Origin of the sequence: Brenneria salicis ATCC 15712 = DSM 30166, assembly GCF_003315515.1 — a bacterium.
Classification (GTDB): domain Bacteria; phylum Pseudomonadota; class Gammaproteobacteria; order Enterobacterales; family Enterobacteriaceae; genus Brenneria; species Brenneria salicis.
Genome location: NZ_QNRY01000034.1, coordinates 1 through 44185 on the forward strand (window position 1 = coordinate 1; position 44185 = coordinate 44185).

At 51.6% G+C, this 44185-nt stretch carries 38 protein-coding genes and 4 pseudogenes; 18 read left to right on the forward strand and 24 right to left on the reverse strand.

Annotated elements, in window-relative coordinates:
* Nucleotides 1–203, forward strand: a pseudogene (locus tag DES54_RS13500) (IS630 family transposase); the annotation flags it as partial.
* Nucleotides 204–214: 11 nt separating this feature from the next.
* Here the strand turns inward: DES54_RS13500 and DES54_RS13505 are convergent.
* Nucleotides 215–991, reverse strand: coding sequence for a cytosine permease (locus tag DES54_RS13505; RefSeq protein WP_240635015.1), 777 nt, complete (start codon nucleotides 989–991; stop codon nucleotides 215–217).
* 271 nt (nucleotides 992–1262) lie between these two features.
* Between DES54_RS13505 and DES54_RS13510 the strand changes: the two genes are divergently transcribed.
* Nucleotides 1263–2183, forward strand: a complete 921-nt coding sequence (locus DES54_RS13510; RefSeq protein WP_113868237.1) for a LysR family transcriptional regulator — start codon at nucleotides 1263–1265, stop codon at nucleotides 2181–2183.
* Between the two features lie 4 nt (nucleotides 2184–2187).
* Here DES54_RS13510 and DES54_RS13515 read toward each other — a convergent pair.
* The 6 genes and pseudogenes from DES54_RS13515 to lrp form a co-directional block, all read right to left on the reverse strand.
* Nucleotides 2188–3339, reverse strand: a pseudogene (locus tag DES54_RS13515) (MFS transporter).
* A 317-nt stretch (nucleotides 3340–3656) separates the two neighbouring features.
* Nucleotides 3657–4952 (reverse strand): serine--tRNA ligase, encoded by a 1296-nt coding sequence (serS, locus tag DES54_RS13520; protein WP_113868239.1) that lies wholly within the window; start codon nucleotides 4950–4952, stop codon nucleotides 3657–3659.
* 106 nt (nucleotides 4953–5058) lie between these two features.
* Complete coding sequence (locus tag DES54_RS13525; RefSeq protein ID WP_113868306.1) at nucleotides 5059–6402, reverse strand: replication-associated recombination protein A; 1344 nt, start codon at nucleotides 6400–6402, stop codon at nucleotides 5059–5061.
* Nucleotides 6403–6409: 7 nt separating this feature from the next.
* Nucleotides 6410–7021, reverse strand: coding sequence for an outer membrane lipoprotein periplasmic chaperone LolA (gene lolA, locus DES54_RS13530; RefSeq protein ID WP_113868308.1), 612 nt, complete (start codon nucleotides 7019–7021; stop codon nucleotides 6410–6412).
* A gap of 174 nt (nucleotides 7022–7195) precedes the next feature.
* A complete protein-coding gene (locus tag DES54_RS13535; protein ID WP_113868241.1) occupies nucleotides 7196–10384 on the reverse strand; it encodes a DNA translocase FtsK 4TM domain-containing protein in 3189 nt (1062 codons plus the stop codon).
* 115 nt (nucleotides 10385–10499) lie between these two features.
* Nucleotides 10500–10994 carry a leucine-responsive transcriptional regulator Lrp gene (gene lrp, locus DES54_RS13540; RefSeq protein ID WP_113868243.1) on the reverse strand — a complete coding sequence of 165 codons (495 nt, stop codon included), beginning with the start codon at nucleotides 10992–10994 and terminating at the stop codon, nucleotides 10500–10502.
* Between the two features lie 175 nt (nucleotides 10995–11169).
* Here lrp and DES54_RS13545 point away from each other — a divergent pair, with 175 nt between their 5' ends.
* The 6 genes from DES54_RS13545 to infA all read left to right on the forward strand — a co-directional run bounded on the left by DES54_RS13545 (nucleotide 11170) and on the right by infA (nucleotide 17304).
* Nucleotides 11170–11436, forward strand: a complete 267-nt coding sequence (locus DES54_RS13545; protein ID WP_113868245.1) for a hypothetical protein — start codon at nucleotides 11170–11172, stop codon at nucleotides 11434–11436.
* Nucleotides 11437–11521: 85 nt separating this feature from the next.
* Nucleotides 11522–12484: a thioredoxin-disulfide reductase gene (trxB, locus tag DES54_RS13550; protein WP_113868247.1), complete on the forward strand. Its 963-nt coding sequence runs from the start codon at nucleotides 11522–11524 to the stop codon at nucleotides 12482–12484.
* 240 nt (nucleotides 12485–12724) lie between these two features.
* Nucleotides 12725–14491 carry a heme ABC transporter permease/ATP-binding protein CydD gene (gene cydD, locus DES54_RS13555; protein WP_113868249.1) on the forward strand — a complete coding sequence of 589 codons (1767 nt, stop codon included), beginning with the start codon at nucleotides 12725–12727 and terminating at the stop codon, nucleotides 14489–14491.
* Nucleotide 14492: 1 nt separating this feature from the next.
* Nucleotides 14493–16259, forward strand: coding sequence for a heme ABC transporter ATP-binding protein/permease CydC (gene cydC / locus DES54_RS13560; RefSeq protein ID WP_113868251.1), 1767 nt, complete (start codon nucleotides 14493–14495; stop codon nucleotides 16257–16259).
* Between the two features lie 4 nt (nucleotides 16260–16263).
* Complete coding sequence (aat, locus tag DES54_RS13565; RefSeq protein ID WP_113868253.1) at nucleotides 16264–16968, forward strand: leucyl/phenylalanyl-tRNA--protein transferase; 705 nt, start codon at nucleotides 16264–16266, stop codon at nucleotides 16966–16968.
* A gap of 117 nt (nucleotides 16969–17085) precedes the next feature.
* Nucleotides 17086–17304 (forward strand): translation initiation factor IF-1, encoded by a 219-nt coding sequence (infA, locus tag DES54_RS13570; RefSeq protein WP_002211347.1) that lies wholly within the window; start codon nucleotides 17086–17088, stop codon nucleotides 17302–17304.
* A 171-nt stretch (nucleotides 17305–17475) separates the two neighbouring features.
* Here infA and clpA read toward each other — a convergent pair whose 3' ends face one another.
* On the reverse strand, nucleotides 17476–19773 hold the full coding sequence (gene clpA / locus DES54_RS13575; RefSeq protein ID WP_113868255.1) for an ATP-dependent Clp protease ATP-binding subunit ClpA: 2298 nt from the start codon (nucleotides 19771–19773) through the stop codon (nucleotides 17476–17478).
* 29 nt (nucleotides 19774–19802) lie between these two features.
* Entirely contained in the window at nucleotides 19803–20123 is a 321-nt protein-coding gene (clpS, locus tag DES54_RS13580; RefSeq protein WP_113868257.1) for an ATP-dependent Clp protease adapter ClpS, read from the reverse strand.
* A gap of 353 nt (nucleotides 20124–20476) precedes the next feature.
* On the opposite strand from clpS, the gene cspD reads away from it, so the two are divergent.
* Entirely contained in the window at nucleotides 20477–20698 is a 222-nt protein-coding gene (gene cspD, locus DES54_RS13585) for a cold shock-like protein CspD (protein ID WP_113868259.1), read from the forward strand.
* 109 nt (nucleotides 20699–20807) lie between these two features.
* Here the strand turns inward: cspD and DES54_RS13590 are convergent, their stop codons facing one another.
* Entirely contained in the window at nucleotides 20808–22469 is a 1662-nt protein-coding gene (locus tag DES54_RS13590; protein WP_113868261.1) for an ATP-dependent endonuclease, read from the reverse strand.
* A gap of 173 nt (nucleotides 22470–22642) precedes the next feature.
* On the opposite strand from DES54_RS13590, the gene DES54_RS13595 reads away from it, so the two are divergent.
* Together DES54_RS13595 and DES54_RS13600 are read left to right on the forward strand one after the other, a co-directional pair.
* Entirely contained in the window at nucleotides 22643–23542 is a 900-nt protein-coding gene (locus DES54_RS13595) for a LysO family transporter (RefSeq protein WP_113868262.1), read from the forward strand.
* Nucleotides 23543–23650: 108 nt separating this feature from the next.
* A complete protein-coding gene (locus DES54_RS13600; RefSeq protein WP_113868265.1) occupies nucleotides 23651–25084 on the forward strand; it encodes a DUF2867 domain-containing protein in 1434 nt (477 codons plus the stop codon).
* 2 nt (nucleotides 25085–25086) lie between these two features.
* Here DES54_RS13600 and DES54_RS13605 read toward each other — a convergent pair whose 3' ends face one another.
* Together DES54_RS13605 and DES54_RS13610 are read right to left on the reverse strand one after the other, a co-directional pair.
* A complete protein-coding gene (locus tag DES54_RS13605) occupies nucleotides 25087–25920 on the reverse strand; it encodes an N-acetylmuramoyl-L-alanine amidase (RefSeq protein ID WP_113868267.1) in 834 nt (277 codons plus the stop codon).
* 48 nt (nucleotides 25921–25968) lie between these two features.
* Nucleotides 25969–26292 (reverse strand): heavy metal-binding domain-containing protein, encoded by a 324-nt coding sequence (locus DES54_RS13610; protein ID WP_113868269.1) that lies wholly within the window; start codon nucleotides 26290–26292, stop codon nucleotides 25969–25971.
* A 234-nt stretch (nucleotides 26293–26526) separates the two neighbouring features.
* Between DES54_RS13610 and artP the strand changes: the two genes are divergently transcribed.
* The 5 genes from artP to artJ (DES54_RS13635) all read left to right on the forward strand — a co-directional run bounded on the left by artP (nucleotide 26527) and on the right by artJ (DES54_RS13635) (nucleotide 30340).
* Nucleotides 26527–27255 (forward strand): arginine ABC transporter ATP-binding protein ArtP, encoded by a 729-nt coding sequence (gene artP, locus DES54_RS13615; RefSeq protein WP_205680225.1) that lies wholly within the window; start codon nucleotides 26527–26529, stop codon nucleotides 27253–27255.
* A 20-nt stretch (nucleotides 27256–27275) separates the two neighbouring features.
* Complete coding sequence (gene artJ, locus DES54_RS13620) at nucleotides 27276–28007, forward strand: arginine ABC transporter substrate-binding protein (RefSeq protein ID WP_113868273.1); 732 nt, start codon at nucleotides 27276–27278, stop codon at nucleotides 28005–28007.
* 11 nt (nucleotides 28008–28018) lie between these two features.
* Nucleotides 28019–28735, forward strand: coding sequence for an arginine ABC transporter permease ArtQ (artQ, locus tag DES54_RS13625; protein WP_113868275.1), 717 nt, complete (start codon nucleotides 28019–28021; stop codon nucleotides 28733–28735).
* Entirely contained in the window at nucleotides 28735–29403 is a 669-nt protein-coding gene (gene artM, locus DES54_RS13630) for an arginine ABC transporter permease ArtM (protein ID WP_113868277.1), read from the forward strand. Before artQ ends, artM begins: the two co-directional genes overlap by 1 nt.
* A 205-nt stretch (nucleotides 29404–29608) precedes the next feature.
* A complete protein-coding gene (gene artJ / locus DES54_RS13635; RefSeq protein ID WP_113868279.1) occupies nucleotides 29609–30340 on the forward strand; it encodes an arginine ABC transporter substrate-binding protein in 732 nt (243 codons plus the stop codon).
* A 51-nt stretch (nucleotides 30341–30391) separates the two neighbouring features.
* Here artJ (DES54_RS13635) and rlmC read toward each other — a convergent pair whose 3' ends face one another.
* From rlmC to nfsA, 9 genes and pseudogenes are all read right to left on the reverse strand, one after another.
* Nucleotides 30392–31522 carry a 23S rRNA (uracil(747)-C(5))-methyltransferase RlmC gene (rlmC, locus tag DES54_RS13640; protein WP_113868281.1) on the reverse strand — a complete coding sequence of 377 codons (1131 nt, stop codon included), beginning with the start codon at nucleotides 31520–31522 and terminating at the stop codon, nucleotides 30392–30394.
* Between the two features lie 115 nt (nucleotides 31523–31637).
* Nucleotides 31638–32090, reverse strand: a complete 453-nt coding sequence (locus DES54_RS13645) for a YbjO family protein (RefSeq protein ID WP_113868283.1) — start codon at nucleotides 32088–32090, stop codon at nucleotides 31638–31640.
* A 119-nt stretch (nucleotides 32091–32209) separates the two neighbouring features.
* Nucleotides 32210–33055 (reverse strand): putrescine ABC transporter permease PotI, encoded by an 846-nt coding sequence (gene potI / locus DES54_RS13650; RefSeq protein WP_113868285.1) that lies wholly within the window; start codon nucleotides 33053–33055, stop codon nucleotides 32210–32212.
* Nucleotides 33052–34011, reverse strand: coding sequence for a putrescine ABC transporter permease PotH (gene potH, locus DES54_RS13655; RefSeq protein WP_205680224.1), 960 nt, complete (start codon nucleotides 34009–34011; stop codon nucleotides 33052–33054). The genes potI and potH overlap by 4 nt, the downstream gene beginning before the upstream one ends.
* A 20-nt stretch (nucleotides 34012–34031) precedes the next feature.
* Nucleotides 34032–35165: a putrescine ABC transporter ATP-binding subunit PotG gene (gene potG, locus DES54_RS13660; RefSeq protein WP_113868289.1), complete on the reverse strand. Its 1134-nt coding sequence runs from the start codon at nucleotides 35163–35165 to the stop codon at nucleotides 34032–34034.
* Nucleotides 35166–35313: 148 nt separating this feature from the next.
* Entirely contained in the window at nucleotides 35314–36423 is a 1110-nt protein-coding gene (gene potF, locus DES54_RS13665) for a spermidine/putrescine ABC transporter substrate-binding protein PotF (RefSeq protein ID WP_113868291.1), read from the reverse strand.
* Between the two features lie 356 nt (nucleotides 36424–36779).
* The gene (locus tag DES54_RS13670) at nucleotides 36780–37259 is read right to left on the reverse strand and encodes a type III secretion system chaperone family protein (RefSeq protein ID WP_113868293.1); all 480 of its coding nucleotides are present in this window, start codon (nucleotides 37257–37259) and stop codon (nucleotides 36780–36782) included.
* A 137-nt stretch (nucleotides 37260–37396) separates the two neighbouring features.
* A pseudogene (rimK, locus tag DES54_RS13675) lies at nucleotides 37397–38295 on the reverse strand (30S ribosomal protein S6--L-glutamate ligase).
* 29 nt (nucleotides 38296–38324) lie between these two features.
* Complete coding sequence (gene nfsA / locus DES54_RS13680; protein WP_113868295.1) at nucleotides 38325–39044, reverse strand: oxygen-insensitive NADPH nitroreductase; 720 nt, start codon at nucleotides 39042–39044, stop codon at nucleotides 38325–38327.
* Nucleotides 39045–39330: 286 nt separating this feature from the next.
* Between nfsA and DES54_RS13685 the strand changes: the two genes are divergently transcribed.
* Complete coding sequence (locus tag DES54_RS13685) at nucleotides 39331–39597, forward strand: GrxA family glutaredoxin (protein ID WP_113868298.1); 267 nt, start codon at nucleotides 39331–39333, stop codon at nucleotides 39595–39597.
* Between the two features lie 66 nt (nucleotides 39598–39663).
* Here DES54_RS13685 and DES54_RS13690 read toward each other — a convergent pair whose 3' ends face one another.
* Complete coding sequence (locus DES54_RS13690) at nucleotides 39664–40053, reverse strand: inner membrane protein YbjM (protein WP_113868300.1); 390 nt, start codon at nucleotides 40051–40053, stop codon at nucleotides 39664–39666.
* 403 nt (nucleotides 40054–40456) lie between these two features.
* On the opposite strand from DES54_RS13690, the gene DES54_RS13695 reads away from it, so the two are divergent.
* Complete coding sequence (locus DES54_RS13695; RefSeq protein WP_113868302.1) at nucleotides 40457–42145, forward strand: aspartate:alanine antiporter; 1689 nt, start codon at nucleotides 40457–40459, stop codon at nucleotides 42143–42145.
* Nucleotides 42146–42358: 213 nt separating this feature from the next.
* Here the strand turns inward: DES54_RS13695 and DES54_RS13700 are convergent, their stop codons facing one another.
* Nucleotides 42359–43564, reverse strand: coding sequence for a serine hydrolase (locus DES54_RS13700; protein WP_113868304.1), 1206 nt, complete (start codon nucleotides 43562–43564; stop codon nucleotides 42359–42361).
* A gap of 326 nt (nucleotides 43565–43890) precedes the next feature.
* Nucleotides 43891–44094 (reverse strand): annotated as a pseudogene (locus DES54_RS13705) (methionine ABC transporter permease); the annotation flags it as partial.
* Between the last annotated feature and the right edge of the window lie 91 nt (nucleotides 44095–44185).

Genomic DNA, 44185 nt, shown 5'->3' on the forward strand with positions numbered 1-44185 from the left:
AGAATCCGAAGTTTCGTGTTATTTATCAGCCGGTTTACTCGCCCTGGGTAAATCATGTTGAACGGCTGTGGCAGGCGCTGCACGAAACGATAACCCGAAACCACCAGTGCCGCTCAATGTGGCAGTTACTGAAAAAAGTGCGTCACTTTATGAATACTGTCAGCCCATTCCCCGGTGGGAATCATGGGTTGGTAAAAATGTAGCGATATTAGGATCAGTTATTTAGTATTGTAGAACTATTGCCGAAACAGAATCCCAGCCCGGCACCTAATATGGCATCTTTACGGGTCTTGGCATAACGAGCAATATCAGGAGACATAACGGCTGCAACGATCCAGATTGAAATCACATAAGAAATGGCGGCACCCATGCTGATTGGTGATTTAATTACCATTACCGGAGTGTCTGCATGATTTATCGAAGCCAACACAATGCCTGTTATTATCAATATCAGCATTAGTGGTACGCTAAATACACTTAGTTTACCCAATGCTCTGACACCCCAAATCGCCGTAAGCGTCATTAAAATCATGCCAAACAGCAATATGGGTAAACGACCAGGATCGAGATGATAATTCATCAGCGCTTTTTGCAGCATCACACCAAAGAAATCGAGTTGAAAAGCAAACCAGCCGAGTAGAGAAATAGCAGAAAAAATTCCTATTAATTTTCCGCCAAGGCGACCAAATACAGAAATGCTCAGTAACGATGTGGACAGCCCGCAACCATAGCCTACGTTAGCACATAATGCTGCCAAAACACCGAGCAATGCCGATCCAATCAGCGTCGCACTTATGGCCTCGGCAAATGGCAACCCTCCGCTTAAAAATGAGCCAAGAAACAAACCAGAGATATCAATACCGATTGCCAACCAGATCAAAGCAATCACATACCAGCGCTTACGCGCTTCGGCAGGCACCGTTTCATATTCATAATCATATATTTGCCGTGATTTCTGAACTTTCTCAGATACAGCGTTACCTTGAGACATATCCCCCCCATAAACCAAAGGCACAATAGTTATTGTATGTTTATGGTATTTTATAGAGGTTGCAGTATGCCGTATAGAACAATGGCACTGCTAAATAATTAGCAGTGCCATTGTTTATGAGAGAGACCCTGATGTGACGCATAAAACCGCGTTTTCGCGGGAACCACATACCCATGTGGTTTAGGTACAATATAAATAAGAATTATATTGATTAATACAGATATATTTTGATGTTAACATTCAAGGATGTGATGTGTGCTAAGGGAAGATTATGCGCTTAGATAAACTGGAGATTCGCTGGCTTAAGCTTTTCTGTAAAATAGTCGAAAAACAAGGAATTACAAATGCACAGGCGGTAACTGGATTAAGCCAACCGGTGCTCAGTCACTACTTATCCCGCCTTGAAGACACACTTGGACTAGTTTTGTGCGAACGTGGACGTGGCGGTTTTTCATTGACCACTGAAGGTGAAATCGTCTATCAGGAAGCAAAGTCCGTTATTTCGACTTTGGATGATTTTGCCAATCGATTAGCAAGGATCAAGCACTATCTTGTTGGGACAGTCAAATTAGGTTGCCTCGACAATATAGCAACACACCCTAACAATGTTGTCTCTCAAGCCATCGCGAAGCTTTACAACCAAAGCCCAGAAGTGAATGTTGAACTTGAGATTATTGAATATATTCCTTTAATGGAAAGACTCAAAAATGGAAACTTGGATATCGTCTTAAGTACCTTACCTGATGATATTCCAGCAGATATTTTCTATCAGCCCGTATTCGTGGAGCATAGTTACTTCTATTCAACAGCAGAAAATGCTGAAACTATTGAGCAAGAATGGAAAAATGGTGAATTAAATCCACGTAGATTATTGATAGGTGGACATGCCTTCAATGAAATCAGTAAGCAGTTGGGTCCAGTATCAAAACAGGGATATCACCAGACAGCCTGGCATCTTGAAGGAAGTTTATTACTCCTACTCGCAGGCACCCACATAGGCTTCCTGCCCGATCACTATGCATCACCCTGGGTTGAAAAAGGCAAGCTTGCGGCTATCGCCCCAAACCATTTAAAACTGACCAGCATTTTCTATTTGATAAAAAATGCCAAACAGCGGCTAAGTCCGGTCGCCGAGGCGTTGTGGAATAATATGGTCGAAGCTGGCCAGAGTTCGCTGGCCAGTTTGAAATAAAAACTCAGGCGGTAGCCAGTGGCGTCGGGTGCTGGTCGGCTTTTTTAAGCAACATAACCAGATAGCACAACGCTACCACAGCAATCAGCACAAACAGTGATCGATCGGAATACGTTTGCATCAATACTGCCGCAAGACTTGGGCCACACAAGCTACCAAGAGTATAACTCAGCAGTAACGCCTGATTCATAGGCACCAGTTCATCCGGATTTACCTTTTCGCATGCCCACGACATAGCGACCGGATAAAGCGTAAAACCCGCACAACCAAGCATGAATAGTGCCGGCGCCATGGCATAGTGGCTAATACTCAACATCGCCAGGCAACCAATGATCACCACAAAAACCAGTACCCGCAAGACTAACAAACGTCCATACCGATCGGCCATTCTCCCGACCGGCCATTGTCCTGCGATACCAGCGCTAATCAGCAGTGCCATCCAATAACCAACGCGCGCATCACTCATACCCTGATGTGAAAGATAAAGCGGCATTAACCCGTACAGCGAGCCCAAAATCACCCCGGAAATCACACAACCGTGCACACCCAGTCGGGCGCTCCGATATTTGAGCATTTGCCACACATTGACGCGACGTCCCTGAGTGGCCGGGCCCGGAACCCGGATAAACAGCAAAGGCAATATCGCCAGAATAATTAATGCGGTAACCCATGGCAAAACGCTCAGAAGTTGCGTTGGCAAAGCGCCGAGCAGCAATTGCCCAACCACACTGCCAAAGTAGTAAGCCATCATGTAAGCGGCCAATAGCTGTCCGCGTTGAGCCGTTGTACCGCTGCATAGCAACGCGCTTTCAACCACCACCCATATCAACGCACAACCAATTCCGGCCAGAAAACGCCAGAATAACCAACTCAAGAAGTCGACAGAAAGCCCCAACCCAACAGTGGCAATGCCAAATAGCAAGGCAGCAAAATAATAACTGCGATTAAATCCGTAGCCTATGATTAACTTGCCCGCCAACAATGTCCCGACCAGATTACCGCTGAAATAAGACGAACCAACCAACCCTACCTACCAGACCGGAAGTTGCTGATAATTAAGCCAAAGTGGTACGAGTGTATTTAATACGGCAATACAGACCGTCAGCAGCAAAAGGCCACAGAGCAGAAAGCGCACTGGGCGAGAGTAAGCAGACATAATGACGTGGATAACCAGAAGACCAAGAGAAGAGTGAGCGCATCATGCCACTGCATATTGGAAAGTCAATCCAGGCGAAATGGAAGAAACAGGCTGCATAGCTACCTTGATTTAAATAATTTATCAAGAAATGGCTGAGTTGAATATTCGCGCAGATAGAATAATTATATTATTCTGATTTTAAACATATTTATACAGTAAAATCGCACATAAATACGCTAAAAGAAGCAAAAAATAATTTTTACGATGAAAAAATATCGCCGAACCGGGGATGAAAAAAAGCGCCATGATGACGCTTTTTCACAAAAAAACGATTATCAGCCGATGAATTCCAACCCACCCATATAAGAGCGTAATACTTCAGGAATTTCAATTCGGCCATCAGCCTGCTGGTAGTTCTCCAGCACAGCAACTAGAGTACGACCAACCGCCAGCCCTGAACCGTTCAAGGTATGCACCAGTCGCGTTTTCTTGTCGCTTTTGCTGCGGCAGCGCGCCTGCATACGACGAGCCTGAAAATCCCACATATTTGAGCACGAAGAGATCTCGCGATACGTACTCTGCGCAGGCAACCACACTTCCAGGTCATAGGTTTTGCTGGAGCCGAATCCCATATCCCCGGTGCACAACAATACCTTACGATAGGGCAACTTCAGCAGTTGCAATACGGTTTCCGCTTGCGCCGTCAGTTCTTCCAGCGCCTGCATCGAATCCTCAGGACGAACGATTTGCACCAGTTCCACTTTGTCAAACTGATGCATGCGGATCAGACCACGCGTGTCGCGACCATAAGAACCGGCTTCAGAACGGAAGCATGGCGTATGCGCCGTCATTTTCAGCGGCAATAACTCCTCATCCAGAATCTCATCGCGCACCAGATTGGTCAGCGGCACCTCTGCTGTCGGAATCAACGCGTAATTACTGGTATCCGCTTCTTCACTTAATGGTTTGGTATGAAACAGATCTTCGCCGAACTTTGGCAACTGGCCTGTACCGTACAGCGTCGTATGATTGACAAGGTAAGGCACAGACGTTTCCTGATAACCATGCTGTTGGGTGTGCAAATCCAGCATAAATTGGGAGAGTGCGCGATGTAGCCGGGCAATCTGTCCTTTCATCACCACAAAACGCGCGCCGGTTAATTTTACACCAGCGGCGAAATCAACCCCGGAGGCCATCTCTCCGAGTTCAACATGATCACGCACCGGAAAATCGAATTTGCGAGGTTCCCCCCAACGGCTGACTTCCTGGTTATCGTTCTCATCTTTGCCCAGCGGTACTGAGTCATCAGGCAGATTAGGGATGGTTAACGCCAAATCGCGGATTTCATTCTGTAGTTGGTCCAGTTCTGTTTTCGCGGCATCCAGCTTCTCACCCAACTCGTTAACTTCGCGACGCAATGGCTCGATATCTTCGCCTCGCGCTTTCGCGGCGCCAATCACTTTCGATCGGGAATTACGCTCAGCCTGCAAATTTTCTGTTTCCACCTGGAGAACTTTACGGCGTTCTTCCTGCTTACGCAGGGTTTCCACATCCAGTTTAAAGCCTCTGCGAGCCAGTAGCTTTTCGGCGACTGCGTCTAGCTCATTACGCAGTAAATTGGGATCGAGCATGCTAATCCTGTGCTTATGATTATCAAATGAAATGGTAATGAATCCGATAAATTATCGCTCACCGGATTGCAAAAAATGTCCCGTTAACCTTACCGCAACGCTTAGTTTAGCGGTAGCGTTTTGTCGGGCTATTTTGATCCTGAGTAGCAAGCCAGGCGAGCTTTTCACCAATTTTGCCTTCAAGTCCACGCGCTGATGGCGTGTAATAACGCGTTTCCGCCATTTCCCGTGGGAAATAGTTCTCTCCGGCGGCATAAGCGTTAGGTTCGTCATGCGCATAGCGATACTCCGCTCCCAACCCCATTTCTTTCATCAAACGCGTAGGCGCATTGCGCAGATATTCGGGAACATCATAGTCCGGCTTTTCAGCGGCATCACGCATGGCGGCCTTGAACGCGGTGTAGACCGCATTACTTTTCGGCGCACACGCCAGATAAACAATGGCCTGCGCAATGGCCCGTTCGCCTTCCGCTGGTCCCACACGCCTAAAGCAATCCCATGCGGCGATAGCCACCTGCATTCCCCGCGGATCGGCATTGCCGACATCCTCGGAAGCAATAGCCAGCAGACGGCGGGCCACATACAACGGATCGCCGCCTGCCGTGATAATACGCGCATACCAGTACAACGCCGCATCCGGCGCCGATCCTCTGACCGATTTATGTAAAGCGGAAATCAGGTCGTAATAGCGGTCGCCTTTGTTATCAAACCGCGCGCTGCGTTCGCCAGAGACTTCTTTCAGCAGCGACGGCGTTAATACCCGATTGCCACGTGTATCCACTTCCGCCATGTCCGCCATCATTTCCAGGCTGTTCAGCGCTCTTCTGGCATCACCATTGACCAGTTCCGCCAACATACGACGAGTGTCATCCGGCAGAACAATATTCTGCCCGCCGTATCCTCGCTCACGGTCTGCCATCGCCTGCTGTAGTACCTGTTCAATATCCTCCGCCGTCAACGCTTTGAGCAAATACACACGGGCGCGTGACAACAGGGCTGAATTGAGTTCGAAAGACGGGTTTTCAGTTGTCGCACCAATGAAGGTGATGGTGCCGTCTTCAATATGCGGAAGAAAAGCATCCTGCTGACTTTTGTTGAAGCGATGGACTTCGTCCACAAACAGGATCGTCCGACGCCCGGCATGACGGTTCTGCCGCGCCCGCTCGATCGCTTCGCGGATCTCTTTGATACCGGAGGTCACCGCCGAGATGCGTTCTACATCGGCCTGTCCATAACGACCGATTAATTCCGCCAGCGTGGTTTTCCCTGTACCAGGCGGTCCCCACAGGATCATGGAGTGGAGTTGGCCCGCTTCAATGGCGCGAGGCAACGGTTTATCCGCACCAAGTAAATGCTGTTGACCGATGTATTGCGACAATGTCACTGGCCGCATACGTGCGGCCAGTGGTTGAAACGCATTTTGAGAAAAATCCAGTGACAGATTGCTCACGCAGACCTCACTGACGCTGATCATCCAGCATCACCCCTTGCGGGGGCGTAAAAGTAAATTTCGCAGCATCAACCGTACTATTTTGCTGATTTTTCAGTACGTAAGTGCTGCGCTGTCCATCTTGTTCCGTCGCGGTGAATGTCTTGATCGTTCCGCTCGGCGTTACGCTGATGGCGAACTGTTTCAGGTTGCCGCTAGCCGATTTCGGCTTCAGTTCAAATTCATCGCCATTCTGTCGCACCTGGTATTTACCCCAATCACCGGCATCATTACGGGTAATCAACATAAACGGCGTATTGCCTGTCGCATCTTTTAGCCAGGTTGCCGTAACCTGTTCAACAAAAGGATTATAGAACCACAGCGTTTTACCATCAGAAACCAGCACGCTTTCATCCGGCGAAGTCGTTTTCCAGTTAAACAGATTAGGGCGTTTCAACCACAGTTCGCCCTCGCCTTCCTGGACGGCGGCGCCATCCGCGCTGGTCACCGTCTGGCTGAAAGTGGCGTGAAAACTATTTACTTTACTGAGTCGGTTTTGCAAATCTCTGGCCGCATCAGCATATACGGCTGTTGATGCCATACCCGATATCAGGCAACAGGCGACTAACCATTTCTTCATCATATTAAATCCTTTGAATTTTCCGATATCCCGCGTTATCACGGTAAAACTATCAGACTTGCTGCGACTTCAACACTTTAGCTGAAGCGACTCGGGCTGTGATAGGCGAATTGTCTGCTAATTGCGGCTTTTACGCTTCTTTGCATTCAGGGCTGCACCCGCAGCCCTGATGCCTTATTCCATCGGCGGGGGGGCTAATACTTCACGGTTGCCGTTATGACCCGGCGAACTGACAATCCCTTGCGATTCCATCTGTTCGACGATACGTGCGGCGCGGTTATAACCAATGCGGAATTGGCGCTGCACGCCGGAGATAGACGCTCTGCGTTTCTCCACCACGAACGCGACGGCCTGATCAAACAGCGGGTCCAGTTCTTCATCCCCCTCCAGGCCCAGGCTACCGCCCTCACCTTCATCACCGCCGCTAACGATATTATCAATATATTGGGGCCGCCCGCGGGCTTTCCAATCCTGAACCACCGCATGCACTTCCTGATCGCGGACAAAAGCGCCGTGAACGCGGACCGGTATCGATGAGTTAGGTGCCATGTAAAGCATATCCCCCATGCCCAGCAAAGATTCGGCGCCGCCCTGATCGAGAATGGTACGCGAGTCAATCTTGCTTGATACGGTAAAGGCAATACGCGTCGGGATATTCGCTTTGATAAGACCGGTAATCACATCAACCGAAGGCCGCTGCGTCGCCAGCACCAGATGAATCCCCGCCGCACGTGCCTTCTGCGCTAACCGGGCGATCAGTTCTTCAACCTTCTTGCCGACCGCCATCATCAGATCGGCGAACTCATCGACCATCACCACGATATACGGCAGTTTTTCCAGTACCGGCGGCGTCATATCCATGCTATCGCCCGGCTTCCAGAAAGGATCGGGGATCGGGCGTCCCATGGCATCCGCTTCCCTGACCCGCTCGTTATAGCCGGACAGATTACGCACGCCCAACGCTGACATCAGTTTGTAACGCCGTTCCATCTCGCCCACACACCAGCGCAATGCATTGGCGGCGTCTTTCATGTCCGTTACCACTTCCGTCAGCAAATGAGGAATACCTTCATAAACAGAAAGTTCCAGCATTTTCGGGTCGATCATGATAAAGCGCACTTCGTCCGGCGTCGCTTTGTACAGCATACTGATGATCATCGCGTTGACGCCCACCGATTTACCGGAACCGGTCGTACCGGCCACCAGCAAATGCGGCATTTTTGCGAGATCGGCCACCACCGGTTCTCCGGCAATGTCTTTACCCAGCACGATGGTCAGCGGCGACGGATTATCACGGAAGCGCGCGCAATCCAACACTTCCCGCAGATAAACCGTTTGACGGTGCTGGTTCGGTAACTCCAGGCCGACAAAGGTTTTCCCCGGGATCACTTCGACAATACGCACCGCTACCACAGACAGAGAGCGCGCCAAGTCGCGGGATAAATTGGAGATCCGCGCCGCTTTCACGCCTGGCGCCAGATCCAGTTCGTAGCGGGTAATTACCGGTCCGGGATAGTGATCGACGACATCGGCCTTTACCCGGAAATCCGCCAGCCGCGCTTCAATCAGGCGGGCGGTTTGTTGCAACGCAAAATTATCCACCGGCGCTTCGCTGGCGGGCGGCGGCGTCAATAAATCCAGGGTTGGCAGAGGCGTGGTCGGCTTCTGCAACGGCTGATCGTTACGCATCAGGAAAGGATGAATCAGGCTATCCATGATGGGCTGACGCGCTGGCGCCGGTTCTTCCTGCGCAATCGGATAGGTCTCGCCATCGTCTCCCGCGACAATGTCATGCTCCACTTGCGCCGGCGGCGCAGGTTGAGCAGACAGCGTGAACGGCGATTCCTCCGCCACAGACGCGTCCTCGTGATCATAACGACTGTGCTGCTGAGCGGCGAAATCTTTGGCTAATTGAGCCTGCAACAAAGCGTCATCATCGTTTTCCGGCTGAGGATACTCCTCGCCATAGCGCTGACGTTGCTGTTCGAGATATTGCCGCTGTAACGCCGCTTCCTGCATCGCGATATCATCCTGACCATTCGCAAATCCGTAGTCGGCCTGAGCACTGTCTTGTTGGGGATCGTCTTGCTGGACATTCTGCGATTGCGCCAACTTCGCCTGCTCTTCCGCTAATCGCTGCGACGGCAATTTGATTCCGTAGGACGCCAGTTCACGACGAGTCGGGATACGAACAGGATTCGGACGCGGCAGTTCCGGGCCGTCGCCATGTTTAACCTGCGGATTCTCATCCTGCGTGGCGCTGAAAGCCGGCGTAAAAGTCGTATTTGTCTGGTATGCGCCGCCGCCCGATGCCATAACTGCTTGCGATTGCGCCAGAGCGGGGTGTTGTTCATCAGGCGGGATAGCCAGCGGCTGAGTGACAGGCTGCTTATTTCTGTCGCTGTAAGGCGCATACGCATCCGCACGGTCATGATGATCTTCCGCCGTCGAAGGCAATTCAAATGAATATAACGGCGGGTTCATTGAAGGCGCGACATCGATCTTCTGCTGCGTCGCGAGTTGTTGCTCTGTTGCCGGCGCCACCGACGATTGCGGCACGGCAACTGGCTCAGTAGCGGGATTCATATCCGTGGCGGCGCTTTCAGATTCGCGCTTTTCCGACGCCGCCGCGTTCAGGGCTTCCGTAACCGAAGGGGCGGAAAAAAGCACATCATCATCGGTATGCGCTGGAGAAATTGCCGTTAGTGGCTCGGCTGACGCTGATTCAAGCCTCTCATTATCACGGCGCGAATGGTTAGACATAAAGGTCAGACAACCCAAAACGCCAGCCCCGATTTTTTCCGCAATCGTCAACCACGACCAACCGGTAAACAGCGTCAACCCTGCCGCCCAGACGCACAAAAGGATCAAGGTCGCGCCCATGCTGTTAAATCGGGGGATCATGGAACTGCCCAGCAAGCTTCCCAATACCCCGCCGGAAGCGAAATAGTAGAGATCATCCACATTCAACGCGGCCAAGCCGCAAGACGTGAGAATCAACGCCAGCGCGCCAATCAAACGCAGCGAAAAAGTAAAGTAATCAACGGCATTCTGATTGTCGCGATGGCGGAACGCCACCCAGCACAGCGATAACATGACGGGTGGAATGGCATAAGCCAGCACGCCAAAAATGAAAAACAGGGTATCGGCCAGCCAAGCGCCCGCTACGCCGCCAAAGTTATGAATCGGCTCATGCCACGCGGTTTGTGACCAACTGGGATCGGAAGGACTGAAGCTGAATAATGCGACGCCAAGATAAACGGCAAAAAGCGCCACTACGATCAAAATCGCTTCAAGCAAACGTCGGGTACCACTGAGTTTTTTCAGGGTGATATCTTTATCTTCTGTATATTCCTGGCTCAAGCGTTTCTCCAGGGGCCTGTAAAGGTTTATGACAAAGCGCCGAGAAAACCCGGCGCTGGAACTGTATAAATTCACAGGAGTGTAGCTGAATTTATCGGGGTTTGCACCCATGCATTTATCGTGTCTTAATGACCAAACGATTGCTTTGCTTAACTTCTTCCATCACCACATAGGTACGAGTATCGTTAACACCCGGCAGGCGCAGCAACGTCTCTCCCAACAGTTTACGGTAAGCGGACATATCCGGCACCCGCGTTTTCAGCAGATAGTCAAAATCGCCGGAAACCAGATGACACTCCTGAATTTCCTCCAGCTTTTGCACCGCCGTATTGAACTGCTCAAAAACGTCCGGCGCGCCACGATTCAGCGTGATTTCAACAAAGACCAACAGCGAGGCATCCAGATAATGCGGATTCAGCAACGCTGTGTACCCATTAATAAAACCCTGCCTTTCCAGACGGCGCACACGCTCCAGACAAGGTGTCGGAGATAGCCCTACCCGCTTGGAAAGTTCGACATTGGAAATACGTCCATCTTTTTGTAATTCGTTCAGGATGTTGCGATCAATACGATCGAGATCTTTTCCTGGTCGCTTTTTAATGTCTACCATTATTATTGTCTCTCTCCACGTTTCCCTGCACCTGCTGCACTCCGACAGACTTAAATGCTTCAGAGCCGCCCTTAAGAAGACCCGCGATCTATTTTGTATATCAAAAGCCATTATCTATTTGTGCTGATCCCGTCGCCGTTCTGCCCGTTTGTTCAACCAGAACCAGACAAAAACGGTGTTTCCATGGCGTAAAGACCAACCGGAACGCACTGAACAAAAAGCCGAGCTTTTAACTATTCATATACAAAAAATTTCCTCTTACCCCGATGTTTTCGCAAAAGCCCAGCCGATTGTCAAAGTAAAACAACTAAAATCAGAAGAAAGTACCAGTGAAGATAAGATAATGCGCGCTCAGACTCGTCTTTCCGTCATTTTACTTATGAATATGGCTGTTCTGTCAGTAGATTATCTCTCCGATAGCCATCAGCAATTAAACAAATAGCTAACAACTTTTCCTCATACTTTTTTTACTCAGGCAATTTCCTTACAATCATCGCCATTGTCCGTCATCGTGAAATGAGGAACGCATGAGTACCGTTAAACACCACAAGCTATTGATCCTGGGTTCAGGCCCGGCCGGATACACCGCCGCGGTTTATGCCGCCCGCGCCAACCTCAAGCCGGTATTGATCACCGGGATGGAGAAAGGCGGTCAGTTGACGACCACCACTGAAGTGGAAAACTGGCCGGGTGACGCAGACGATTTAACCGGTCCTCTGCTGATGGAGCGTATGCATGCCCACGCTGAAAAATTCAATACCGAGATTGTGTTCGATCATATCCAGTGCGTTGACCTGCAAACCCGCCCGTTCCGTTTGTTCGGCGATAGCGATGAATACACCTGTGATGCCCTGATTATCGCCACGGGCGCATCCGCACGCTACCTGGGACTTCCTTCAGAAGAAGCGTTCAAAGGTAAAGGTGTTTCAGCCTGCGCGACGTGTGATGGTTTCTTCTATCGCCGTCAGAAAGTGGCGGTGATTGGCGGCGGGAATACGGCGGTTGAGGAAGCACTCTATTTATCCAACATTGCGGCTGAAGTGCATTTGATCCACCGCCGCGATAGCTTCCGTTCAGAAAAAATCCTGATTGACCGATTGATGGATAAAGTGACAAACGGCAATATCTTTCTTCATACCAACCGCACACTGGAAGAGGTTCTCGGCGACAACATGGGAGTGACCGGTGTCCGTCTGCGTGATATCCACAGCGGTGCGACCGAGGAACTGGCACTGGCCGGCGTCTTTATCGCTATCGGCCATAGCCCCAACACCGCGGTATTCGGCGGTCAGCTTGAACTGGAAAACGGCTATATCAAGGTACAGTCCGGCATTCATGGCAATGCCACCCAAACCAGCATTCCCGGCGTCTTCGCCGCCGGTGACGTAATGGATCATATCTATCGTCAGGCGATCACCTCTGCGGGAACCGGCTGCATGGCCGCCCTGGACGCAGAACGTTATCTGGATGGTTTAACGCCCGCCAAATAATGCGCAGCAGCGTCATCCGGGGGAGGTTTTTCTTTCCCGGATGCATTTTCCTTTTTCCTTTGCCGTCACGCAAAAATTGATCATTTCACCTATTTTACGCTTGCTTTTGATTTGCAGCCCGCGGTTGGCGAGGTAACATGACCGCACTCTGAGTGTCAGTGGCTGAATTTGTTAAATAACGGTTATATAAGCGTTATTTTCCATTAACACTCTCCCTGCAATATGATGACCTGGTGCCTGATGAAAAATACCAGACAACAAGAACTGACCCACTGGCTTCGGCAACAAAGCAAACTGGCGCAGCGTTGGTTACGCTTTTCACTTTTACTCGGTTTTCTCAGTGGCGTATTAATCGTCGTGCAAGCCTGGTTACTGGCTAGCTTGCTCCAGGCGTTGATTATCGACCACACGCCCCGCGAGTCACTACTTTCTTCTTTTTTACTGCTCGGCGCCGCCTTTGTACTCCGGGCGCTTAACAACCTGTTGCGAGAGCGCGTCGGTTTTATGTGCGGTCAAGCCGTGCGCCAGCAAATCCGCAAGCTGGTGCTGGACAGATTACAACAATTAGGTCCGGCCTGGGTGCGGGATAAACCCGCCGGAAGCTGGGCGACCATGATTCTGGAACAAGTCGAAGATATGCAGGATTACTATTCCCGTTATCTTCCGCAAATGTATCTGGCCGCTTTGATACCCGTGCTTATTCTAATCGCCATTTTTCCGATCAACTGGGCTGCCGGTTTAATTCTGCTACTCACGGCCCCGCTGATCCCTCTGTTTATGGCGCTGGTCGGTATGGGCGCGGCGGATGCCAATCGGCGTAACTTCCAGGCGTTGTCCCGGTTGAGCGGTCATTTCCTTGACCGTCTGCGCGGATTGGAAACACTACGGTTATTTAATCGTGGCCGAGCGGAAATCGATCATATCAGCAACGCCTCGGAAGAATTTCGCAGCCGGACAATGGAAGTGCTGCGTATGGCTTTTCTCTCTTCAGGCGTTCTGGAGTTTTTCGCTTCTATTTCTATTGCGGTGGTCGCCGTTTATTTTGGCTTCTCCTATCTTGGTGAACTGAATTTCGGTCACTACGGTGCGGGCGTTACGCTCTTTGCCGGTTTTCTGGTGTTGATTCTGGCGCCGGAGTTTTTCCAGCCGTTACGCGATTTGGGGACGTTCTATCACGCGAAAGCGCAGGCGGTGGGCGCCGCCGAATCGTTGGTGACCTTTCTGACGACGGAAGGAGAAACCGTCGGATTCGGAGAGCAAACATTTCCTGACCAGGGGGCGATTGAGATTCGCGCCAGCGATCTGGTGGTGCTGGCGCCAACCGGCGCGTCATTGACTCAACCGCTGACCTTTACGATTGAAGCCGGCAAGCGCATTGCGCTGGTGGGCATCAGCGGAGCAGGGAAAAGCTCGCTTCTGAACGTATTGCTGGGTTTCCTGCCCTATCGCGGCTCGCTGGCCGTTAACGGCATTGAACTGAATACATTGTCCCCGGATGCATGGCGTAGACAATTAAGCTGGGTCGGGCAAAATCCCCACCTACCGGAGCAGACACTGCGTGCGAATATTCTGCTTGGCAAACCGCAAGCAACCGATGAAGAGTTGCAGCAGGCCATTAAACGCGCTTATGTACATGAGTTCCTTCCACAACTGCCGCAAGGATTGGAAACGATTATTGGCGATAGCGCTGCTCGCCTTTCGGTTGGTCAGGCACAGCGCGTCGCGGTGGCCCGCGCGCTGGTAAAACCCTGCGCCCTGTTGTTGCTTGATGAACCGAGCGCCAGTCTGGACACTCACAGCGAACAACGGGTGATGAGCGCCTTAAATGATGCGTCTCTCCACCAGACCACCCTGTTGGTGACCCATCAGTTGAATGACACCATTCATTACGATGCTATCTGGGTTATGGATAATGGTCGCCTGATTCAGCAAGGCGATTATCCGTCACTGAGTAACCAATCAGGCCCTTTTGCCGACCTGATGGCGCAACGACAGGGAGATCTGTGATATGTCCCGCAAAACCGAATATCGAACCACCAGACAGATTTTAAAACCCTTTCTGGCCCTCTATGGCCGCCACTTCTGGCGGTTAAATCTGGGCATTCTATTAGCGATTGTCACCCTGCTGGCAAGCATCGGGCTGCTTGCCCTGTCCGGCTGGTTTCTGGCGGGCGCGGCGCTGGCAGGCGTCGCCGGGCTTTATACGTTCAACTATATGCTGCCGGCGGCGGGCGTGCGCGGGGCGGCGATTACCCGCACGGCGGGACGTTACGCCGAAAGGCTGGTCAGCCACGACGCCACGTTTCGCGTATTGCAACATCTGCGCGTCTTTACCTTCTCCCGCATCCTGCCATTGTCGCCAGGGGGGATTGCTCGTTTCCGTCAGGCTGAATTGCTGAATCGACTGGTGGCCGATGTCGATACGCTTGATCATCTATATCTGCGCGTCATTTCCCCGTTGGTCAGTGCGCTGCTGGTCATTCTCATCGTGTCCTACGGGCTCAGTTGGCTGGACGCTTCACTGGCGCTGACGTTATGCGCCATTACGCTGGTCCTGTTGCTGACGCTGCCACTGGTGTTTTATCGGGCAGGAAAAACCATCGGACAGAATTTAACCGTTTTGCGCGCGCAATACCGTATTCAATTGACGACCTGGCTGCAAGGACAGGCCGAGTTGACGGTATTTGGCGCGTTGTCCACCTTCCGCCAGCAATTGGCGCGATTGGAAAGCCAGTGGTTACGCCGTCAACAGCAACAGACCAATTTGACGGGACTGTCGCAGGCGCTCATGATCCTGTGTAGCGGATTAACCGTTACGCTTATCCTCTGGCTGGCGGCTGGCGGCGTGGGCGGCGATCCCCAGCCAGGCGCCTTGATCGCGCTGTTTGTTTTTGCTTCGCTGGCCGTTTTCGAGGCGCTGGCCCCGGTTGCAGGCGCTTTTCAGCATATGGGACAGGTTATCGCCTCCGCCGCCCGCGTCGATCAAATCATCCGGCAAACGCCGCTGGTGACATTCCCGGCGCAGGGGCCGTCTGCTGGCGCCGAGGCGTCGCTGACATTACATCAGGTCGGCTTTACCTATCCTGAACAGCCGGTGCCGGTGTTGGAAGGCATCACACTGAATATACGTGCGGGCGAGCACATTGCCCTGCTTGGCCGCACCGGGTGCGGTAAATCCACGCTGTTGCAACTCATTACCCGTGCGTGGGACTGTCAACAAGGCGAAATCAGGTTAAACGGCCAACCGCTTTCCGCCTGGGCGGAAGATGAATTACGCGCCATGATGAGCGTCGTCCCGCAACGGGTACATATTTTCAGCGCCACGCTACGCGACAACTTGTTACTTGCCGCGCAGGACGCCAGTGATGAGCGGCTAGTCGCCGTGTTACAACAGGTCGGTCTGGATAAATTGCTGGAAAACGAGGGGCTGAATAGCTGGTATGGCGAAGGCGGACGCCAGCTTTCCGGCGGAGAACAGCGCCGTATCGGACTGGCGCGAGCGTTATTGCACGCCGCGCCGCTGGTGCTGCTGGATGAACCGACTGAAGGTCTGGATGCCGAAACCGAACGACGTATTTTGCGGTTACTGCGTCAGCAGTGCGCGGGAAAAACGTTGATTGTGATTACTCATCGTCTGCATGAACTTGAATCCATGGATCGCATTTGCGTGATGGATGGCGGGAAAATCATTGAGGACGGCCATCATCACACGCTGATGGCCCAGCAAGGGCGTTACTGGCAATTTCGTCAGCGCATTAATACCCATCAGGTTTAATATTATGCGTCTGTATCAGCTTTCTTCTGACTCGCTATATTTTCCCGACCCGGCTGACGCGCTGGATGAACCCAATGGACTGTTGGCTTATGGCGGCGATCTCACTTCCGCCCGGTTGAAAATGGCGTATCGGCAAGGCATTTTTCCCTGGTACTCTCCCGGCGATCCCATTTTATGGTGGTCGCCCAATCCTCGCGCCGTTTTATTTCCTGATGGATTGCATATCAGTCGCAGCATGAAGAAATTTCTGCGCAAACATGATCTTACGGCCACAATTAATCATGCGTTCGATGCGGTTATCACGGCCTGTGCCGACGAACATGCCGGTGGAACCTGGATTACCCCGGAAATTATCACGGCTTATGGTGAGTTGCATAAGTCAGGACAAGCACATTCCGTCGAAGTGTGGCAGAATAGCGCGCTGGTTGGTGGACTATACGGTCTCGCGCAAGGCAGTTTGTTTTGTGGGGAATCGATGTTCAGCCGTGCAGATAATGCCTCCAAGTATGCGTTACTGACATTTCAGCAACATTTTATTCATCACGGCGGCGTGCTGATTGATTGCCAGGTACTGAATTCACATACCGCCTCACTGGGCGTGTGTGAAATACCCCGTGAACGCTTTTTGCAATTTCTTTTTCAACTACAGGATATTCCGGTAGATGACCGTTGTTGGTTGCCGCAAACGCTGGCTGAACCGACACATTAACGTTGATACGCTGTTCGTAAATACGACTTAGCTTATGAACGCTTCTTTACATAATGTAGGTTTTTCGGCATTATCTTGCCGGTTAAAAAACAAAGGTAGTTAGACCTAGAGGATTCGATGGCCAAAGAAGACAATATTGAAATGCAAGGCACCGTGCTTGATACGCTGCCCAATACCATGTTCCGCGTTGAATTGGAAAACGGGCACGTGGTTACCGCTCATATCTCCGGTAAAATGCGTAAAAACTATATCCGCATCCTGACGGGTGACAAAGTCACTGTAGAACTGACCCCCTACGACCTGAGCAAAGGCCGCATTGTCTTCCGCAGCCGTTAAACGGTTCGCCCATCGCTGATAGTAGCGATCTCCGAGGATGTTTTACCTCTCCGCCCTTTCCGTTTTCGGTAGGGGCTTTTGTGTTTGCACATCCATTCGCGATTGAAATATTCGCCATCAGTCATTAAAAAAGGTGATGCCGGGGCATCACCTTTTAGTTACTCATAACGGTTAGTTACTCACAACGGCGTTTACCGTGCGATCCGCTTCCGCTTTATGCTTCTGCGCACTGAGGAAACCGTAGGTCAGTTGCTGAGTCGCTTTATCCAGTTCAACGGTCACGGAGCCGCCATCGACCAGCGCGCCGAACAGCAGTTCATTCGCCAACGCTTTCTTGAGATTCTCCTGCATGACGCGGGCCATCGGGCGGGCGCCCATCGCTTTGTCGTAGCCTTTCTCCGCCAGCCAATTACGCGCGTCATCACTGACTTCCAGCGAAACGCCCTTCGCATCCAGTTGCGCCTGTAGCTCAACAATGAATTTATCCACCACCTGTTGAATCACTTCAGGGGACAGATGGTTGAACCAGATAATCCCATCCAGACGGTTACGGAATTCCGGCGTAAACACTTTCTTGATCTCTTCCATCGCATCGCTGCTGTTATCCTGATGAATAATCCCGATGGATTTACGCTGTGTTTCCCGCACACCGATATTCGTGGTCATCACCACGATAACATTGCGGAAATCGGCCTTGCGCCCGTTGTTGTCCGTCAATGTGCCGTTATCCATCACCTGCAAGAGCAGATTGAATACGTCCGGATGCGCTTTTTCGATCTCATCAAGCAGCAGTACGGCATGCGGATGTTTGATCACCGCATCCGTCAGCAACCCGCCCTGATCGTAACCCACATATCCCGGCGGCGCGCCGATCAAACGGCTGACCGTATGGCGCTCCATATATTCAGACATATCAAAACGCATCAGTTCGATGTCCAGTGCTTTGGCCAACTGCAAGGTCACTTCCGTTTTACCCACGCCTGTCGGACCGGCAAACAGGAAAGAGCCGACCGGTTTACGCTCATGGCCTAATCCTGCACGGCTCATTTTGATGGATTCAGACAGCGCCTCAATCGCTTTATCCTGACCGAACACCAACATTTTCAGACGATCGCTCAGGTTTTTCAGTACATCGCGATCGCTGGCCGATACGGTTTTTTCGGGAATGCGGGCAATGCGCGCGACAACCGATTCGATATCCGCCACATTGACCGTTTTCTTACGCTTGCTGATCGGCAGCAAACGACTGCGCGCCCCCGCTTCATCGATGACATCAATCGCCTTGTCGGGCAAATGACGATCGTTGATGTATTTCACCGCCAGTTCAACCGCCGCGCGCACCGCTTTCGCCGTATAACGCACATCATGGTGAGCTTCATATTTCGGTTTCAGGCCGTTAATAATCTGTACGGTTTCTTCCACGCTGGGCTCTGTGATGTCGATTTTCTGGAAACGACGCGCCAGCGCGCGATCCTTTTCAAAGATATTGCTGAATTCCTGATAGGTGGTTGAACCAATGACACGTATCTTGCCGCTGGAGAGCAGCGGTTTTATCAGATTCGCGGCATCCACCTGACCGCCGGACGCCGCGCCTGCGCCAATGATGGTATGGATTTCGTCAATGAACAGAATACTGTTTTTATCCTGTTCAAGCTGTTTCAGCAGCGCTTTGAAACGCTTTTCAAAATCACCGCGATATTTAGTGCCGGCCAGCAGGGAGCCGATATCGAGCGAGTACAAGGTGGCGTCGGTCATCACCTCAGGGACATCGCCCTGCACGATCCGCCATGCCAGACCTTCCGCAATCGCTGTCTTGCCGACGCCGGATTCCCCCACCAGCAACGGGTTATTCTTGCGACGACGGCACAGCACCTGAATGGTTCTCTCCAGTTCCCGTTCCCGGCCAATAAGGGGATCGATGCCGCCAACGCGGGCAAGCTGATTCAGATTGGTGGTGAAGTTTTCCATACGGTCTTCCCCTGCGGTCTGTTCTTCATTGACAGGGTTATCCGGGGTGGGCGACTGCCCGGATTCTTCTTTGCGCGTGCCGTGTGAAATAAAGTTAACCACGTCGAGACGGCTGACATCATGTTTGCGCAGCAGATAGGCCGCCTGGGATTCCTGCTCGCTGAAAATGGCGACCAGCACGTTCGCCCCGGACACTTCGCTGCGTCCAGATGACTGAACATGAAACACCGCACGCTGCAACACGCGTTGAAAACTGAGCGTTGGTTGGGTTTCGCGCTCTTCATCATTCTGCGGCAATGTCGGCGTGGTTTGTTCGATAAAAGCCTCAAGTTCCTGGCGCAACGCGGCCAAATCTACCGTGCAGGCTTCCAATGCTTCACGTGCGGCCGGATTACTGAGCAGAGCCAACAGCAAATGCTCCACGGTCATAAACTCGTGTCGGTGCTCACGCGCTCTGGCGAAAGCCATGTTGAGACTGAGTTCCAGTTCTTGATTGAGCATAGGCACCTCCCCCAATAAATTGCCTGACTTCAGGCTTTTTCCAGCGTACAGAGCAACGGGTGCTCATTTTCTCTGGCATAACGGTTGACTTGTACAACTTTGGTCTCAGCCACTTCAGCGCTGAATACGCCGCAAATCGCCCTTCCCTGATAATGAACAGTCAGCATCAATTGCGTCGCGCGTTCAATATCATAAGAAAAGAACTTTTGCAGAACGTCAATAACAAATTCCATCGGTGTATAATCATCATTGTTTAACAACACTTTATACATCGATGGAGGCTGTAGTTTTTCTTTGAATCGATCGGCAGTCTGCTGCTCCGACTGTGACCACGTACTGTTGTTTCCCATTCTCAGTCCAACGTCATCTAACTGGCATCATTTGTCACGGTATTGAGTATTTACAGTAGCACGTCTGGTTTTTATTTTACCATCGAGGTAATGAAATGGTGGTTGTAAAGCAAAAAATCAATCGCTGTTATCTCGCTAATTTACGGTGTCCTCCACAACCCGCACCGTCAATAGCGTTATCTGCATCAAATTTTCAAAAACTCCCCCGCGCCCTCCAGGGCGGATCGCTTGACGCCGGGATCGATTTCACTAAAGTGTACTGTTGAATTGATGATGTTTTAATCAATTTGTATTCGAATTAACCAAACGTTCTCCTCTTACTTAAAAAACGCGCTTGCGAAGGATGTCGATGCATGGAGACAGGTACTGTTAAATGGTTCAATAATGCCAAAGGCTTTGGCTTTATCTGTCCTGAAGGCGGCGGCGAAGATATTTTTGCCCACTACTCAACAATTCAAATGGACGGATACCGGACACTAAAGGCCGGGCAGGTTGTCAAGTTTGATGTTCACCAAGGACCAAAAGGTAATCATGCCAGTCTGATTGTGCCACTGGTAAGCGAAGCGGTTTCCTAATCCTTACCGCTTTGCCCTGCAACAATTTCTGCCATCTGTTAGGGTAAGACAAAAATGCTGGTCACCTGCTGGCCGGCATTTTTTATGACGCTACCGCCCCCGCGATCAGCTAATCCGCCCGGCCACGGGCCAGCCATAATACGCGGGAAAACATGCTGCGAATCAATGGTGGGATCGCGTCGCTCCCTCTGGCGGCGACTTCCATTGCCACCTCGATCGCTAAATCCGGTTTTGACGAGCGATGAATCGCCTTGACGATTATCTTGTGCATCGAGAGCGGGACTTTTTCCGGCAACTGCGCCGTGCGATGGTAAACATGGCTGAAGCCCTCACGATACATGTAATGCTCCATGTCCAGCGCAGGCAGCACCGTCAGATGATCCCGCTCGGTGTCGCCGTCGACGGACAGCATGCTTCGCGCGGTGGCGGCATACTTTTTCCCGGCGTCATCACCGTCCACCAGCACATGCCACTCGATCCCCATTCGTCGGGCGAATTTTACCAATGGACTGAGCCCCGATTGGGCAAACTCGATCACCTTCACGCCTTCCGCCGCAAAATGATGACCGCACACCCGCGCGAGTTCATTAAGCATCCAGACTTCCGTTTCCCCTTCCACCAACAACCAGCATCGGGCGAACAGCGAGGCCGGGCGATTAAAGCGAATATGGAAAGCGATGCGGCGGCTGTCTTCCGCACTCATCCCTTGCGGGCCGATGCGGAATGTCGCCACGCGGGAAGATTCACGCACCAGACGGCATACCTGCTCCATCGGCACCAGAGACAACAATTCGCCGGAATTCGTGGTCGTGACTTTCTGTAGCGGCAACTGCATCAGTAGCCCCCACGCCACCGACAACATAATGGGATGTAATCGCGTTTCGGGATCTTCTATCAGCAAAAGAGGACGCGAATGCGCATGCAGCGCCACCGACCCTTTGGCCTGTAGCAGCGTGGAAAAAAGTTCCAACAGAATAATCCGCCGACTGCGACTATTCGGATCGGCAATCAGCCGGTTGATATTATCCAGCGAGCGCCAGGATTTCCCGTTATACGCGCGTTCCTGTCGATGATGACGCTCACTGGCGGCGGAACCTTGTTCCGAAAAATAGTGTTCCAGCAATTGCCGCATGGCAACCAGCCCCTGACGCAACTCTTTATCCGTCAGTTTCTGCGGATTCCGCGCCAGTTCACGCATCAATTGCTCGAACTGCTGCGCCAGCTTTTCATTGCTGTTATCGATGGTCGCGGCGATAGAACCCGAACGTAAGCGCCGGATAAAACGGGCATCGCGCAGACGCAGTACCGGATTGAGACGAATAACTTCCCGCGCCAGCGCGTCGATGTCATGCAGTTGAATAGGGTGTCCTTGCGCATCAAGAAAACTGCGCCAGGTAAAGACGGCCTGACTTTCGTCCACCTCACCTTCCAGCCGATAGAAAATCCGGTACAGCGACGCGTTGCCTTCAGCCCACACGCGCTTGAACGGACGATAGCGCGGCACAAGATGGTGGCCGGGCGCGGTTTCGCAGAAGGTGAAAATGACCTGCAAATGACGTTCACGGCTGCTCTCATCACCCGGCTTGAAATAGAAATCCTGCAAATCGAAATGATAAAGGGGCAATGACGGGGCCAACAACAGCGACAGCGCATCAAGCAGGCTGGACTTTCCCCAAGCGTTCTCGCCAATCAGCACCGTATTATCATCCAACGTTAACGACAGGCGATTAATTCCCCGGAACCCCAGGATCTCTATATTCTCCAGATACATCCGCCGCTCCTGTTCTCTTTTCGCTGATACCGGCAAGATAACAAAACCATCTGTTGATGGAACAGATTTCCAGACAAGACTTTACTCAACGTGATTAATTGTTTAATTTTAATTGATTATGTCTTATCCCCCGCCTGTTGCCCGCTTTTCTTTTTAAGGACCTCAATTCTGTGATGTATTCGGGATTATTAATTATTTTATTGCCATTACTGTTTGGCTATCTGTTGCCTTTGCGCGCGAAAAAAGTCCTACAGACAATTAATCAGCTATTGAGTTGGATGGTGTACGTCATTCTATTTTTAATGGGAATTAGCCTGGCTTTTCTGGATAACCTCGGCAGCAATCTGTTACTGATTTTTCGTTACGCCGCCGTTTTCTTTGTGTGCATCATTGCCGCCAATGCCTTGTCGCTATGGCTGTGGGGAAAACGTGATGTCTGGCCGGGAAAATTTCCCCAGGAAGCGCCGCCTTCCCGCCTGTATATGATTCTGGATTCGTTAAAGCTCTGTCTGGTGGTATTTGGCGGTTTTCTGCTGGGGTTGACGCAATGGCCTGGTTTGATCCATGCCAGTGAAGGCAGCGAATACGCGCTGATTCTGTTGTTGTTTTTCGTCGGAATACAGTTACGCAACAGCGGAATGACGCTACGTCAAATCGTGTTGAATCGACGGGGAATGTCGATTGCGTTGGTTGTCGGCGTCAGTGCGCTGGCAGGCGGTTTACTCGCCGCCAGGGTGCTCAGCCTGCCGCTCAAAACCGGGCTGGCGATAGCATCCGGCTATGGCTGGTATTCGTTATCCGGCATTCTGCTGACCGACGCCTTAGGCCCGGTGATCGGCAGCGCGGCCTTTTTCAACGATCTGGCGCGAGAACTGTTAGCCATCATGTTGATTCCCGCGCTGACACGACGCAACCGCGCCTGTGCGCTCGGACTGTGCGGCGCGACGTCGATGGATTTCACGTTGCTGGTGTTGCAACGCAGCGCCGGGGTCGATATGGTGCCGGCGGCCATTGTGCACGGTTTTCTATTGAGTCTTGTCGCGCCGGTATTCATGGCGCTATTTTCCTCCTGACCGGTTGCCCCTATTTCTTTAGCGCTGCTGTTTTCCCGGTTCCCGGCTATAGTAATAAATCGTAAGTAATAAACCGCAGCGTTAAGTTTTTCAGGGAGTATATCCGTCATGACATCGCCCTCCGCCCCGATACTGATTCTGGGCGCCAGCGGCTATATTGGCCGCAGTTTATGCGAACGTTTCAGTCAGCAAGGGCAACCGGTGATCGCCGCGGCGCGTCATATTGCCGCCATTGACGCGCAACACTGGCCGGGAGTCGAGTGTCGGCAGGTGGATTTGTGCCAGCCCGATGCGCTGGCCGAAGGGCTGTGGGGCGCGGAAACGCTCTATTACCTGGTGCACAGTATGGGAGACGGTGAAAACTTCACCGCCAGAGAGCGTATGGCCGCCCTGAATCTGTTGCTAGCGCTGCCCGCCAGCCGGGTAAAACAGATCGTTTATCTCGGTGCGCTCCAGGCGAATGACGCCGGAACGAAACATTTGCAGGCGCGTAAAATCACCGGCGATATCCTGCGTCGCAGCGGTATTCCGGTAACCGAACTGCGTGCCGGGATTATCATCGGCGCCGGTTCCGCCGCTTTCGAGATCATGCGGGATATGGTGTACAACCTGCCGATTCTGACGCCGCCGCGCTGGGTGCGTTCCCGCTCCTCGCCGATTGCGCTGGAAAATCTGTTGGTGTACCTGACCGAAATCCGCCATCACCCGGCACGGGAACATCGCATCATGGATGCGGCAGGCCCGGAATATATCAGCTACCAGACCATGTTTGAGCGTTTTATCGCCATCAGCGGAAAACGTCGCTTGTTGATCCCCGTACCGATACCGACGCACCGGGTTTCGGTGTGGTTTTTGCACCTGATTACGGCTGTCCCGCAGACGATTGCCCACGCGCTTATTCAGGGATTAAAACATGATCTTCAGGCGGACGGCACAATGTTGCAGTCGTTGATCCCACAGACGTTGCTTACCTTCGATCAAGCTGTGCGTTCCACGCTGCAAAGCGAAATGGAAAGCACCCAACGCGCCGATTGGGGCAATGATGCGGAAGTACGCGCCCGCTGGAAACCGGATTACGGATTTTACCCCAGACAGGCGGGCCATACTCTCAGCACCCCGGCTTCCAGTCAGGCGCTGTGGCAGGTTATCCAGCGCATCGGCGGCAAAGAGGGTTATTTTTATGCCAATATACTGTGGAATTTACGCGCCAGACTGGATGATCTGTGTGGCAACGGGGTGACTTACGGACGACCGGATCGGCCAACGCTGGAAATCGGCGATAAAATTGATGGCTGGAAAGTGATCTCCATTAAACCGCAGCGACAGTTGGTGATGTTATTCGGCATGAAAGCGCCGGGGCTGGGGAAACTGACCTTCACCATTACCGATCAAGGCTCTCACCGCACGCTGGATGTCCGGGCGCGCTGGCATCCCGCCGGTCTAAACGGGCTGATTTACTGGTTTTTGATGATGCCGGCCCATGTGTTTATTTTTCGGGGCATGGCCGCGCGCATAACCAAACTGGCGGAAGAGTCCACCTGATGTCACCTCGTCGCGCCATACTTTTCCAGCAAGGCATCCACAATCGCCTCGCTGTGCGCATCCGGTTGGCCCTGATGGTTTTCCGGGCGGAAATGCATCTGAAACGCCGCAATCACTTGGTGTTTCTGCCGTGCCGTCATGTCAGGGGATAACGGATAACCGTAGCGCGCCAGTTTATCGAGTAGACGCCCGGTATCCACCGGCTGGTTGACTGGTCTGCCAGCGAGATAAAACACTACTCGCGCTTCATCCGGCCAGACGCCGATACCGGCCTGCGCCAGCGTTTTCCATGGGAAAAGCGGGCCGGGGTCCTGTTTGCGTAATGGAGCGATGTCACTGTGCGCCACCACGTTTTGCGGCGCAATCTGATAACGTGCAACAATTTCCCGCGCCACCGACGTCAGCAAGGCGATCTGCTCAGGAGGAAACGGCGTCCAACGTGTGCCGGTCAGCCTGAGCCGGTAACCCGCATTTTCCAGTTCAATGCCAATCGAAGACAGGTTCAGTCGGGTGAAACCACGCCAATAACTGGCGCCGGCATGCCATGCCGCCTGTGATTCCGCCACTAATTGCCAGACAACCGGTTTCCCCTTCTCCAGCGGCGGATTAGCCGGGATCAGATAATGGGAACTGACTTGTTCATCCGTCAGCGTGTTAAGGGATGTCGGAAAATCTTCCGCTGTATAGTGAATCACCAGAAAGCGGATACGTGATCCCTGCGCACGGGACACCTGCGTTGTCACGACGTGATACTCATGCTGATCCTGGGGCGTGCTGACCGATTGGCACCCCGCCAGCGTCAAACACAGTATCAGCAGAGTAATACATTTAATCATGACGTTTCCGTGGCAACTTATTTTCCTGCATTAGTGATGAACTCATGGCTAACGCTGCAATTTTACCGCCGTGCCGCTCACGGTCACCATCAGCATGCTACCGTCCTTGCCCACCGTTTCGTAATCAATATCAATGCCCACCACCGCATTGGCTCCCAGATCCTCGGCCTGCATCTGCAATTCCTTAAATGCAATCAGCCGCGCTTTGCGTAATTCTTTTTCATAAGCGCCGGAACGCCCGCCGACCACGTCGCGGATACCGGCGAAGAAATCACGGAAAATATTCGCCCCCAGTATGGCTTCCCCGCTCACCACGCCGCAATATTCGGTGATGGTGAACCCTTCCAGACTCGGTGTTGTCGATAACTGCATCATAAACTCCCAGATAATGAATGGCGCGATAACGCCGGTTTTCCCCGCGAATACCCTACCTTAGCCCCCGTTCAGACGACAACGCCGCGCATCTGTCATCAAGCGGTAAATTACTATTTTGTGCTACTATTTAAGCAATAATTCGCTTGTTTACAAATTTTACCCGGTCGAGTTTGCATAACGATACTGCCGACGTTAACATTCGCGGCATCAATGTCTATTCAATTCTTACGCATGTGTATTCAACTAAACGGCATTAACTGTTTCTATGGCGCGTATCAGGCGCTGTTCGACATCACTCTTGATTGTCCGGCAGGGGAAACGCTGGTTCTGCTTGGGCCGAGCGGCGCAGGCAAAAGCTCATTGCTGCGCGTGCTTAACCTGCTGGAGATGCCGCGTTCAGGCCGGTTGTCCATTGCCGGTAATCAATTTGATTTCAACCATACGCCCGGCGATAACGCTATCCGTGAATTACGGCAAAATGTTGGCATGGTGTTCCAGCAGTATAATCTGTGGCCGCACCTTACCGTGGCGCATAACCTGATCGAAGCGCCCTGCCGCGTGTTGGGATTAAGCAAAGACGCGGCCAAGGCGCGCGCCGATAAGCTGCTCACCCGCCTGCGTCTGAATGATTTTGCCGAACGTTATCCGCTGCATCTCTCCGGTGGTCAGCAGCAGCGCGTCGCCATTGCCCGTGCGTTAATGATGGAACCGCAGGTGTTGTTATTTGACGAGCCAACCGCCGCGCTCGATCCTGAAATTACCGCTCAGGTAGTGAACATCATCCGCGAGTTGACGCAAACCGGGATCACGCAGGTTATCGTGACCCACGAAGTCGAATTTGCACGCAAAACCGCCAGTCGGGTGGTCTATATGGAAAATGGGCGCATTGTGGAACATGGGGACGCCGGTCATTTTTCCCAGCCGCAGACACCCGAATTCGCTGGCTACTTATCTCATTGATTAATATCAGGAATACTACGATGAAAAAATTAATCGTTGCAGCGCTCTTGGCAGGACTGAGTGTGTCGGCCAGCGCCGCCGACACTATCCGCTTTGCGACAGAGGCCTCATATCCGCCGTTTGAATTCGTCGATGCCAGCAACAACATTCAGGGCTTTGATATTGATCTTGCCAACGCCTTGTGCAAAGAGATGCAGGCAACCTGCACTTTCAGCAATCAGGCGTTCGACAGCCTGATCCCCGGCCTGAAATTCCGTCGTTTTGAAGCGGTTATCGCCGGTATGGATATTACGCCGGAACGTCAACAACAAGTGGCGTTCACCCAGCCTTATTATGACAATTCCGCGCTGTTTATCGCGCAAAAAGGCAAAGTGGCTGACGTGGCCGCGCTAAAAGGCAAACGTGTCGGCGTACAGAACGGCACCACCCATCAGAAATACCTGATGGACAAGCACAACGAGATTACCACCGTGCCTTACGACAGCTATCAGAATGCGGTACTGGATCTGAAAAATGGCCGTCTTGACGCCGTGTTCGGCGACACCGCCGTCGTCAATGAGTGGCTGAAACAGAATGACAATCTGTCTTCCGTCGGCCAGAACATCACGGATAAAGACTACTTCGGCATCGGTCTGGGCATCGCGGTGCGCCAGAACAACGAGGCACTGTTGAAGCAATTCAACGAGGCGCTCGATAAAATCAAGCAGGATGGCACGTATGAAACCATCTACAAAAAATGGTTTCAGCAGTAATCTGACGCGCAATGATTGAATTTCAACCTCTTGCAAGCGCCGCCGGGATGACCGTCGGCCTTGCCGTTTGTGCGCTGGCGCTTGGGCTTATGCTCGCCATGCTGTTTGCCGTTTGGGAAACCGCCCGCTGGAAACTGCTAAGCTGGAGCGGCACCGTACTGGTGACGCTGTTGCGCGGCCTGCCGGAAATTCTGGTTGTGCTGTTTATCTATTTTGGTTCTTCCCAATTACTGCTGATGCTGGCAGACGGTTTTACCCTGAATCTCTATCTGGTGCAGATCCCGGTAAAACTGAATATTGAGATGGTCGAAATCAGCCCGTTTTTGTGCGGCGTGATTGCGCTGGCGCTGCTGTACGCGGCTTATGCGTCTCAAACGTTGCGCGGCGCGTTGAAAGCGGTGCCGCAGGGACAATGGGAATCCGGTCAGGCGCTGGGTTTGCGTAAATCAGCGATTTTCATTCGTCTGATTATACCGCAGATGTGGCGTCATGCGCTGCCGGGGCTGGGGAACCAATGGCTGGTACTGCTGAAAGACACCGCGCTGGTCTCGCTAATCAGCGTCAATGACCTGATGCTGCAAACGAAAAGCATCGCCACACGCACACAGGAGCCTTTTACCTGGTATGTGGTAGCCGCGGCTATTTATTTAGCGATCACCCTGCTGAGCCAGTTCGTTCTAAAACGCATTGAGCTACACACAACGCTTTTTGAGCGGAGGCCTTCCTGATGTTCGCTTATTTACCTGAACTGCTAAAAGGCCTGCACACCAGCCTGACGTTGACGGCAGTGGCGATTGTTATCGCTCTGCTGCTATCGCTACTGCTTACGGTGGTGCTGACCTTGAAAACGCCGGTGATAGCACCGCTGGCGAAAGGTTATATTACGCTCTTCACCGGCACGCCGTTGCTGGTTCAGATCTTCCTGATTTACTACGGCCCCGGTCAGTTCACGTCTATTCAGCAAATTCCCTGGTTATGGAGTTTGCTTTCAAAACCGTTGCTCTGCGCGATGGCGGCGCTGGCGCTGAACAGCGCAGCCTACACCACGCAGTTGTTTTACGGCGCGGTTAAGGCGATCCCTGCCAGACAATGGCAATCCTGTGCCGCGCTGGGCATGTCGCAACCGCAGACGCTACGCATTTTGCTGCCTTTCGCGTTCAAGCGCGCCTTGTCATCGTATTCAAATGAAGTGGTGCTGGTGTTTAAAAGCACCTCGCTGGCTTACACCATTACATTGATGGAAGTGATGGGTTACAGTCAGTTGATGTACGGACGGACTTATGACGTGATGGTTTTCGGCGCCGCCGGGATTATCTACCTGTGCGTTAATGGGTTGCTTACCTTGCTCATGCGTTTAATCGAACGTCGTGCTCTGGTATTTGAACGCCGTAACTGATCCCCGATTATTGACGCACAATCAAGCAGGCTGGCGACGGCCTGCTCTTTTATCGCAGTAGCCTGTCGTTTTACTCAGCAATAAAACGATTTTTTAATCATTTTATTTGAATATAAATTCATTAAGTGGCAAGGTTACCGCCTCGGTGCCGGAGTCAGTCCGTGCAATGATTTCCATCCTTAAAAGAAAAACCTGGAGCAGGTTGATGAAAAAATTATTGATCGCCACATTGCTGGCTGGAGTAACATTCAGCGCCGCCACCGCGGATAACATCCGCTTTGCGTCATCGGCTACCTACCCGCCTTTTGAATATCTGGATGCGAATAACGGAATCGTCGGTTTCGATATGGACCTGGCAAAAGCACTGTGCAAACAGATGCAAGCAAACTGTACTTTCACCAATCAGGCCTTTGATAGCCTGATCCCGACCTTGAAATTCCGTCGCTATGACGCCGTTATTTCAGGCATGGATATTACGCCGGAACGCAGCAAGCAGGTGGCATTCACTCAACCCTACTATGCCAACTCTACGGTGGTGATCGCGCAGAGAGGTAAATTCAACAACGTTGCCGAGTTGAAAGGCAAACGTATCGGTATGGAAAACGGCACCAAGCATCAAAAATATATGCATGACAAGCACCCGGAAGTGAAAACCGTCTCTTATGACAGTTATCAGAACGCGGTGCTGGATCTGAAAAACGGTCGTATTGACGGCGTATTCGGCGATACAGCCGCCGTGAATGAATGGCTGAAAACCAATCCAAACCTGGCAACCGTTGGTGAGCATGTCACCGATGCGCAATATTTCGGCACTGGTCTGGGTATTGCGGTTCGCCCGGATAACACCGCCTTGCTGGAAAAACTGAACAAGGCGCTGGACGCGATCAAAGCGGATGGCACTTATAAAGCCATTAATGATAAGTGGTTTGCGCAGTAATCGGTTTATTACAAACGACGCGGTCTGAAAAAAACCGCGTCATTACCACACTCAATCCGCTCTTTGCAGCAACACCAGCACTTCGTAATGCGCCGTATGTGGGAACATATCGAATAGTTGCACCCGTAAAGCACGGTAGTTTTTCAATTCATCCATATCCTTCGCCAGACTCTCGGCATTACAGCTGGAATAAAGAATGTAGTCCGGGGCCACGCAGTTCAGATAGGCGCATAACTCGTTGCCGATACCACGACGCGGCGGGTTGACCAGCACCAGATCGGGGATTTCCGCTTCGGCGATGGCAAAACGTGTGGAATCCAGCGCCTGAAAATCCACCTGCGTTAGCCCCAACTGCTGTGCGGAACGGCGCGCGCAGGCAATAGCCTCAGCGCTGATTTCAATTCCCGTAAGATGAATCTGCGGCGATGCGCAATGCAGGCCAAAACCGCCCACCCCGCAAAACAAGTCCCACATGCTGGTAATATCAAGTTCGGCGACCCAGTCGCGGGCGGTGGCGTACAACACTGCCGCCACCTGTGGGTTGGTCTGGAAAAAGCTTTGCGGGCGAATGTACAACGGCACCTGATTAAACTGTTCGGCCAATGACGACGAATCGCTAAGCAGGATCTCGGCCTTTCCTTCCATTATGGCCTGATGAATCGGCTGGATGTTGGCGGAGATGACCTCAAGCTGCGGCAATTGCTGTTGTAGCCAGGGCAACGCGGCGCGAAGTTGTTCGAGTTTGGTTGGCGAACGTAACACGAAACGCAGCATAAACGCGCCATGCAACGTGCTTTCCGTCAGCAATAGATATTTCAACTCTCCCCGGCGACGCGCAACGTTGTAAGGCGTTAGTCCGGCTTTGGCGATAAATATTTTCAGTACGTCAAAAACCGCAAGAAAACTGGCGGGATAAAGCGGACAGTCACAGAGATCGACCGCGGTGCCGTCGCGATGCATCATCCCTAACATCGGACGTTCAACGCTGCCGCTGACCACCATTTTCGCTTTATTGCGAAACCCCGACAGCGCCGAAGAATAAACCGGCAACCATTGCTGAACGCCATGCGATTGCAATAAACCGGCAAGATGCTGTTGTTTATCGGATAATTGCTGCGGGTAGGCTTTTTCCAGCCATTGACAGGAACGGCAGGTTCCCATGCTGTATCGTGCACAATGCATAAAATCTAACTATCAGGATAAAGACTAATGAGAGGAATTGTATCACCGCCGATGAATATCCCCCGCATCTTTCAGGCGTAAACCAGCGGAAGTCTAAATCAGTGGCCTGGCAGGTTTATTTCTGTCGTTGAAAAAAACGTTTGCTGCGGCGGGGTAAAAACAACAACACGATAACCAAAAAGTCCGGTATTTTCTGAAGCATCAGTTGATGCAGGACCGAGGTATTATCATCTCCCGAAATATGGAATATCGAGGGCAGAAATTCACTCAATGAGGCAAACAGCAAATACAGCGTCACCAGGCACTGACAAATAATATATCCCCAACGTCCCCAATTAGCCCCGGATAATACCGCGAATCCGCAGCGGATTTCCGTACAGATAATAATAAACGACAGCAACACCACCAGCGTTGAATCCCAGGCTTCGGCGCTGCCGCCAAGCCAATTGCCCACACCACTTGGCCCCAATTCCCATATCAAGAGTAAAACCCCCAGAAAACGGGTTGCGATAATAGCGATGCCCGCCACCATGACCGGAACCGGGGCATACACTTTGTGCTGAGTCATTGACTTCTTGGTATACAGAATTTCAACGCTCCTCCGTTAAACAGAACCAATCAACAACGCCGCAAAGAATGGCGGCGTTGTTGACTTAGGGCATGACTGACTTTCGCTGATTTACCGAGTCAGCCGCGTCTCGCCTTCTGCATATCGCGTTGACGCTGCTTATCGGCTCTTGCCATAAACCACCAGGCAATAAAACCGATGATCCCCACCACTAACAATATCAACGACGCCAGGGCGTTAATCTGTGGATTAACGCCCATTCTGACGCTGGAGAACACCAGCATCGGCAACGTGGTTGAACCCGGCCCCGCGACAAAACTGGCGATGACCAGATCATCGAGCGACAGGGTAAACGCCAGCAGCCAGCCTGAAATCAAGGCGGGCGCAATCATCGGCACGGTGATGATAAAGAAGACTTTCAGCGGCGCGGCGCCGAGATCCATCGCCGCCTCTTCAATGGAGCGATCGAGTTCACGTAAACGTGCGCTGACCACCACCGTTACGTAGGCGGTACAGAAGGTCACATGCGCAAGCCATATGGTGAGCATGCCTCGTTCGGCGGGCCACCCAATGGCATGCCCCAGCGCGACAAACAGCAGCAGCAGCGACAAACCGGTGATCACGTCCGGCATCACCAGCGGCGCGGTCAGCATAAAGGCAAAGCCGTTCGATCCGCGGAAACTGCCAAAACGCACCATCACCACCGCCGCCAGCGTCCCCAGGATCACCGCCATCGTCGCAGAGGCGGCGGCGATCGTCAGACTGAGCACGACAGCGCTGATCATCGCCGAGTTATGGAACAATTCGGTGTACCAGCGCGTTGACCACCCTGCCCAGACAGTCACCAGTTTCGAACTGTTGAAGGAATAAATCACCAGCATCAGCATCGGCGCATAGAGAAACGTAAAACATAGCACCAAAATCACAATACGCCACGGTGAGCGAACGACCGGTAGATTATTCATGCCTCATCCCCCGCGGCTTTGCTCTGATGTTTATGGAACCAGATAATCGGCATGATCAACAACAGCAACATGATAATCGCTACTGCTGACGCTACCGGCCAATCCCGGTTATTAAAGAATTCCTGCCACAGAATACGGCCAATCATGATACTGTCCGGCCCGCCGAGCAGTTCCGGGATCACGTACTCCCCCACCGCCGGAATAAAGACCAGCATGGAACCGGCGATAACGCCGCCTTTGGTGAGCGGTACAATCACGCTGAAAAAGGTTTTGAGCGGACGCGCGCCCAAATCCAGCGACGCTTCCACCAGCGAGTAATCAAGCCGGGTAAGCGCGGTGTAAATCGGCAGCACCATAAACGGCAGATAGGAGTAAACCACGCCAATATAAACCGCCAGATTGGTGTGCAGGATCACCAACGGCTGATCAATAACCCCCAGCCACAACAGAAAATTATTCAGAATACCGTTATTTTTCAGAATCCCCATCCAGGCATAAACGCGGATCAGGAACGATGTCCAGGACGGCAGGATCACCAGCAGCAGCAGAATATTGCGGGTAGACGGCTTGCTATGCGCCACCGCCCAGGCCAGCGGATAGCCGATAAGCAGACAAAACAGCGTGGAGACAGCCGCCACTTGCAACGATTGCAGATAGGCATCGATATACAACGGATCGTCTAGCAGATGCAGATAGTTCCCCAGATTCAAGGAGATATCCAGCCGGCCCTCCACCCAGGAAACCAGATCCGTATACGGTGGGATCGCCCGCGCCATCTCCGCCAGACTGATTTTGAAAACAATCAGGAACGGCAGCATAAACAGCATCAGCAGCCACAGATACGGCAGCGCAATCATCAATTTGCGTCCGTGCGCCTGACGCCAGCGCGCCATCAGCAATTGCAGACGCCCTCTGGTTTCTCCAGGCGGTTGCTCGGTGTGCTGTTCGGGAAACATTGTCATGACGTTATTCCTCACTACACCGTCAACACCACACAGCTATCGGCATCCCAGCACAACCGCACTTCGTCGCCCCAGGTGGGCGCGCCTTTGCGATAGCGGTAGGCATTCTGTAACTGCGCGCTGATGATTTGTCCGCTGGCGAGCCGCACATGATAGATCGACAAGTCGCCCAGATAAGCAATATGCACCACCTCACCAACAGCGAAATTACAGCCATCAGCGGGAACCTCTTCGCACAGCATGATTTTTTCAGGGCGCAACGCGATATAAACCGGCACGCCGTCCACTACAGAGACATCCGAATCCACTTTCAGAGGATGCACCAGCCCTGGGCTTTGGATAATCAACGCATCATCGCGACGCTCGGTCAACATGCCTTCAAACATATTCACCGAACCGATAAATTCGGCGCTGAAGCGGGTGTTCGGATGCTCGTAGATTTCCTCCGGTTCGCCAATCTGCACGAACTTGCCGCGGTTCATAATAGCGATACGACCCGCCATGGTCATCGCTTCTTCCTGATCGTGGGTGACCATGACGCAAGTCACCCCGACACGATCCAGAATATCGACCACCTCAAGCTGCATACGGTCACGCAACTTTTTATCCAGCGCGCCCATCGGTTCGTCAAGCAGCAACAATTTCGGACGCTTGGCCAGGCTGCGCGCCAACGCCACGCGCTGACGCTGACCGCCGGAAAGCTGATGCGGTTTACGGCGGGCGAATTCCTGCATGTGCACCAGCGCCAGCATCTCTTCTACGCGATCCTTGATCTCTGAGCGGGACAACTTGTCCTGCTTCAGACCAAACGCAATATTTTTTTCCACCGTCATATGGGGAAATAACGCGTATGACTGGAACATCATGTTGATGGGACGCTGGTAAGGCGGCACCAGCGACAGATCCTGACCATCAAGCACGATTTGCCCCTGAGTCGGGTGTTCAAAACCTGCCAGCATGCGCAGCAACGTGGATTTTCCACAGCCTGAAGCGCCCAGCAAGGCAAATATTTCACCTTTATAAATCGTCAGACTTACGTCATCGACAGCGGCCTGACCATCAAACGACTTAGTCAGATTACGCACTTCCAGCAACGGGGTGACCGCTTTTTGCGGCTTCGGCTGGGGACGGGGAATAACATCATTCACTTAGCATTGCTCTCCGGCAAAAGCAGAACAAATCACAACTCTTGATGCAAAAACAAACCATACAAACAAAAGTTGTGACACGTATACAGCGCAAACAGGCGGGATTAGCCGCCTGTTATTTATCGTATCGCGTCAGGACGAAAAACGATTATTTTCCGCTTTTCACCCTTGTCCAGGCGCGAGTACGGGTACGATCAATTTGCGGCGACTGAACTTTAAGCGTAAACAGTTTGGCGCGCACATCCTCCGGCGGATAAACACCCGGATTGTTACGGATATCCTCATTCACCAACGCCACCGATTCCTTATTTGCACTGGCGTAATACACGTGATTACTGATGTTGGCCATTACATCCGGTTTCAGCAGATAGTTCATGAATTGATAAGCTTCATCGACATTTTTAGCATCGGTCGGCATGGCGAAAACATCAAAGAATGCCAGCGCGCCTTCTTTCGGGATACTGTATTGCACATTGACGCCGTTTTTAGCTTCCTGCGCCCGGTTAGCCGCCTGCATGATGTCGCCCGCCCAGCCTACGGCTACACAGATATCGCCGTTCGCCAAGTCATTGATATATTGTGATGAGTGAAAGTAGCGAATGCTCGGACGCAGTTTCAACAGCAAATCGGTGGCTGACTTGGTGTAGTCGTCCGCTTTGCTGCTATTGGGATCTTTACCCTGATAGTTCAACACGGTGGCGAAAATCTCTTCCGGCGCATCAAGGAAGGAAACGCCGCAGCTTTTCAGTTTCTCCAGATTTTCCGGCTTCAACACCAGATCCCAACTGTCGACCGGGGCATCCGCGCCCAATGCGGCTTTGACTTTCTCCACGTTGTAGCCGATCCCGGTGGTGGCCCACAGGTAAGGCAGCGCATACTTGTTATCGGGATCGTGCTGAGCAATCAGTTTCAGCAATTCAGGATCCAGATTCTTATAATTCGGTAGTTTACTTTTGTCTAATGGCTGAAATACCCCGGCGGAGAGTTGACGCTCCAGAAAGCTGGCGGAGGGAACGACCAGATCAAACCCCGTGCTGCCCGCCATGAGTTTGCCTTCCAATACTTCATTGGAATCAAACACGTCATAAACCACTTTTATGCCCGTTTCTTTTTGGAAATTCTGTAACGTGTCCGGCGCGATATAGTCAGACCAGTTATAGACATGTAGTGTTTTCTCTTCCGCAGACGCGGTGACGGACGCAGCCATCAGCAAGCCGGCAACAACACCCGATAGCCATGTTTTACGTTGGGTGAACATCCGTTCCTTCCTCCATACAAGGGGGTGATTCATGGGAGTAAACTTGTATCATCGCGATACAGAACTTTTCCTGTGTGTGAACAGCCGCGTTAAATATCGGTGCATGGCTATGCACTCCATTCATCTATAAATTACGCGGCTGCTGCTGAAATCAAGCATAACCGTAGCGCTTCAAGCTTGCCATAGTCGAAAGTAAAAAATGACTTTTATCGATTATTTATTCATAATTTATTTATGTGATACGGTCACTTAGTCGTAAATAACGGCGAATATCCGGTGACGAGTGGAAAATATAGAATAAATCATTGATTATACAAAATAAGTAAAACTGATTGCTGCCGTTGGCAGCAATACCGTCAGTGTAGATGAGAGTAGTGTGGCCTTTCAGCAGAAGTGTCTTCATCGCCGCCGATAAACAGCAGATTATTGGCGCCCGCCTCCAGAATGATCATCGAAATCTGCTCTTCCGACTGCATCATGAAATGCCGGAACTGTTCCAGCGTCATTCCCGCCGCCACACTAACTGACTGGCAAACAATGAGTTTGGGCAGATTATCATCCTGGACATCAATGAACGCCTTGACGGTCAGAGAACTGGCGTTTATCTGGCTTAAATCGCCGACCAGCGGAATCAAGGCGCTGGGCTTCACTTCCGCCAGCGCGGAAAACAGGATGACGTTATCCACCAGATCGACCTTGGCATCAAATATGCCGTCAAAATTCTGCATATGGGGTAAATGGAGCGCCTGACAGGAATCACATTCAAAAAACAGAATGTTCAACTGATCCAGCCACCGCCGTAGCATATTCAGATCCGGGACGATGAGTGAATCCATGATTGTTTGCCTCATACTGAACTATTCTTAAAAAGGGGCCATAGCTTACGGAATATTCTATTCCGATGCCATGATAAAAGCGCTTTAAATCACACAGGTCAATATTCGATCACGTGTTCCATCGGATGATAAACACGCTATCTTTTACTGACAACCGCCAACGTGCGGATATGCTGCTCGATAAACTCAATCATCATGCCGGCGATATCCAGTCCGGTGGTGGTTTCAATGCCTTCCAGACCAGGCGACGCGTTGACTTCCATCACCAAAGGCCCCTGCTCGGCACGCAGGATATCCACTCCAGCCACATTCAGTCCCAGCGTTTTCGCCGCTTTGAGCGCAACCGCCCGTTCCTGTGCCGTAATCCTGACCTTGCCGGCCGAACCACCGCGATGCAGATTAGAACGAAACTCACCCGGCTTCGCCTGCCGTTCAATTGCCGCCACAACCCGATTGCTGATCACCAGACAACGAATATCCCGCCCCTTTGCTTCCCTGATATATTCCTGCACCAGAATGTGCGCATTCAGTCCCCGGAACGCATCAATCACGCTTTCCGCCGCCTGACGGGTTTCCGCCAACACCACGCCGATGCCTTGCGTGCCTTCCACCAGTTTCACCACCAGCGGCGCACCCCCACCATTTCGATCAGGTCGCCGGTATCATCCGGTGAGTGCGCGAATCCCGTCACCGGCAAATCAATGCCTTCACGCGCCAACAATTGCAACGAATGCAGTTTATCTCGCGCTCGGATCACCGCCACGGAATTATTCAACGGATAGCTGCCCAGCATTTCAAACTGGCGCAACACTGCGGTGCCGTAAAATGTAATCAGCGAGCCAATTCGTGGGATTACCGCATCATATTTAACCAACCGACGCCCACGGTAATGAATGGAAGGAGCAGCCGAATTGATATTCATATAGCAGGACAACGGATCAATGACATCAATACGGTGCCTGCGCTCTTCCGCCGCTTCACGCAGTCGCTTGCAGGAATATAACGCGCCGTCGCGGGACAGAATGGCTATCTTCATAAATGTCTAATGTTCCTACAGACAAGATACTAACGTATCGCCCACCCCTTTTGATGTAAGTAGTCCAGCATAAACGGACGCAATTCTTTTTTCAGCGTGCGCTGCACATGTTCACTCCAGCTATCATGTCGATTGCCGGTGCGTTGAAGATAATACTCGACCATTTGGCGATCATATTCCGCTAATTTTTCATCGTCGAGCGGCTGATAAACATTTTCATGCACCAGCATGGCCGCCGGCATGCGCGGTTTTAGCTGCGGATCGGCGTCCGGGTATCCCAGACACAGACCAAATAAAGGTAAGACCTGACGCGGCAATTTCAGTAACGTGGTGACATTGGCGATATTATTACGGATACCACCGATAAATACGCCGCCCAGTCCCAAAGATTCCGCTGCAATCAACGCATTCTGCGCCATAATGCCGGTATCCACGCAGCCAATCAGCAACTGTTCGGCAAAACCGGTTTCGGCCTGGGGAAAAATCTCCAGATGACGATGAAAATCGGCGCAGAATACCCAAAACTCCGCCGCCTGAGCAACATAAGCCTGTTCTCCCGTATAGTGAACCAACGTTTGTCGCATTGCAGGATCGGTGATGCGAATAATGGAAGTACACTGCAAAAAACTGGAACTGGACGCACTCTGGGCAGCGGCGATAATCGCGCTATGCTGTTCATCCGTGATTAGCTGGGAAGTAAAAGCACGAATGGAACGATGGCGTTGTAGTAAATCAATCGTTGGCGTCACTCTGCGTATCCTTAATATACCCATCTTACTTCGAAGTTGCAGGCGCGTTGGCTGTGCTCAATCAATCGTCTCAGGAAACACCAAATAACAGCGCAATCCTGACGGCGATTATATGCCAGAGTATTCGCCAGACCAACGTTCGCCTTGCATTCTATTCCCACTTAGACAAAACAAATCAGAATGACTGGTAATTACTACTTTTTTACATCCTGTAATAGAGGCATAGTAAGCCCTATTGACGATTGGCTACATGCCAAAAGCTTTTAAAATCTACTGATGAGTTTACATGTTCGCGGTTATTTTAGGGCGTCCTAGTTGCCCTTATTGTGTGCGCGCTAAAGAATTGGCGGAAAAACTGACGGAAGAACGTGATGACTTTAGGTTCCGCTATGTGGATATTCATGCGGAAGGGATCTCGAAAGACGATTTGTCCAAGACGGTCGGCAAACCGGTAGAAACCGTACCGCAAATTTTCCTGGATGAAAAACACATTGGCGGTTGCACCGATTTCGAAGCTTACGCCAAAGAGCATCTCAGTTTGTTTCGGCAGTAATCATACAAAAAGGCGCTTATATCCTTATCGCGCTTTTTTTGCTTTTGTTCTACCCGTTATTACTGATCATCTTTCGCGCACCTTGTCGTGAATATAGCGCCGATACATCCCATTCAGAAACAAAAAACCTAACGCCCCCAGCACGCTCCAGAAGACCGCGCTCAGAATATAGGCCAATTCCTGCCCGAAAGTACCCAGCGGCATACGCCATAAATGCAAAATAACCAGACAGATCGGCATCGCCATGAGCGCGCCGAATAGTGGGTAAAGCAGACGCCCTCGTACCGACAAAACACTCGCGATCGCGCCAGGCAATAAGAAGAGCAACATCCCGGGGCCGCCCGGCAAACTCTCCCCAGTCACCACGTCCACCACCTCCATTTTTTGACTCAAAAAGACCACGATAAACAACAAAAAACTACAGGCAACGCCAACCCAACTTTTCTCGTTTGCCATGTTTTGCCTCCCTTTAATATGTACACACCTTACACGCCATACTTATCTGATGCCCATGGTGATAAAAGCAACACATAAAATATGGATGGCTGAATATCCCCGGTATGACAAAAAGTGAGATCTTTGCGCTATTGATTAACCATCAGATTTATTGTCTTTCTGATCGTTATACGCGGCCTTTTAGTTGTAAAATCAAAAAACGACTGAAACAGCAGCACCACAGCATTTAACAAACAATAATTAACTGAACAATATTGCTGAATAATTTATACTGGACATGGCCCGATCCCTTTCATTGACGGTTATTTAACGCCATGAAAGGAACCCTTGCATCTAATGAGTAAATTTAGCTGCCAAAGCCATTTACATCAAGAACTTACTGGTAAACAACAAGTTACATCCCATGAATATAAACGTCGCTGATTTGTTAAACGGGAATTACATTCTGCTTTTATTCGTGGTTCTTTCATTAGGACTTTGCCTGGGGAAATTACGTCTAGGTTCGGTACAACTTGGTAATTCTATTGGTGTTTTAGTCGTCTCGCTATTACTCGGACAACAGCATTTTTCGATTAATACCGAAGCGCTCAGTCTGGGATTCATGCTATTTATTTTTTGTGTCGGCGTTGAGGCGGGGCCAAACTTCTTCTCCATTTTTTTCCGTGACGGTAAAAATTATTTAATGCTAGCGCTGGTGATGGTGGGCAGCGCACTGATTTTAGCGCTATTGCTGGGTAAGTTCTTTGGCTGGGGTATCGGTTTGACGGCCGGCATGCTCGCCGGTTCGATGACCTCGACGCCGGTGCTGGTCGGGGCCGGCGATACGCTACGCAATACCATCAGCCTGGGTTCGCAACTTGGTATCGAACAGGATCGTCTCAGCCTCGGCTACGCCCTGACCTATCTGATTGGACTGGTGAGCCTGATTATCGGCGCGCGTTACCTGCCTAAACTGCAACATCAGGATCTGCCGACCAGCGCTCAGCAAATCGCCCGTGAGCGTGGGTTGGATGCCGATAGCCAACGAAAGGTGTATCTGCCGGTGATCCGCGCCTACCGTGTCGGCCCGGAACTGGTGGCCTGGGCCGACGGCAAAAATCTGCGCGAACTGGGCATTTATCGCCAGACAGGTTGCTACATTGAACGAATCCGCCGTAACGGAATTCTGGCCACCCCGGATGGCGATGCAGTGCTGCAACTCGGTGATGAGATTGCGCTGGTTGGCTATCCCGATGCGCACGCCTGCTTGAACCCGAACTTCCGCGACGGAAAAGAAGTCTTCGATCGCGACCTGCTGGATATGCGTATCGTCACCGAAGAGATCGTGGTGAAAAATCATAATGCTGTCGGCAAACGACTCAGCCAGCTTAAGCTGACAGACCACGGCTGCTTCCTCAACCGCATTATCCGCAGTCAGATCGAGATGCCGATTGATGATAGCGTCGTACTGAATAAAGGCGATGTGTTGCAAGTCAGTGGTGATGCCCGTCGGGTAAAAAGCGTCGCCGACCGCATCGGATTTATTTCAATTCACAGTCAGGTGACCGACCTGCTGGCGTTTTGCGCCTTCTTTATTATCGGCATTATGATCGGTCTGATCACCATTCAATTCAGCAATTTTACCTTCGGTATCGGGAATGCCGCTGGTTTGTTGTTTGCCGGGATCATGCTGGGCTTTCTGCGGGCCAACCACCCGACATTCGGCTATATTCCGCAAGGTGCGCTGAATATGGTGAAAGAGTTCGGTCTGATGGTGTTTATGGCGGGCGTAGGCCTAAGCGCAGGCAGTTCGATTGGCAGCAGCGTTGGCGATATCGGCGTACAAATGCTGGTATCAGGATTGATCGTTAGTTTGGCGCCGGTGGTGATCTGTTTCCTATTCGGGGCATATGTGCTGCGCATGAACCGGGCATTGTTGTTTGGCGCCATGATGGGAGCCAGAACCTGCGCCCCCGCAATGGAAATTATCAGCGATACCGCACGCAGTAATATTCCGGCGTTGGGATACGCGGGAACCTATGCGATCGCCAACGTATTGTTGACGCTGGCCGGTTCACTGATCGTGATTATCTGGCCGGAATTACCGGGATAATAAAAATGTAAAAAATTGTCAATATTTCTTAGAAATGGCAGAACTTTTTCACCGGGCGGCAGTCTGAATCTGTGCCACTGCTTTTCTTTGATATCCCCATATTGAGGAGCCCGTCGTTCACGCCATTCAGGTTCAAGAACGATGGGCCTTTTCTTTTTCTGAGGCAGGGTTAATTATCTCACTCCGCAAAAATATCGAATCCGAATCAAACAGTTAACCGAACCAACTACCAAACCACTGCTGAACTTTCATCATCACGTTATCCCATAGTCGGCTAAAGAAACCGGACTGCGGGATGTCGTCCAGCGCTACCAGCGGGCGTTGTCCGATGCTCTTGCCATCGAGTTGGAAATCAATCGTACCGACCACCTGATTTTTTGCCAGCGGAGCGGACAACTGGGGTTGCAGCAACGTAAAACTGGCTTTCAGGTTTTTTATCTGCCCTTTGGGGATGGTCAAGGCCGCGTCCTCAGCCACACCAAGCCGCGCTTCTTTTTGTGTGCCAAACCAGACGCGCTGCGTGGTGAAAGGCGCACCGGCTTTGATTGGCGTGATCGTTTCAAAGAAGCGGAAGCCCCAGGTCAGCAGCTTTTCACTTTCACGGAAGCGAATGCCATCCGTTTCAGCCCCTAAAACCACAGAAATCAGACGCATATCGCCTTGCTTCGCGGACGCCACCAGATTGTGTCCCGCCCCGTTGGTATGACCGGTCTTGATGCCGTCTACATTAAGATTGGTGCTCCACAGCAAGCGGTTGCGGTTGGGTTGACGGATGTTGTTGAAGGTAAACTCTTTTTCTTTGTGCAGCGCATACTCTTCCGGCACATCGCGGATCAGCGCCTGTCCCAATAACGCCATATCACGGGCAGTGCTATATTGGTCAGGCGCATCCAGACCGTGTACGGTTTGAAACTGGGTATTGGTCAGTTGCAGTGCTTTAACATAGTTGTTCATCAGGCTGACGAACGCATCCTGACTGCCTGCAACATAGTCCGCAAGCGCGATGCTGGCATCATTGCCCGACTGAATAACAATGCCTTTATTTAATTCAGATACCGGGATGCGGTCGCCGGGTTTGAGAAACATCAGCGATGAACTAAGCAGTACCGGATTTCCCGTCGCCCAGGCATCCCTTCCGACGGTGACTTCATCCGTCGGGCTGATCTTCCCGGTTTTAATCGCCTGTCCAATCACATAGCTGGCCATGATTTTTGTCAGGCTGGCCGGATCAAGACGCTCATCGGCATTGCCTTCCGCCAGCACTTTGCCGCTATGATAATCCATCAAAATAAAGGCCTTAGCCTCAATCTGGGGTACGGCAGGCAATTGTTCCGCCTGCAATGTCGGGGTCAGCCCCACGAGTAATACTGTTCCCGCCGTAAAGGATTTTAGCCTGGTTAGGAAAATAGTTGTCTTCATGAGATCGCCACGATATCCATAGGTTGTTAAAAACACTTAATTTTCAATATGTTTTGCAAAACTTAGTAATATTTAAAGGTAACGCGCCATGTTTCCCAAGGAAACCATTTAATCTGTAAAGATAGTCAAAGAAATGAAAAGGAATAAAAAATCGCCGGGAGCGATTTTTAACGTCACGCAGTGACGGCCCCGTAGGGTGGCGGGCAGGAATATCACAAAGGTATGCGCCATTGAAAAATGAGGAAGTGCAGGTTGCAACGCGGGCCGAGTCTTAACCTTAATAAAAAACTTAACCCGCGCTTATTCAGAAACGTGTGCCAGTGGACTTATCGCCGCTCACGTTTATCCGCTCGTTTTGCCATCCAGTCACCCAGCGTTTGCACAATCTGCACCAACACCACCAGTGCAATAACGGTGACAATCATTACCTCGGTTTCATAACGGTAATAGCCGAAACGGATTGCCAGATCGCCGACACCGCCGCCGCCCACAATGCCCGCCATCGCCGAATAACCGATCAGACTCACTAAATAACTGCGCCTATTACCGCTCCACTTTTGTTAGTCCAGGTTTGTTGCCTGGGAAAGGTGATGCGGTTTTAATAAATTGTCTGACATTTTT

Bases quoted from the DNA above. Each gene is read 5' to 3' on its own strand.
- DES54_RS13610 (WP_113868269.1), bottom strand. From the start codon at position 26,292: ATGCAGTTATCGACAACACCGAGTCTGGAAGGGTTCACCATCACCGAA.
- DES54_RS13700 (WP_113868304.1), bottom strand. From the start codon at position 43,564: ATGAAGACAACTATTTTCCTAACCAGGCTAAAATCCTTTACGGCGGGA.
- aat (WP_113868253.1), top strand. From the start codon at position 16,264: ATGCGTCTGTATCAGCTTTCTTCTGACTCGCTATATTTTCCCGACCCG.
- DES54_RS13645 (WP_113868283.1), bottom strand. From the start codon at position 32,090: ATGACTCAGCACAAAGTGTATGCCCCGGTTCCGGTCATGGTGGCGGGC.
- rlmC (WP_113868281.1), bottom strand. From the start codon at position 31,522: ATGCATTGTGCACGATACAGCATGGGAACCTGCCGTTCCTGTCAATGG.
- DES54_RS13600 (WP_113868265.1), top strand. From the start codon at position 23,651: ATGACATCGCCCTCCGCCCCGATACTGATTCTGGGCGCCAGCGGCTAT.
- clpA (WP_113868255.1), bottom strand. From the start codon at position 19,773: ATGCTCAATCAAGAACTGGAACTCAGTCTCAACATGGCTTTCGCCAGA.
- cspD (WP_113868259.1), top strand. From the start codon at position 20,477: ATGGAGACAGGTACTGTTAAATGGTTCAATAATGCCAAAGGCTTTGGC.
- DES54_RS13670 (WP_113868293.1), bottom strand. From the start codon at position 37,259: ATGGATTCACTCATCGTCCCGGATCTGAATATGCTACGGCGGTGGCTG.
- cydC (WP_113868251.1), top strand. From the start codon at position 14,493: ATGTCCCGCAAAACCGAATATCGAACCACCAGACAGATTTTAAAACCC.
- lolA (WP_113868308.1), bottom strand. From the start codon at position 7,021: ATGAAGAAATGGTTAGTCGCCTGTTGCCTGATATCGGGTATGGCATCA.
- serS (WP_113868239.1), bottom strand. From the start codon at position 4,952: ATGCTCGATCCCAATTTACTGCGTAATGAGCTAGACGCAGTCGCCGAA.
- DES54_RS13690 (WP_113868300.1), bottom strand. From the start codon at position 40,053: ATGGCAAACGAGAAAAGTTGGGTTGGCGTTGCCTGTAGTTTTTTGTTG.
- DES54_RS13605 (WP_113868267.1), bottom strand. From the start codon at position 25,920: ATGATTAAATGTATTACTCTGCTGATACTGTGTTTGACGCTGGCGGGG.
- artJ (WP_113868279.1), top strand. From the start codon at position 29,609: ATGAAAAAATTATTGATCGCCACATTGCTGGCTGGAGTAACATTCAGC.
- infA (WP_002211347.1), top strand. From the start codon at position 17,086: ATGGCCAAAGAAGACAATATTGAAATGCAAGGCACCGTGCTTGATACG.
- trxB (WP_113868247.1), top strand. From the start codon at position 11,522: ATGAGTACCGTTAAACACCACAAGCTATTGATCCTGGGTTCAGGCCCG.
- cydD (WP_113868249.1), top strand. From the start codon at position 12,725: ATGAAAAATACCAGACAACAAGAACTGACCCACTGGCTTCGGCAACAA.
- clpS (WP_113868257.1), bottom strand. From the start codon at position 20,123: ATGGGAAACAACAGTACGTGGTCACAGTCGGAGCAGCAGACTGCCGAT.
- potH (WP_205680224.1), bottom strand. From the start codon at position 34,011: ATGTTTCCCGAACAGCACACCGAGCAACCGCCTGGAGAAACCAGAGGG.
- artQ (WP_113868275.1), top strand. From the start codon at position 28,019: ATGATTGAATTTCAACCTCTTGCAAGCGCCGCCGGGATGACCGTCGGC.
- lrp (WP_113868243.1), bottom strand. From the start codon at position 10,994: ATGGTAGACATTAAAAAGCGACCAGGAAAAGATCTCGATCGTATTGAT.
- artJ (WP_113868273.1), top strand. From the start codon at position 27,276: ATGAAAAAATTAATCGTTGCAGCGCTCTTGGCAGGACTGAGTGTGTCG.
- potF (WP_113868291.1), bottom strand. From the start codon at position 36,423: ATGTTCACCCAACGTAAAACATGGCTATCGGGTGTTGTTGCCGGCTTG.
- artM (WP_113868277.1), top strand. From the start codon at position 28,735: ATGTTCGCTTATTTACCTGAACTGCTAAAAGGCCTGCACACCAGCCTG.
- DES54_RS13510 (WP_113868237.1), top strand. From the start codon at position 1,263: ATGCGCTTAGATAAACTGGAGATTCGCTGGCTTAAGCTTTTCTGTAAA.
- artP (WP_205680225.1), top strand. From the start codon at position 26,527: ATGTGTATTCAACTAAACGGCATTAACTGTTTCTATGGCGCGTATCAG.
- potI (WP_113868285.1), bottom strand. From the start codon at position 33,055: ATGAATAATCTACCGGTCGTTCGCTCACCGTGGCGTATTGTGATTTTG.
- DES54_RS13595 (WP_113868262.1), top strand. From the start codon at position 22,643: ATGTATTCGGGATTATTAATTATTTTATTGCCATTACTGTTTGGCTAT.
- DES54_RS13590 (WP_113868261.1), bottom strand. From the start codon at position 22,469: ATGTATCTGGAGAATATAGAGATCCTGGGGTTCCGGGGAATTAATCGC.
- DES54_RS13695 (WP_113868302.1), top strand. From the start codon at position 40,457: ATGAATATAAACGTCGCTGATTTGTTAAACGGGAATTACATTCTGCTT.
- DES54_RS13505 (WP_240635015.1), bottom strand. From the start codon at position 991: ATGTCTCAAGGTAACGCTGTATCTGAGAAAGTTCAGAAATCACGGCAA.
- DES54_RS13685 (WP_113868298.1), top strand. From the start codon at position 39,331: ATGTTCGCGGTTATTTTAGGGCGTCCTAGTTGCCCTTATTGTGTGCGC.